Raw genomic sequence first — 57,671 nt, 5'->3', positions numbered from 1 at the left:
ACCGCGAGATCATCGACGAGGTCCAGCAGCGACTGGAGGCCGCGGTGGACCAGTTGGTGGTCGGACCCGGCCTGGACGAGTCCACCACCATCGGACCGATGGCATCGCAGCAGCAGTTCAACGCCAGCCGCGAGGTCCTGGAAGCCGCCGTACGTGACGGCGCCAAGGTGGTCCGCGGCGGCGGTGTCATGTCCGATGGCGATCACGCCCACGGCTGGTACCTGGAGCCGACCCTGCTGCGCGCCCCCAACGAAGGCGCGGCGATGCACGAGGAGATCTTCGGGCCCGTCGTCTCGGTCCACGAATTCGACACCATCGATGACGCCATCGCACTGAACAATGCTGTGCAGTACGGACTCTCGGCCGCCATCTACACCAGCGACCTCACCGCTGCCCAGCGGTTCATCCATGAGTCCGACACCGGCATGGTGCACGTCAACCGGCCCACAGTCGGCGCCGAGGCGCACCTGCCCTTCGGAGGGGCCAAGGCATCGGCGCTGGGAAGTGCGGAGCTCGGCAGCGCCGTGCAGTTCTACACCAAGACCCGGGCCGCCCACGTGAAGTGGACGGCATGAGCGAGCAGGGAGCCGACATGGCGGAAGTGGTGATCGAGCATCCGGCACCGGGCGTGGCCCTGATACGGATGCAGGCCCCGGAACGAAAGAACGCGCTCACCGGGGACAGTGCCCGCGCCCTGCTGGCGGCTCTGCGCAGCGTCGATGACGACGCCACGATCGGCGCGCTGGTGCTGGCCGGAACAGCCGATGCGTTCTGCGCCGGCGCGCATCGCGAGCTGTTGAGTGCGGTCGGACATGGTGAACCGCAGGCCCTTTCCGACATTGCCAACGTCTATGAGCTGTTCGAGGTGATGCGCAACAGCCGGGTCCCGATCATCGCGGCGGTGCGCGGTGCGGCCGTGGGTGCCGGGCTCAATCTCGTACTGGCCGCCGACGTGCGGGTGGTGGCCGAGGATGCCTATCTGCGTTCCATGTTCGTGGCCAACGGAATTCACCCCGGAGGCGCCCACCTGCAGATGCTGCACCGGATCGGCGGGCGAGAGGCGGCCACGCTGATGGCCGTGCTCGACGACCCGGTCAGCGGCGCCGACTTCGCCCGTCGCGGCTGGGCGGCTGACGCCCTGCCCGGCACGGAAGTGGAAGCGCGTGCCGTGGCACTGGCCCAGCGTGCCGGCCGGGCGCCCGCCCTCGCCCGGCTGATCAAGGCGAGTGCGAGTGCGACGCTGGACATGGCGTCGGCGGAAGCCGCTGCGTTCGAAGGCCGACACCAACGAAGAACACTTTCTTCATCCACCTGAGAGCCGAAAAGCATTGCAGATCAGCGAAAAACGCCACACGACCGAGATAAAACAATTAACCTCATAGTTCTACTGTTTAACGTAGGCCGAACCCCTCGGAACGCCTCGACAGCAGACCCCCATCCCTTCCCTCACTCCTCAGGAGATCCAGAATGTCCCTAACAGCAGATCCACCAGGACAGGATGCGATGACCGACGACGACGACGCCCAGCTGCGCAGTCTCGGATTCAACAACGAGTTCAAACGCGACATGGGACCGTGGGCCAACTTCGCCCTCGGCTTCACCTACCTGTCCCCGGTCGTCGGCATCTACGTGACCTTCGGCATCGCGTTGGCCGCCGGCGGACCTCCGATGATCTGGGCACTGGTCATCGCGGGCCTCGGACAGCTGCTGGTTGCCCTGGTGTTCGGCGAGATCGTCTCGCAGTACCCGCTGGCCGGCGGTATCTACCCCTGGGCCCGACGACTCTGGGGCCGACGATGGGCCTGGATCACCGGCTGGATCTACATGATGGCGCTGTTCGCGACCATCGCCGCCCTGGCCTACGGGTCGGCCCCCTACATCTGTGCGCTGTTCGGCATCGAACACACCACAGGTTCCACGGTCGTCGTCGGTCTGGTCCTGCTGGCCATCTCCACGGGCATCAACTTCCTCGGCACCAGGACACTCTCGCTGTTCGCCCGGATCGGCTTCACCGCCGAACTCCTCGGCGCGCTCGCCGTCGGCGTGTGGCTGTTGCTGACCGCACGCAACCACGACTTCTCGATCTTCTTCGACTCGTTCGGCGCCGGCGCTCCGGATGCCTACATCTGGGCCTTCCTGGCCGCAGGCCTGATCGGTGTCTACCAGTTCTACGGATTCGAAGCGTGTGGTGACGTCGCCGAAGAGGTCCCGAACCCGGGCCGGCGGATTCCCAAGACCATGCGGATGACCATCTACGTCGGTGGCGCTGCCGCCATCTTCATCACGATGGCCCTGACCCTGGCGGTGACCGACTTCGGCGCCGTGATGCGCGGCGAGGACACCGATCCGATCAACACCGTGCTGCAGGCGGCATTCGGTGACGTCGGCTCCAAGATCGTGCTGCTGATCGTGCTGGTCTCCTTCATCTCGGGTGCCCTGAGCCTGCAGGCGGCCGCCAGCCGTCTGCTGTTCTCCTACGCCCGCGACGGCATGATCAGCGGAAGTGCCGCCCTTAGCCGGGTTTCACCCACCCGCCGGGTTCCGCTGCTGGCGCTGACGATCGCCGGTCTGGTTCCCGCGCTCATCTTGATGATCACCTTCATCTCCACCGACACGCTGGCCAAGATCGTCTCCTTCGCCACCGCCGGCATCTATCTCGGATTCCAGATGGTGGTGCTGGCCGCACTGCGAGCACGGCTCAAAGGCTGGCAGCCGTCCGGTCCGTTCACCCTCGGGCGCTGGGGCATGGCGGTCAACATCGCAGCCCTGGTCTGGGGCGTTGCCGCCATCACCAACATGGTCTGGCCGCGAACCCCGGACGTGCCGTGGATCGACAACAACATCGTGTCGGTCATGCTGGTCACCGTCATCGCCGCCGGCACGATCTACATGCTCATCAGCGGTCGGGCGGAGAAGAGTGATGCACCGTTTGCCGACGCAATTCCGCGGGCCGACAAGACCAACCGATAACCCCACCCGGGGCCGCCGACCCACCCGGCCGGCGGCCCCACCCCCTCAACGTTTTCTGCGAAAGGACACCCAGTGACCACCACCGAGACCATCCAGCGCCGTATGGTGACCTCCTTCCCCGGTCCGAGGTCACTCGAGCTGCACGCCCGGCGCACCGCCGCGGTCCCGGACAGCATCGCCTCCACTCTGCCGGTCTACATCCAGCGGGCCAACGGCGCGCTCCTCGAAGACGTCGACGGCAACACCTTCATCGACTTCGGCTCGGGCATCGGTGTTCTCAACGTCGGCAACACCGCACCGGCGGTCGTCGAACGGGTGCAGCGGCAGGTCGCCGAGTTCACCCACACCTGCTTCCTGCTCGCCCCCTACGAGGGCTACGTCGAAGTGTGCGAAAACCTGAACCGCCTCACCCCGGGTGACCACCAGAAGCGCTCGATCCTGTTCAACTCCGGCGCCGAAGCCGTCGAGAATGCCGTCAAGGTGGCCCGGGCCGTCACCGGCCGCAGCGCCATCGTGGTGTTCGACCACTCCTTCCACGGGCGTACCAATCTGACGATGGCGATGACGGCCAAGGCCGTGCCCAACAAACAGGGCTTCGGACCGTTCGCCAACGAGATCTACCGGGCCCCGATGTCCTACCCGTTCCGCGACGGATTGACCGGCGCGGAGGCCGCAGCGCGGGCGATCGACATCATCGAGAAGCAGGTCGGCCGGGACGCCGTGGCCGCGATCGTCATCGAACCCATCCAGGGCGAGGGCGGTTTCATCGTGCCGGCCGAGGGCTTCCTGCCGGCATTGTCCGAGTGGGCCCGTGACGCGGGCGCCCTCTTCATCGCCGACGAGATCCAGAGCGGATTCGGCCGGTCCGGATACATGTTCGCGATCGAACACGAGGGGGTGGTGCCCGACATCGTCGTCACCGCCAAGGGCATCGCCGGCGGGCTGCCGCTGTCGGCCATCACCGGGCGCGCCGAGATCCTCGACAGCGTGCACAAGGGTGGCCTCGGCGGCACCTACAGCGGCAACCCGATCGCCTGTGCGGCCGCGCTGGGCACCATCGCGACTCTGGAGCAACAGGACCTGGTCAACCGGTCCCGCCAGATCGGGCAACGCATCGAGGTTCGGCTCAATGCCCTGCGCGACCGCCACCCCATCATCGGTGATGTCCGCGGGCGCGGCGCCATGCGCGGCCTCGAGTTCGTCATCCCCGGCACCACCACGCCCAACGCCCAGGCCTGTGCCGACGTGACCGGCCACTGCCACCGCAACGGCGTCCTGGCCCTGGCAGCAGGCACCTATGGCAATGTCATCCGGCTGCTGCCCCCGCTGATCATCACCGACGCCCAACTCGACGAGGGCCTCGACATTCTGGAGGAGGCGGTCACCGCGGTCAGTTCGGCTTTGACAGCCGGAGCCGAGGCCCCCCGGTAGCATCGAACTCCGCCGCCACCCGACACGAAGCCGTGCACCCCGACACACGAGACGACAGTGACCGCCAACGTTGATTCACAGCACCAGCTGACCCGACGGACGGTGTTCTCACCTCTGTCGGACAGCGGGCGCGTCGAAGAGGTCAGCCAGCGCATCGCTTCGGCCGTTCACCTGGGACTGCTCAGCGACGGTGAGCAGCTGCCCTCGGAGACCGAACTCGCCGCCCAGCTGAGCGTTTCGACCGTCACGCTGCGAGAAGCGCTGATGAACCTGCGGAATCAGGGACTGATCGAGACCCGTCGGGGCCGCAACGGTGGATCCTTCATCCGTGCCGACAGGGGTACCCCGACGGAGGTGCTCCATGAACGGCTGCGGGGCCTGAGCTCCACCGAATGGCGCGATCTCGGAGACGAACAGATGGCGATCGAAGCCGCCATCGCCTTCGTCGCAGCCGAACGTGCCACCGAGGAGGATGTGGAACGACTGCATGCCGTGATGGAACTGCTGCCGGCCGCCACCACGCCGGCAGCCAGATACCAGGCAGACAGTCGTTTCCACCTGGCACTGGCGGTCGCCTCACAGTCCGAGCGGCTCACCCGCAGCGAGATCAGGATCCTCGGTGAGACAGCCGATGTGATGTGGTTGCCGCACCCGGATGACGAATTGGACCAGGACGCGGTGCAGCACGCCCACGCCCAGATCGTGGCAGCCATCGAAGCCGAGGACAGCGAACTCGCCGCCCGGCTGGCCAGGGCACATGCCCAGGCGGGTACCCGCCGGATACGTCAACTGCAGTTGCGGGCAGTGGCCGGTGACAAGCGGCGTAATGCTCGGAGGACAAAATGAGTGCGGAAACCTGGACGTCCAGCTGACCCAGGCGGCCGCACACGTGGCCGGGGTGGTCGAGGACATCTTCAGCGCGCTCCGACAGGGAGCCGCCGAAGCCGCTGCGCTGTACTCAGAAGTGGCCGAGGACGGAACCGTCGACCCCGTGCAGTTGGCGGGTCTGCGACCGTCGATCGAACGTCGGTTGGCCGCCCACCCACACTTCGACGGCACCGGTCTGGTGGTGGACCCGTCGGTGCTGCGGGGTGTCGACCGCTACCAGGAATGGTGGCGCCCGCTGGGCGACGGCCGGTTCGAGTTCCTGGATGTGAAGACCGGGTTCCGGGAGGAGCCCTACGACTACACCACCATGTCCTGGTTCGTCGGAGCAGCACAGGGGATGGAGTGCATCCGGGGCCCGTACGTCGATCTGTCCGGCTCGGACCTCTATGTGTTGACGTTCGCGGTACCGGCGGTCCACGACGGCAGGTTCCTCGGCATATCCGGAGCCGACGTCACGGTGTCCAGCTTCGAGGGCCAGGTCATCGCCGACCTCTCGGTGCTGGACTGCGAGGTCGTGGTGGTCAATTCGGCTGACCGGGTGGTCATCTCGAGTTCACCGGACTACTCCCCCGGCGAACGCATGCGCGCATCGACTGCGAACGACGTCCACATCGGCGGACCCGGGGTCAACTGGCGCGTACACCGCGTCTGACCCGACACACCTACCGCTGAAACACAACTCGGAGCAGTTCACCACAACGTTCCGCTACGCGTGACGGCTGCCGCCGACATGCGTCGATCCGTCATGAGGAGATCAGGACATGTCAACGGCAGCCACTCACACCTCCGGGGCCATCACCGGCCTGCTCGCCACGGTGGCGGCGGTGCCCCACCCCCAGATGTTCATCGAGAACCCGGACAGCACCGGACAACTGGAGGCCATCATCTGGTGGCCCGACGGGCAGCCACCGCTGGGTGAGGTGTGCCGGGCATTCGAACACCTGGGGCTGCGAACGCTTCGACAGGACAACATCGCCGATGGCCGGGATCTGACGCGAGGGTCGCTGCACCGGTTCACCTTTGACGTCGAGCATGATCTCCACCCGCAGGCCTGCGACAAACTCCGGGATGCGTTCTCGGCTCAGGCCGAATACGACTTCGTGATCGACGAATACGCATCGTTGATCTGCACGGCCGGAATCTCCTGGCGCAACGTGGTACTCGTCCGTGCCGCCGGTCGATTCCTACGTCAGACCGGCCTGAACTTCTCCCACGCCTACATCGCCACCGTCCTGCGGTCACGGCCCGACTTCGTCGGACACTTCGTCGGTTATCTGCATGCCCGCTTCGATCCGGACACTGTCGACCGAGCCGAATCGATCAACACACACCGCGAGCTGATCGCTGCGGACATCGAGAAGGCCGACACCCTCGACGAAGACCGCATTCTGCGGTCGTTCGAATCGTTCGTCTCAGCCATGCTGCGCACCAACTGGTTTCAACAGAATTCAGATGGAACACCCAAGCCGTATGCGTCGTTCAAATTCGACTCGCGGAAACTCGGCGCGACATCGGCGGTGACGCCACTGCGCGAGATCTTCGTCGACGCCAACACCGTCGAGGGAATCCACGTGCGCTCGGCGACCGTGGCTCGGGGCGGTCTCCGGTTCTCCGATCGCACCGAGGACTACCGCACCGAAGTTCTCGGTCTGATGAAAACCCAGACGGTCAAGAACGCACCGATCGTGCCGTCCGGCGCCAAAGGCGCGTTCATCCGACGCACGGCGGACACCACCCCGGCGCAGGCCTATGAGATCTTCGTCAGCGGCCTGCTGGACCTCGTCGACAACCGAACCGATTCGGGTTACACCAGCGCGCCCCGGACCATCGCCTACGACGGCGAGGACTCGTATCTGGTGGTGGCGGCGGACAAGGGCACAGCGCGTTTCTCCGATCTGGCCAATTCCCTTTCCTGCCAACGCGGTTACTGGCTGGCCGATGCCTTCGCCTCCGGCGGGTCGACCGGATACGACCACAAGGCGATGGGCATCACCGCACGCGGAGCCTGGCTGTCGGTACGACGGCACTTCGAAGACATGGGTGTCGACGTCGCCGCCGACCCGGTGACCGTGGTCGGCATCGGCGACATGTCCGGTGACGTGTTCGGCAACGGCATGCTGCTGTCACGGCAGTTGCGCCTGGTCGCCGCGTTCGATCACCGGCACATCTTCGTCGACCCCGACCCAGATCCGGAGACCAGCTTCGCCGCCCGCCGAACCCTGGCGCAGGCAGCCGGATCCAGTTGGGCCGACTACGATTCGAGCGCCCTGTCCGAGGGCGGTGGGGTGTGGAGCCGATCGGCCAAACAGATCGACCTGGCGCCGGCGGCTCAACAGCGGCTCGGGCTGTCGACGGCGTCGGTGACGCCGGATCAACTGATCAAAGCCATCCTCCGCGCCGACGTCGACCTGCTCTGGAACGGCGGAATCGGCACCTATGTCAAGGCCGGGGTCGAAGGACACGCCGAGGCCGCCGATCCGGCCAACGATGCGGTGCGGGTCAACGCCGGTGAACTCCGCTGCCGGGTCATCGGAGAAGGTGGCAACCTGGGTCTGACCCAACGGGCCAGGATCGAATACGCCATGGCAGGCGGCCGGATCAACGCCGACTTCATCGACAACGCCGCCGGGGTGGCGACCAGCGACCTTGAGGTGAACATCAAGATCGCGATCGATGCCGCGCAGCAGGACGGACGACTCGCGCCCGAGGTCCGCAACGACGTGCTCGCCTCCGCCACCGCCGATGTGGCCGAACATGTGCTGCGCCAGTGCGACGGCCAGTTGCTGGCGATCAGCATGGCCGAGTCGCAGGCAGCACAGCTGATCAACCGGCACGAGCGTCTGATCGCCATCCTGGAACAGGACAGCGGCATCGACCGTGACGCCAACGTGCTGCCCACCACGGAGGAACTGACCGCCCGGGTCCGGGCCGGACGCGGGCTGTCCCGCCCGGAGATCGCAGTGCTGCTGGCGCACTCCAAGAACGTGGTCCGCGAGGAACTGCTGGCCTCCCCTGTTCCCGATGCGACGACCTTCAGAAGTGAACTGGCCACCTACTTCCCCGCCCCGATCCGAAGTGCGCTCGGCGACATCCGGTCCCACCCGCTGGAGCGGGAGATCATCGCCACCCGGGTCGCCGACTCACTGATCAATCACCTCGGTCCCGGACTGATCTATCAGCTCGAGGAGCGTCTGGGCGTGCGCTCACCAGCGGTGGCCTCCGCCTACGCGGTGGTCCGCGAACTCTTCGACATCGACGCCGAGTGGACGGCAGCACAACAGCCCGAACCGCACGGCACCGACCGACGACCCCGTATGCACTCGGTGCAACTGTTCGTCGAGCACATCGCGGCGCGGCTGCTGCGCAGGCACGGCGACGCGTTCGACATCGACGTCATGATCGCCACGAACCGGCCCGCTGTCGACAGCCTGCGGCGGCGACCGGACTGGACGTTGCTGCGGGACGAGGCCGTCGACCTGGTCGACACCGCGCTGCGACTGGAAACTGATGTCAACCACGTCGCCGACGTCTATCTCCGAATCGACGAGATCCTGGGCCTGACGGGCGCGTGCACTGCATTTGATCCGCTGGCCTCGGCGGCAGACTGGTGGGATGCCATGGCGGGGTGCGCCATTCGCGACGAGCTCGCCGACCGACGGCACGCCCTGGTCGCCGCCGTGCTCGAACCGGCCTACGACCACTCGGCACTGTCGTCGTGGACGGCAACCCGTACCGCACACATCAACAGGTTCATCGCCACCACCAACCTGTTGTACCGCGACGGGAGGTTCGGTATCGCCCAAGCCATGACGCTGATCGCCGAACTGCGTCTGCTGCACGACCACACCCGGAGATTGTTCGACAGCCCCATCACCACCCACTGACGAGAGGATCCACTTCATGGGACAGCTTGCTGGCAGGACCGTACTCATCACCGGAGCCACCAACGGCATCGGCCGAGAAATGGCCCGGCGATTCGCCGCGGAAGGCGCACGGTTGCTGTTGACCGGCCGCAATCCTGAGCGCGCCAAGACACTGCTCGAGGAACTGCACGGCGCCGGGACCGAGGCCCACTTTGTGCTGGGCGACCTTCGCTCCGAGGCGTTCATCGACGAGATCGCCGGTGCGGTGACCGAGCACTTCGGGCACCTGGACGCGATGGTGCTCAACGCCGGTGTCATCACTTACGGGACGCTGGCTGAGATCACCCCCGACCAGTACGACGAGATGATGAATGTCAACGTACGGGCACCCTGGCTGTGTATCCGCCGGATGCATTCGCTGCTGGCCGACGATGCCTCGGTGATCGTCACCGGATCGGTCAGTTCGTTCGCGGTGTTCCCGGGTGAGGGCGTCTACTGCATGACCAAGGCGGCGGTGATCCAGATGGTGCGCACGCTGGCTCTCGAACTCGCCGACCGCAGGATCCGGGTCAACGCACTGTGCCCCGGGGTCATCGGCGGCGACGGGATGTCCCAGGACGCCTTTGAGGCCAGCGGGACCCCGGCCGAGGAGGAAGCCGCCTCGGCGGCACTGACACCGCTGGGCCGGGTCGGGACGCTGGCTGAGATCGCCTCCGGTGCGGTCTTCCTTGCCTCCGACCAGTCGTCGTTCATGACCGGCAACAGCCTTGTGCTCGACGGCGGGATCATCATTCCGCGGGTATGAGGTCGCACGCCGCGCGTGCCGGCCATCCCGGCATAGGGTGGCGTCGTGTCCCTCTGGTCAGCCGGACGGTATGAGGCCGTCGCCCAACGCATAGCGCCGATCGCCACCCAACTGGTGGAGACCGTGGATCGGCTGCGCCCGCTGTCCGGCGCCGAGGTGGTGGACCTCGCCTGCGGCACCGGCAACGCCGCGCTGATCGCCGCGGGACGGGGCGCCCGGGTCACCGGCGTGGATCTGACACCGGAACTGCTGGACCTGGCTGTGGCGAAGCCGGGTGGCCGGGACGTCACGTGGGTGACCGCCGACGCGGCCGACACCGGCCTGCCCGATGCGGCCTTCGACATCGCCGTGTCCAACATGGGCATCATCTTCGTCGAACCCGAACGACAGGTCAGAGAGCTCGAACGGCTCCTCAAACCCCATGGTGTACTGGCGTTCTCCGCGTGGCAGCGGGTGCCGGGCAATCCGCTGTCGGACCCCATCGCGGCGGTGTTCGCCGACGCGCCGCCCGCCCCCTTCACTCCCGATCAGTGGGGTGACCCAGAGCGGGCCGAGCGGCGACTGGCAGCCGGATTCGACGACATCGCGATCGACACCGGAACCTTCACCTGGCGCTTCGACGACCTCGACGCCGCGCTGCGGTTCGTGCAGCACGAGTCCCCCATGCACCTGGCCGCGTTCGCCCGGGCCGACGGCGCGCAGCGCACGAGCCTGGCCGACGCGTTCGCCGCGGCACTGCGCGACCACGTCGACGCCGACGGCGGGGTGCGGTTCGACTCGCCCTACGCGGTGATCACCGCGCGCCGCGGGGCTTGATCCCGAAACGACGCCATCCGCGGGCCGACGACGCCCGCATCACCGCGAGCACGAAGCGGGACTTGCGTCTCGACGCCGGGTACCACAGCAGCTCGCTCTTCTGTGTCGGGAACCGCGGCGCCGTGATGGCCTGTTGGCGACAATATTTCAGGATCCCGTGCGGCCCACCGGCGCGATAGCCCACCCCGGAGGACTTCCAGCCGCCCATCGGCAGCGTCGGACAGAACACGTTGGCCAGGGCGTCGTTGACGTTGACCGCCCCCACCTCCAGGCGCCGCGCGATGCGTTCACCGCGGTGGGGGTCGCCGGTCCACACCGTGGCCGACAACCCGTAACTGGAGTCGTTGGCCAGGCGGATCGCCTCGTTCTCGTCGGCCACCTTGACCACCGGGATCGTCGGGCCGAAGGTCTCATCGGTCATGCAGGCCATGGTCTGGTCGACGTCGGCCAGCACCGTGGGGGCGAAGAACGTCCCGACCCCCGTGGGCTCACCGCCCGCGAGCACCCTGGCGCCCGTCGCGGTCGCCTCCTCGACGTGCCTGGCCACGAGGTCGCGTTGCGCCTCGGTCGCCATGGCCCCGGTGTCGCGGTCGGTGCCCTGCCCGACGGCGCGGACCCTGGTCGCGAGTTTCTCGAGGAACGCGTCATACACCGGTGCCTCGACGTAGACCCGTTCCACCGAGACGCAGACCTGCCCTGAGTTGAACAGCCCGCCCCAGGTGATCCCGTTGGCCGCGCGGTCCAGGTCGGCGTCGGCGAGCACGATCGCGGGATCCTTGCCGCCCAGTTCCAGGCTGTACGGAATGAGTCGCTGCGCGCACGCCACCGCGACCTTGCGACCGGTGGCGGTCGATCCGGTGAACTGCATGTAGTCGACATTGTCGATCAGCGCGGCGCCGGTGTCGCCGTAGCCGGTGACCAGGTCGAGCACGGGCGGCGCCCCGATCTCGGTCCAGCCGCGCACGAACTCGACCCCTGAAAGTGGTGTCACCTCAGACGGTTTCAGCAGCACCGCAGAACCGGCGGCCAGGGCCGGTGCGACGTCGATCCCGGGCATCGCCAACGGGAAGTTCCACGGCGTGATCACGCCGACCAACGGCTGCGGGCGGTGGACCGTGGTGAACCGCTTCACGCGGTACAGCGGGCTGTGCGCCTTGGGATGTCGATCGGACAGGTACTCCTCGGCCCGGGTGGCCCAGAAGTGCACATTGTCGGCGGTGGCGACCGGCTCCAGGCTGGCGTCGACGCGGGACTTGCCGGTCTCCGAGATCAGCACCTCGGTGAGGTGCTCGGCGTTGTCGAGCAGCCAGTTCTGGAACTCCAGGAGCCAGCGGCGGCGCCCGCGAGGGCCCATGGCCTCCCACTCGGGCTGCGCCGCGCGCAGGTCGTCGGCCCTGTTCGCCACGGTGCGCGCGTCGTGGATGGGCACGGTGCCCGACACCTCGCCCGTGGCCGGGTTGCGCACGGTGATGTCGGTTTCGGTCCTCGGCTGTGTCGCGGTCATGACCACCCCCCTGTGAGTCACCTCACAGCATGGCACCACCGGCACGACATCGCTAGCGCGCCTGGTACAGAATCCCCCTGCCGATGGCCTCCCACACCACAGGCAGCGCGGCCTGCGCCAACGCGTCAGCGTCCACACCGTGATGGGCGGCCAGCAGGTCGATCAGGACGCCCAGCGGGACTTCGCCGCGACAGCCCGCCAGCAGCGCGGTCAGCACCTCGTCGACGCCCAGCACCGCGGCGGGACCGCCGGGCCTGCGCACCGCGGCACCGACCTGCTGCCACCCGTCCGGCCCGGGCAGGGACTGCTGTTCCAGGAACACCGGTGCCGTGCTCAGCCGCGCGGCCAGCAGCGCATCGTCGTCGGTGTCGCGCAGATAGGCGCGGCGTGCGAAGAACGCCTCCACCTCGGTGCCGGTGACCAGTTCGTCTGCGCCGGTGATCTCTTCCAGGATCTGCTCGGGCGCCTCGCCGTCGTTCGGTCGGCGCAGGCAGATCAGCCCCATACCGACACCGGTGATGCCCTCCGCGTCGAACCAGTCCAGCCATTCACCGCCCCGTCGCGCGGTCTGTTCGGGTGTCTCACCGGCGTCGGCCAGCCACAGCGACACATAGCTGACCGGGTCGGCCAGTTCGCGCTGCACGACCCAGGCGTGCAGGCCGGTGCCGGCCAACCAGCCCTGCACCCGCTCACGCCAGTCACACCCGGGCCGGACGATCCAGTTCGCCATGATCTGGGCGGTGCCGCCGGGTGCGAGGTGCTCGCCGACCTGTTCGATCAGACTCTGGGACAACGCATCTCCGGCCATACCGGAATCGCGGTAGATGTAGTCGGTGGATCCGGTGCCGACCACGAACGGCGGGTTGGACACGATCAGGTCGAACCGCTCACCGGCCACCGGTTCGAACAGGCTGCCGCGGCGGAGATCCCAGGTCATGCCGTTGAGCCGGGCGGTCGCCGCGGCAAGCGCCAGCGCCCGCTCGTTGGTGTCGGTCGCGACGATCTGCTCACAGTGGCCGTCGAGATGCAGGGCCTGGATGCCGCAGCCCGTGCCGAGGTCCAGGGCGCGGGCCACGGGTGTGCGGATCACCGCGCGGGCCAACGACATCGATGCGCCTCCGATGCCCAGCACGTGGTCTCGCCGGACCGGACCCGGCCGCATCGCGGCGTCCTGATCGGAGACGACGAGGAGATCGCGCGCACCGTCGCTGTGTGGCCGGATGTCCAGTGCCGCGCGCACAGTGTCCGGGCCGGCGGTCTCGAGCACCCCCTGGGCCACCAGCGTCGCGACGCCGGTGCTGGGCAGCGCGCGCCGGACCGCCTCGCCGGACTCCTCGGAACCCAGCAGGAACATCCGGACCAGCAGCGCCAGCGCCTGGTGTTCGGCGGACGCGGCGCGGGTGGCGCGCAGCGCGGGCCACCACACCCCACGGTGCAGTGCGGCATCGGCCTGCTCGCCGAGCAGGGCCGCCACGCCGTCGGTGGTGTAGCCCGCGGCACGCAGGTCTGCGCCGATGGCGTCGACGACGGAGGTGTCGGCCAGCGGCTGGGGCGCGGTCGTGGTCAAAAGAGTTCGGTCTGCTCGGCCTGCGGGCCCACGGCGGCGATCAACTCCGGCCCGTTGTTGCGCACACTGTTGACCAGCGTCGACACCTCGCGGATCGCGATCCGGTCCAAGTCGCCGTGTCCGCGCAGCAGTCCCTCGTCGATCGGGGCATCGGGATCCATCCAGCGATCCCAGTCAGGCGCACTGATGGTCAGCGGCATGCGGTCATGGACCTCCGCCAGCGGGCCCACCGCATCCGTGGTGATGATCGTGCAGCTGAGCAGGGGCGCGGCGTCCTTCGGGGCGCCCTTGGGCCGCCACGTGGTCCACAGCCCGGCCATGAACAGCGGCTCACCATCTGCGGAGTGCAGGTAGAACGGCGTCTTCTTGCCCTTCTCACCACGCCATTCGTACCAGCCGTCCATCGGCACCAGGCACCGTCTGCTCTTGGCCGAGTTGCGGAACGCGGGCGATTCGGTGACCTTCTCGGCGCGCGCGTTGATCAGCAGCGGGCCCTTGGTGTCGGGACCGCCGTCGGGACCGGCCTTGGTCCACGGGGGCACCAGCCCCCAGCGCATCGAGCGGATCCGGCGCGTGGATTCGTCGTCGGGTTCGGAGTGCCGTTTGACGACGGTGCTGATCCTCGTCGTGGGGGCCACGTTGTAATTGGCGCCAGAGCCCTCCTCCGATGCCGCCGCCGTCTCGTCCAGGGCCGCGATCTTCTGGGCCAGCAGCGCGGGGTCGGTGGTCACCGCAAACCGTCCACACATAACCTCCATGGTTCCAGAAGTCGCCGACAGGGCAGGATGGAGCCGTGCCGCACCACGAAAATTGGGCAGCCCCGCAGGCCGGCAGCCCGATCCACGCCACCGTCACCATCCCGGGGTCCAAGTCGCTGACCAACCGGACCCTGGTGCTCTCCGCGGTGGCCGCCGCGCAGGGCTCGGGTTCGTCGACCATCAGCGGCGCGCTGCGCAGCCGTGACACCGACCTGATGATCGGCGCGCTGCGCACTCTGGGTCTGCGGGTCGACGGTGACGGGTCGGAACTGACGGTCTCGGGCAGGATCGCTCCCGAACCGGCGGCCCGGATCGACTGCGGCCTGGCCGGAACGGTGTTGCGGTTCGTGCCGCCGCTGGCCGCGCTCGGTCACGAGGCGGTGCGGTTCGACGGCGACGAGCAGGCCCGCTCTCGCCCCATCGCGCCGCTGCTGGCCGGACTGCGCGCCCTCGGTGTCGACATCGACGCCGACGCCATGCCGTTCCAGGTCACCGGTGCGGGCAGGGTCAAGGGCGGCACGGTGGCCATCGATGCCTCGGCGTCCTCCCAGTTCGTCTCGGGCCTGCTGCTGTGCGGCGCGGCCTTCGACGACGGCGTGACCGTCGAGCACACCGGCACCTCGGTGCCGTCGGCGCCGCACGTGACGATGACCGTCGAGATGCTCCGCCTGGCCGGCGTCGACGTCGACGACTCCACCCCCAACCGGTGGCGCGTCGAACCGGGACGCGTGCGGGCCCGGCACTGGGCGGTCGAGCCCGACCTGTCGAACGCCGTTCCGTTCCTGTCGGCGGCCGTGGTCACGGGGGGCACGGTGCGCATCGCGGGCTGGCCGACGCCCAGCCTGCAGCCCGCCGACACCATCCTGAACATCCTGGCGCTGACCAACGCCGCGGTCTCGCAGGCCGACACCCACCTGGAGGTGCACGGGTCCGCCGAGTACGGCGGGTTCGACGTCGACCTCCACGACGTCGGTGAACTGGCACCCGCCGTGGCGGCCCTGGCGGCGCTGGCCACCCCGGGCTCGGTGTCGCAGCTGCGGGGCATCGCGCACCTGCGCGGGCATGAGACCGACCGGCTCGCGGCACTGACCGCCGAGATCAACGGCCTCGGCGGGCAGTGCGAGGAGACTGCCGACGGCCTGACCATCACCGCGGCGCGGCTGCACGGCGGCACGTGGCACTCCTACGCCGACCATCGGATGGCGACCGCCGGTGCGATCATCGGCCTGCGGGTTCCCGGAGTCGAGGTCGAGGACATCGCCACGACGGCCAAGACGCTGCCGGACTTCCCGCAGCTGTGGGCGGACATGCTGGCGGGCCAGGACTGAACGCCGTGGGGGGCCGCACGTACGACGAGTCGGATGTCCGCATCCGTCCGGGTAAGGGGTCTCGCCCCCGGACCAAGATCCGCCCCGACCACGCCGACGCCCAGGCCGCGATGGTCGTGACGGTGGACCGCGGGCGCTGGGGCTGCGTTCTCGGCGGCGACCCAGAACACCCCGTCACCGCGATGCGCGCCCGGGAACTCGGCCGCACGCCGATCGTCGTCGGCGACGCCGTCGACGTGGTCGGCGACCTCTCGGGCCGACCCGACACCCTGGCCCGCATCGTGCGCCGGGGTGAGCGGCGAACGGTGTTGCGGCGCACCGCCGATGACACCGATCCGACCGAGCGCGTGGTGGTCGCCAACGCCGACCAGCTGCTGATCGTGGTGGCGCTCGCCGATCCGCCGCCCCGCACCGGCTTCGTCGAACGGGCCCTGATCGCGGCCTATGCCGGCGGTCTGACTCCCATCCTGTGCCTGACCAAGTCTGATCTGGCACCGGCCGAACCGTTCGCCGCGCAGTTCGCGGACCTGGACCTGCAGGTCCTGACCGCGGGCCGCGACGACCCCCTCGACGTCGTCGAGCCGGTGCTGGCCGGGAAACTCACCGTGCTGCTCGGCCATTCCGGCGTGGGGAAATCGACTCTGGTGAATCGCCTTGTGCCGCAGGCGGATCGCGCCACAGGCGAGGTGTCGGGCGTGGGCAAGGGCAAACACACGTCCACGCAGTCGGTGGCGCTGCCGCTGCGCGGTGGGGGGTGGGTGATCGACACGCCCGGGATCCGCTCGTTCGGCCTGGCGCACATCGAACCCGACGGCGTGCTGATGGCGTTCTCCGACCTGGCCGAGGCCGTCGAGGACTGTCCGCGCGGATGCGGGCACATGGGCCCGCCAGCCGATCCGGAGTGCGCCCTGGACCTGCTGACCGGGCCGGCCGCCGGCCGGGTCGCCGCAGCGCGGCATCTGCTCGCCGTGCTGCGCGAAGCCGCGGTCTGACCGATCAGGCGGCCAGTTCGGCCTGTCCCTCGGCGATGCGCTTGTCGCGGCGCGCGTTTCGCACCGCACGCACCTTGGCGATCGCACTCTTGAGCCCGCGCTTGCGGCCGGTCGCCGGGTCCGTGACCGCGAACTCCGGGCCGAGTCCGGCGAACATCCGCTCGCTGCGGGTCTCCGGGGCGTCGTCCGCGGTGTCGCGCAGGTACTTGTCGGGCAGCGACAGCTTGGCGATGGTTCGCCAGGACTTGCCGTACTGCGCCAGGAACGAACCCGTGGTGTACGGCAGGTCGTACTTGTCGCACACCTCGCGCACGCGGAACGAGATCTCGTGCAGGCGGTTGCTGGGCAGATCCGGGTAGAGGTGGTGCTCGATCTGATGGCACAGGTTGCCGCTCATGAAGCGCAGCAGCCATCCGCCCTCGAAGTTCGCGCTGCCCAGCATCTGGCGCAGGTACCACTGCCCCTTGGACTCGCCGACCATGTCGGTCTTGGTGAACTTCTCCGCGCCGTCGGGGAAGTGGCCGCAGAAGATGACCGCGTTGGACCAGACGTTGCGGATGACGTTGGCCACCGCATTGGCCGTCAGGGTGGACCTGAAGGTCGCCCGCGGCGACAGGGCCGTCAGCGCCGGGTAGGCGACGTAGTCCTTGGCCAGTTGGGCGCCGGCCTTGGCCGCGAATTCGCGGGCGCGGACCTTGCTGTCATCCCGGTTGTCCCGGCCCTTGAAGATCTTGCCGAGCTCGACGTGCTGCAGCCCCACGCCCCACTCGAAGCCGAGCGCGAGAATGGTGTTGTACACCAGGTTTCCGAGGTTGAACGGCTTCCATTTCTGGTCGCGCGTGACGCGGATCAGCCCGTAGCCGATGTCGTCGTCCATGCCCAGGATGTTGGTGTACTTGTGGTGCATGAAGTTGTGGGTGAACCGCCAGTGCTTGGACGCGCCGCCCATGTCCCACTCCCAGGTGGTGGAGTGGATCTCGGGATCGTTCATCCAATCCCACTGGCCGTGCATGACGTTGTGGCCGATCTCCATGTTCTCGATGATCTTGGCCGCGCCCAGTGTGGCGGTGCCCGCCCACCAGAACGAACGCTTCGAACTTCCCGCCAGCAGCAGTCGCCCAGCCAGCTCCAAGGCGCGCTGCGCGGCGATGGTGCGGCGAATGTAACGGGCGTCGCGCTCTCCGAGGGAGTCCTCGATGTCCTGCCGGATGGCGTCGAACTCGACGCCGAGGCTTTCGATCTCCGATTCGGTGAGGTGCGCGAACGCCGGAACGTCGGTCACTGCCATCGTTCTCTATCCCTTCGTCGTACCTACGCTAGCGTAACCTACGACGTCGTAGGTTACCAGTCGGTAAATGTTGTCAGACGTCGACGACGCAGTCGCCGGACGCCGCCGACACACACGTCTGGATGCGCGTGCCCGGCTCGTGCTCCTCGCCCGTGCGCAGATCCCGCACGTGGCCGTCGACCAGGCTCACCACACACGACTGACAGATGCCCATCCGGCATCCGAACGGCATGCGGACCCCGGCCTGCTCCCCCGCGTCCATGAGGGACGTGGCGCCATCGACGGTCGCCGTCGTGCCGCTGCGCCCGAAGGTGACCGTCCCGCCGGCACCGTGGGCCGCGGCCCGCGACACCGCGAACTTCTCCTGATGCAGACGCGCTCCCACGCCCGCCGCCGACCATACGCGCTCGGCGTCGGCGAGCATCGCCTCCGGACCACACGCCCAGGTCTGGCGCTCGCGCCAGTCCGGCACCTCGTCATCCAAGCGGTCCAGGTCAAGCCGACCCTGCACGCGGGTGGCCCGAAGTCGCAACCGATAACTCGGGTGGGCCGCTGCGAGTTCGGCGAGTTCGGCGCGAAACAGCGCGTCGTCCTCAGTGGGCGCGGAGTGCAGATGCTCGATGTCGGTGATCTGGTCACGACGCGCCAGTGTGCGCAGCATCGACATCACCGGAGTGATGCCGGACCCGGCCGTGAGGAACAGGACCTTCGGAGGCGCCGGATTGGGCATGACGAACTCACCCTGTGGTGCGGCCAGCCGGACGATGGCGCCGGGCGCGACCCCGGACACCAGGTGGGTCGACAGGAAGCCCTCCGGCATGGCCTTGACCGTGATGGTGATGGTGCGCGAACCCTTCAGCGCGGGCGAGGTCAGCGAATAGGACCGCCAGCGCCACCGGCCGTCGACGAGCACACCGATGCCGATGTACTGGCCGGGTTCGTAGTCGAACGAGAAGCCCCAGCCGGGCTTGATGACAAGCGTTGCGCTGTCGACGGTTTCGCGCCTGATCTCCAGAATCCGGCCACGCAGTTCCCGCGCCGACCACAGCGGATTGGCCAACTTGAGGTAGTCGTCGGGAAGCAGCGGTGTGGTGATGCGGGAGACGACGTTGCGCAGCAGATTGAGCCCGGGATGCTTCTCGGCGCCCACAACCTGGGGCCGAACCGTTTCGACGACGTTGGCACTGACCTTGATCTGGCTCTTGGCCACTTGGGGACTCCTGCCCTGAACAGCGTGTGGGTAGCCCCAACCCGGGACATTGAAACCTACGGTAGCGTAACCTACGCCTCCGTATCCAGTCTTTGCGTCGGGAATTACAGGAGCTCCAGCAGGAACGGCAGCTCCTGTGTCGCGTACCAGGCCAGATCATGGTCCTGCGCGTCGCCGACGGTCAGCTCGGCGTCCTCATCGCCCAGATCCGCCTCATCGATGACCGCGACCGCGGCCTTGACCGCTGGTTCCGCAGACGCGTTGTCGACGTAGACCGCCACGATGTCGGTCGTCGTCACGGCCGCACCCACCTTCACCACGGCGTCGTCGAGGTCGGGGCGTGGTTTCACAGGTTCGACGTCGGCGACGATCACCGCGCGGCGCGGCGGCAAGCCGTTCATCGCATCCTCGTCAGCGGCCAGCAGCCGCAGCGACGCCAGCGCGGCTTCGGTGATCGCGACCTCGGCGAGTTCGTCGTCGTCACCTTCGGCGTAGGCCTCGCGCAGCGTGGGGGTGACCGCGAAGGCGGTCCCGCCGACCGGAAAGAGTTCTCCCTCGGCGACGAGCTGGCGCAGCATGGCCAGCGTGGCCGGGATGTAGACCCGCATCAGGGCAGACTAGCGATGCGTTGGCGGGGACTACTCACGATCCCCGAGCAGAGTCGCGACGTAGTCGTCGACATAGGTGGACTGATCCCGCGGCGGTCGTTGGTAACCCGTGGCCTCCACGGGGCGTTTCGGCAGGTGCACCTTCGGTCGCTGCACGTCGTGATAGGGAATCGTCGAGAGCAGGTGGCTCATCATGTTCAACCGGGCGTGCTTCTTGATGTCGGATTCCACGACGTACCAGGGACTGACCACGGTGTCGGTGTGCGCCATCATCTCGTCCTTGGCGCGCGAGTAGTCCTCCCACCGGTACACCGACTCCAGGTCCATCGTGGACAGCTTCCACTGCCGCACCGGGTCGTGCAGACGCTTGCGGAACCGGCGCAACTGCTCCTCCTCCGACACCGAGAACCAGTACTTGCGCAGCAGGATGCCGTCATCGATGAGCATCTGCTCGAACTGCGGCGCCTGATGCAGGAACAGCGCCCGCTCCTCCGGTGTGCAGAACCCCATCACGGTCTCGACACCGGCCCGGTTGTACCAGGAGCGGTCGAACAGCACGATCTCGCCGCGGGTCGGCAGGTGCTCCACGTAGCGCTGGAAGTACCACTGGCCGCGTTCCCGTTCGGTGGGGGCGGGCAGCGCCGCGATGCGCGCGACACGAGGGCTCAGGTACTCGGTGATGCGCTTGATCGTGCCGCCCTTACCCGCGGCGTCCCGGCCTTCGAACAACACCACAATCCGGGCTCCGGTGTGCTTCACCCACTCCTGCAGCTTCACGAATTCGGTTTGCAGGCGGAAGATCTCGGCCTCGTAGACATCGTTGGGGATGCGATGCGACGCCTTGCGTCCACCGGACCTCCCGGCTTTCGACGCTTTCGACCCCTTGCCCACCGTCGAATCGTACTGCGGTCGCTCAGGAACGTGCCGCGTCGAGCAGTTCGTCGAGCGACTCGCGCAGCAGGCCGGGCAGCTCATCGACGTCGCTCATCGCCTCGCGGTCGGCGTTGATGCCGAAGTACAGGCTGCCGCAGTACGACGTGACGCCGATGGCCAGCACCTGGTTGTGCAGGAGCGGGGGCACCGCGTAGGTCTCGAGCAGCTTTGTGCCCGCGATGTACATCTGAGACTGTGCGCCCGGCACGTTGGTGATCAGCAGATTGAACTGCCGGGCCGGGAAACTGGTGGCCACCCGGGTGCCCATCGCGTGCAGTGTCGGCGGTGCGAAGCCCGACAGCGTGACGATGGTGCGCGCGTCCACGAGGCTCGCCGCGGTCGAGTGGGATTCGGTGGCATGCGCGATCTGTGACAGCCGGACCACCGCGTTGCCCTCCCCCACCGGCAGGTCCACCAGGAACGGTGTCACCTCGCTGATCGCCTGCCCGGCCGAGGCGGCACCGTCGGCGCCGAGTTCGGGATACACCGACATCGGGGCCATGGCCCGTACCGTCGCCGTCGGCGTCACCGGCTCGCCACGGGAGAGCAGCCAGTTTCGCAGGGCTCCGGCGATGACCGCCAGGACGACATCGTTGACGTCGCAGTTGTAACGCGCCCGAACCTGGCGGTAGTCGTCGAGGCTGCCCCTGGCCACCGTGAATCTCCGGTTGCGCGACACCGTCGTGTTCAGCGGGCTGTTCGGGGCGGTGCCACGCGCAAGGGTGCGTGCCGCATCGGCGATTCGGTGGGCGGTGTCGATCAACTGGCCCGAGTTCGTGACGGCCCCGGTGACCGCGGAGCGCACCGCGTCCAACTGCTGGCGCGGACCGGAGAACCAGTCACCGACCGCGCCGAGCACCAGTGCGGCCGTTCCCGGCTCCCGCGCGGGGATCCAGATGTCCTCCCCGAGCGGTGACGGCTTCGGGGTCCGATCGGCGATCACGTGGCCCATCTCGAGTGCCGCCATGCCGTTGACCAACGCTTGGTGCGACTTGGTGTAGATGGCGATGCGGTTCTTGGCGAGCCCTTCGACCAGGTACATCTCCCACAGTGGACGCGACTTGTCCAGCGGTCGGGATCCGATGCGCGCGATCAGGTCGTGCAGTTGGGCGTCGGTGCCCGGAGACGGCAGCGCGGAACGCCGAATGTGGTAGGTGATGTCGAAGTCACGGTCGTCGATCCACACCGGGCGGGCCAGCCCGAGTTTGACCTCTCGAACCTTCTGGCGGTAGCGGGGCACCTGCGGCAGACGCTCTTCGACTGTCGCGAGGAGGGTTTCGTAGCTCAGCCCCGATCGCGGCCTGCGCAGGATCGACAGCGACCCGACGTACATGGGGGTGGCGGAGTTCTCAAGCTGATAGAAGGACGCATCGGATGCCGACAGTCTGGTCACCATTCGCGCTGCCGTCCCCCTCGCCTGACATCCACTGCTGGTCACGTTAACCGCCCAGCCGCCCACCGTGCACAACGGGTGCACACACGCGGGGCACGGATGTGTCAGGATCGCCCTCGTCGGGTCCGCCACTCTCCAGCGGGCGACGTGTTCCGAGCACGCGTATGGAGGGTGGAGTCTTGACAGCTGCCAGATCGACGGTGGCGCATCCCGCGGTCACCCGCGTCGTCGACTACGAACCACAGGTCGGCGCCGCACCCGAGGTGCCGCGGTCACGGTCGCACCGTGCCCCACCACTTCGGGTCGTGACCCCGCCGGCCACAGGTGGTCCGTCGACGCGGTTCCGGGAGGCCGCCGCGTTCGCCGACGCCGCGTTGCGCACGGTGCTGGAGGTGATCGACCGCCGACGGCCACCGGCTCAACTGCGGCCCCTGATGCCGTCGGGGCTGGCCGATTCCGTCACCGCCCGCGCCGCGGCCGGTGCGGGCGGGCGCGCCGCGGCAGTCCTGCGCGCGACGCGGGTTCAGGCCTGCGACCGGTCGGAGGACGCGTTCGAGGTCGCGGCGGCGTTCTCGCGGCACACCCGCTGGCACGCCGTGGCGTGCCGGGTGGAACGGTGCGGGACCCGATGGCAGGTCGTCGCCCTGCACATCGGGTGAGCCCGGTCAGTTCCTGCGGGCCGACTTGGCCGCCTTGCGCGCGGCCTCGCGCCGCTCCTTGCGGGTCGAACCGGTCGCGCCGGCCGTCTGCGGGCCGGAGGAACCGTGCCGCTGCACCTCGGCGCTGCCGTCCTCGGCCGGACCCGTGTAGGTCAGCGCGGGCGTCTTGTCCGAGTCGTCGATTCCCTTGGCGCGCAGCCCCGTCGGCGCGGCATGGCGGCCGCTCGGCGCTTCGTCCTGCTGCTCGGCGTCCTTGCGCGCCGCGGCGCCCGCCGCGGCGAACTCGGCCAGCCCCTCGGGCGCGGCGACGGGAGCGACGGCGGGCTGCTGCGGCGCCGCCTCGACCTGGACGTTGAACAGGAAGCCGACCGACTCCTCCTTCAACCCGTCGAGCATGGCGCGGAACATGTCATAGCCCTCGCGCTGGTACTCGACCACCGGGTCGCGCTGGGCCATGGCCCGCAGGCCGATGCCCTCCCGCAGGTAGTCCATCTCGTAGAGGTGCTCACGCCACTTGCGGTCGATCACGTTGAGCAGCACGTTGCGCTCGAGCTGGCGCATGGCGCCCTCGCCTGCGAGTTCCTCGAGTTCGGCCTCGCGCTTGGCGTAGGCCTTCTCGGCGTCCTCGACCAGCGCCGCGAGCAGTTCGTCACGCGTGAGCTCACCGGGTTCACCGACCGCGTCGGAGTCCAGCAGGTCCTGGTGGTTGATTCCGACCGGGTAGAGCGCCCGCAGTGCCTCCCACAGCTTCTCCAGGTCCCAGTCCTCGGAGTAACCCTCGGCGGTCGCACCGTCCACGTAGGCGGTGATGACGTCGACCAGCATGTCGTGGGCCTGCTGCTGCAGGTCCTCACCCTCAAGGATGCGCTTGCGCTCCTTGTAGATGACCTTGCGCTGCTGGTTCATCACCTCGTCGTATTTGAGGACGTTCTTGCGGATCTCGAAGTTCTGCTGCTCGACCTGGGTCTGGGCGCTCTTGATCGCGCGGCTGACCATCTTGGCCTCGATCGGCACGTCCTCGGGCAGGTTGATCCTGGTCAGCAGGGACTCCAGCGCCGCGCCGTTGAAGCGCCGCATCAGCTCGTCACCCAGGGACAGGTAGAACCGGGACTCGCCCGGATCGCCCTGGCGGCCCGAGCGGCCGCGCAGCTGGTTGTCGATACGGCGTGACTCATGACGCTCGGTGCCCAGCACGTACAGCCCGCCGGCGGCGCGCACCGCCTCGGCCTCCTTGGCCACCTCGGCCTTGACCTGCTCGAGCACGTCGTCCCAGGCGGCCTCGTACTCGTCGGGGGTCTCGACGGGGTCGAGGCCCTTCTCGCGCAGGCGCTTGTCGGCCAGGAAGTCGACGTTGCCGCCCAGCACGATGTCGGTACCGCGGCCGGCCATGTTGGTGGCGACGGTGATCGCGCCGCGCCGACCGGCCTCGGCGATGATGTTCGCCTCCTGCTCGTGGTACTTCGCGTTCAGCACGTTGTGCGGGATCCGCCGCTTCTGGAACTGCCGCGACAGGTACTCCGACCGCTCGACGCTGGTGGTGCCGATCAGCACCGGCTGACCCTTCTCGTACCGCTCCACGACGTCGTCGACGACCGCGATGTACTTGGCCTCTTCGGTCTTGTAGATCAGGTCGGACTGATCCTTGCGGATCATCGGCTTGTTGGTCGGGATCGGCACCACGCCCAGCTTGTAGATCTCGTGCAGCTCAGCGGCCTCGGTCTCGGCCGTACCGGTCATACCGGACAGCTTGTTGTAGAGCCGGAAGTAGTTCTGCAGCGTGATGGTGGCCAGGGTCTGGTTCTCGGCCTTGATCTCGACGCGTTCCTTGGCCTCGATGGCCTGGTGCATGCCCTCGTTGTAGCGGCGGCCCACCAGCACGCGGCCGGTGAACTCGTCGACGATCACCACTTCGCCGTTGCGGACGATGTAGTCCTTGTCGCGCTGGAACAGCTCCTTGGCCTTGATGGCATTGTTCAGGTAGCTGACCAGCGGCGAGTTGGCGGCCTCGTAGAGGTTCTCGATACCGAGCTGATCCTCGACGAACTCGACCCCCAGTTCGTGCACGCCGATGGTGCGTTTCCGCAGGTCAACCTCGTAGTGGACGTCCTTCTCCATCAACGGGGCCAACCGGGCGAACTCGGCGTACCAGTTCGAGGCGCCGTCGGCCGGGCCGGAGATGATCAACGGGGTTCGCGCCTCGTCGATCAGGATCGAGTCGACCTCGTCGACCACGGCGAAGTTGTGGCCGCGCTGCACCATCTCGGCCACCGAGTGCGCCATGTTGTCGCGCAGGTAGTCGAACCCGAACTCGTTGTTGGTGCCATAGGTGATGTCGGCCGCGTACGCGGCGCGCCGCTGCTCCGGCGTCATCTGGGACAGGATCACCCCGACGTCGAGACCGAGGAAGCGGTGCACCCGCCCCATCCACTCGCTGTCGCGCCTGGCCAGGTAGTCGTTGACCGTGACGACGTGCACACCCTTGCCGGACAGCGCGTTGAGGTAGGCGGGCAGCACACAGGTCAGCGTCTTGCCCTCACCGGTCTTCATCTCCGCGACGTTGCCGAAGTGCAGGGCCGCCCCGCCCATGATCTGGACGTCGAAGGGGCGCTGCGAGAGCACCCGCCAGGAGGCCTCACGGGCCACCGCGAAGGCCTCGGGCAGCAGGTCATCGAGGGTTTCACCCTTGTCGATCCGCTTCTTGAACTCGTCGGTCTTGGCGCGCAGCTCGTCATCGGAGAGCTTCTCGACGTCGGCGGACAAGGTGTTGACGTAGTCAGCCACCCCTCGCAGGCGCTTGACCATGCGACCTTCACCAAGGCGCAGCAGCTTAGACAGCACTGATATATCCCCTACAGGATTGGAGTCTTTTCGCGCTCCATCGTAGGTGACGCCTGATCATGCACGGTCCCAGAAACGACTTGTGGAGCCTGAGCGGCGGGCCGCGCCGCTCAGGCTCCACAATCTCAGCTCAGGTTCAGCCGAGCGTCAGGACAGGCGAATCAGGCCGTAATCGAACGCGTGCCTGCGGTAGACGACCGATGCTTTGTCGGTCTCCTTGTCATGGAACAGGAAGAAGTCGTGGCCCACGAGCTCCATTTCGTAGAGCGCGTCGTCGACGGTCATCGGCCTGGAATCGTGCTCCTTGACGCGGACCACGCGGCCCGGCTCGTGGTCGTCGACGACCGGTTCGGCGGGTCGAGGACCATCGGCGGGGGGAATGAAGGCCTCGGGAACGACGGCGGTCGCCTCAGCCAACGACACCGGTGTCTTGTCCCCGTAGTGGATCTTGCGCCGGTCCTTCTGCCGGCGTAACCGGGCCTCGAGCTTGGCCACAGCAGATTCCAACGCACCGTAGAAGCTTTCGGCGCAGGCCTCACCGCGCACCACTGGGCCACGCCCACGCGCGGTGATCTCGACGTGCTGACAACTCTTGCGCTGACGGCGGTTGCGTTCATGAAAGAGTTCGACATCGAACATGTAGATGGTCTTGTCGAACCGCTCAAGGCGGGCGAGCTTCTCAGAGACATGGATGCGGAAGTGGTCGGGAACTTCGACGTTGCGGCCCTTGACAACCACTTCGGCGTGCGGCGAGTCGGACTCGTCACGTTCTGCCAAAAGCTGGCCTGAATCCACGGATTGACTTGACATGCTTGACAACTCATTTCTGTCGCGTCGAACGCGCACATGCGCGTGTGGCCTGTTCAACCTGTTGAATGGGTGCGCGGCGGGGTCGTTCGGATTCGCGCCACCCCGCGGCGCCAGGGGTCGAATATCACCTCCTACGCACCGGGGTCTCCAGTTGAAACCGGGTGGCGGGCCTCGTTGCGGAAGCCCGTCGTGGCAACCTGCGGTGTGCTCACGATGTTGTCACCGAAGGTAGTCCGAGTTCACCTGAACGTGCCACCCTTTTCGCGCACCTGTTGCCAGAACTTTCGACCCCCGTTACGAGGACCTGGGTCCCTTGCGGCGCCTCACGCGTGCGCCAGCGCCAGGACCCCGACGACGTCCACCCCCGCGCCTCGCAGAACCCGCACCGATTCACGGGCGGTCGCACCGGTCGTGACGATGTCGTCGACCACCAGCGCGGGTGCCTCGGGCGGTCCCGTCCGCAGCCGCACCCGGCCCGCGACGTTGCGTTCCCGACGACGGCTGTCCAGGCCGACGGAGTCGCGGACGAACGCCCGCATCACCAGTGCCGGGGACACCGTGACGGCGTCGTGGCCGGCGACGGCCGCCCGGGCCAGGCGCGTCACCGGGTCGCCGCCGCGGCGCCGCGCCGAGGTCCGGCGGGTCGGGGCAGGAACCAGAGACAGCGGTTCCGGCACGACACCCCAGCCGATCAGCCGGTGCACACCGAAGGCCAGGGCCCGCGCCAACGGGGCACACAGGTCGGTGCGGCCGTGCTCCTTGAGCGCCACGATGGCCTGTCTGCGCGGACCGGCGTAGCGGCCGAGGGCAAACGTCGGCACGCCCGGGTCCAGGCGTGGGCTGATCACGTGGGGCGCGTCCGCAGCCACCTCGAGTGCCGCCGCGCAGGCGTCACACCACCGGGTCTCGGGTGTGCCGCATCCGCCGCACTGCAGCGGCAGGATCAGGTCGAGCATGCCTGCAGTGTGCGGACGGGCACCGACAGATCAGCCGGGCAGCACCGGCACGGCGCCGGGCACCATGAAGGCCCGCACCTCCGACCACGCCCGGTTGTCCGCGCCGGAACCCGACAACTGCAGCACCCCGCGCTGGTCGGCCACGTACACCGTCGAGGGGTTCGCCGCGACCGTGCCGACGGGCATCCGCAGGCCTCGACTGGGCCCGTCGGAGTTGACGCCGTCGAGGTTGACATAGGACACCGGATGCGCGGGGTCGTTGCGGCTGACGACGATGTCGTCGCCGGTCCGCCACGACAACGACACCACCGACGAGCCCAGGCCGAAGCCGAGCCGGCGGGGATAGGTCAGCGCGAACTCGCCGCCCGGTGTCTGCTCCACCCCGGCGAGGATGACCTGCCCCTCGATGACCATCGCGGCACGGGTGCCGTCGCGGGACAGTTGAAGTTCGCTGATCGCCCCGGGGAACTGAGTCGTCACGGCGATGGGATCCACTGGGACGCTGGCGGGTTGACCGGTGGCGGCCTCCTGGGTCACCCGCAGCACCACGTTGCCGTCCACCACGACCCACACCGCGCCGTCGAGCCCCCAGGTCGGTCGGCTGATGCTGCGCCCGTCGGCCGCCTCGACCGCGTCCTGCCCGTTGTTCCCGATCCAGAGTTTGGCCGCCATGTCGGGAGCGCCCGCGCGCTCGGTGACCACCGAGGCCACGCCATGCCCGTCGCGGGACAGCGCGGCCGAGGTCTGGCCCGGCATCGACCCGAACGCGCCCGGCACGCGACTCGAGCGCTGGCCGTCGAGGAACACCAGCGACCCGCCGACCAGAGCGTGCACACCGGCCGAGGCGCCGTCGGCCACACCCGGATCGGTGGCCGCGACGTCGGATGTCTCCCAGCCGTCGGCGAACCGTTCGTCGAGGGGCAGTCCGTCGGCGTTGATGACGTACGGTCCGCGGATGTCGGCGCGAGCCAACGTCCAGATGATCTGTGCGGCAAGCAGAGCCCGGCTCTGGGGATCGGCGGTCTGCAGGTTCTCCAGTTCGATGCGGGCCCCGCCGTACCCCCGGCCGATGCCGGTCTTGCCGCCGTCGGCCCGCGTCACCGGTCCACGCAGTCGCACCGGCGGGCCCAGCATGTTGCGCACCGAGTTCGCGAGTTCGGGGCGCGGTCCGGTGATCAGTTTGGAGACCAGTTCCGTGGCCAGCTGATCATCCTCGGCGACCGCGACGTACCGCGGGTCGGGCACCGTGGTCTTGCCCGAGGGCGCCACGAAGTAGAGCGGGTGCCGCTTGTAGGTCTCCTGAAACTGCTTCCAGTCCAGGAAGACTCCGTTGGGCAGCTTGTCGATCCGCCAGCCCTCAGACGTCTTGACCAGCTCGATCGGCCCCGGGTCGGGCAGCGCCCCCTCCGCCGTCTCGAACACTCCGAGGTCGGACAGCGACCCGAGGATGTCGGCCCGCATCACCGCCGAGACTCGGTTCGCGCTGCGAGTCTCGGTGAACACCACGCGGTCGATCAGCAGCGCCGAGCCCGCGTCATCCCATGCCTGCGAAGCGGATTCGGTGAGGAACTGCCGCGCCGCCAGGTGCCGGTTGGCGGGGTCCGCGGTGGCCTTGAGGAACTCGCGCAGCAGCAGATCCGGCTCCATCCCGGGAGTCGGCTTGGGCAGGCTCTGCGGGGCGGGTCGCTCCACGGTTCCGATCGCCTGCGGCGCAGACGAACTGGGCACGCCCGCGCAGCCCGACAGCAGGGCCGCGGCCATCGTCAGCGCCGCGAGCAGCGCACCGAGGCGTGTCACGCATTCTCCCCGGCGTGCTCATGCTGACGGGCCTGCTGCCGGTCCCGGCTCTCGGCGCCGACCGGTTTGAGCGGCAGCGGGCTGGTGGTGACCTTGTGCCCTCGCACCAACGGCAGCGTGAGCCGGAAGCACGAACCCTTACCGGGCTCCCCCCACGCCTCCAACCTGCCCTGGTGCAGGCGCGCGTCCTCGATGCTGATCGCCAGGCCCAGACCGGTGCCGCCCGAGCGACGCACGCGCGACGGGTCGGACCGCCAGAACCGGCTGAACACGAGCTTCTCCTCGCCGGGGCGAAGGCCGACACCGTAGTCCCGGACCGTGACCGCCACGGTGTCCTCGTCGGCGGCCATCCGGATCCGCACGGGTTTGTGCTCGGCGTGGTCGATCGCGTTGGCGATCAGGTTGCGCAGGATCCGCTCCACCCGGCGGGTGTCCACCTCGGCGATCACCCCCTCGGAGGGCATGTCCACCAGGAGTTCGATGCCCGCGTCAGCCGCCAGGTGGCCCACGTTGTCCAGGGCGCTGTTCACCGTGGAGCGCAGGTCCACGGCCTCGACCGACAACTCCGCGACGCCCGCGTCGTGGCGCGAGATCTCGAGCAGGTCGGCCAGCAGCGACTCGAACCGGTCGAGCTCGCTGACCATGAGTTCGGTCGATCGGCGCAGCGCGGGATCGAGGTCGTCGCTGTTGTCGTGGATCAGGTCGGCCGCCATCCGCACGGTGGTCAACGGGGTGCGCAGTTCGTGGCTGACGTCGGAGGTGAATCTGCGCTGCAGGTTGCCGAACTCCTCGAGTTGGGTGATCTGCCGGCTCAGGCTCTCGGCCATGTCGTTGAACGAGACCGCCAGGCGCGCCATGTCGTCCTCACCACGCACCGGCATCCGCTCGGTCAGGTGCCCCTCGGCGAACCGCTCGGCGATCCTCGACGCCGACCGCACGGGCTGCACCACCTGCCGCGACACCAGCCACGCCACGCCGGTCAGCAGCAGCAGCAGCACGATGCCGCCGGTGGCCATCGTGCCCCGCACCAACGAGATCGTGCTCTCCTCGCTGGTCAGCGGGAAGATCAGATACAGCTCGAGGTTCGTGACGCGCGAGGACGTCGGGCTGCCGATGATCAGCGCCGGACCCGAGAAACCGTCGGTGTGCACGGTCGCGTACTGATAGCTGACCTGGCCGGCCTTGACGAACTCGCGCAGCGCCTCGGGCACCTCGTCGACGGGTCCGGCCGCGGTCGCGGCGCGCGGACCGTCACCGGGAACGACGAGCACCGCGTCGAAGGTGCCCGCGAGCCCGGCGCCCGCGCGCGGATCGGTCTTGGAGATCAGGGTGTTGCGGGCCAACTGCAGGCTGCTGTCGAGCGACCTCGTCTCCTCACCGCCGACGATTCCCGCGACGGTGGTGCGCGCGCGCTCGATCTCCTCGCTGGCGGCCCGCACCTTCACATCCAGCACACGGTCGGTGATCTGGCTGGTCAGCACGAAGCCGAGCACCAGGATCACCGCCAACGACAACCCCAGCGTGAGCACGACGACCCGCAGTTGCAGCGACCGCCGCCACAGCACGCCGACGGCTCGACTCAGCGCCCGAAGACCGCGCAGCAGCGGCCCCGTGCCACCCAAGCGGCCCCGAATGCGCCGCTTGGAGCGCAGGATCATGGGCGCCGCTCCTCCCGGGCGTCACGGCGCAGGGTCACGGTGGTCCGGCCTTGTAACCCACTCCTCGAACGGTGAGCACCACCTGCGGGTTCTCCGGGTCCTTCTCGACCTTGGCACGCAGGCGCTGGACGTGCACATTCACCAGGCGGGTGTCCGCCGGGTGGCGATATCCCCACACCTGTTCGAGCAGCACATCCCGAGTAAACACCTGCCGCGGTTTGCGGGCCAGAGCGACCAGCAGGTCGAACTCCAGCGGGGTCAGGGAGATCTGCTCACCCTGGCGGGTGACCTTGTGCGCCGGCACGTCGATCTCGACATCGCCGATCGAGAGCATCTCGGCCGGCTCGTCCTCGTTGCGGCGCAGGCGGGCACGCACCCGCGCGACCAGCTCCTTGGGTTTGAACGGCTTCATGACGTAGTCGTCGGCGCCCGATTCCAGTCCCAGCACCACGTCGACGGTGTCGGTCTTGGCGGTCAGCATCACGATCGGAACGCCGGAGTCGGCGCGCAGCACGCGGCACACGTCGATGCCGTTCATCCCGGGCAGCATCAGGTCGAGCAGCACCAGGTCCGGACGCAGTTCCCGCACGGCAGTCAGGGCCTGGGTGCCATCCCCGATGACCGCGGTGTCGAAACCTTCGTTGCGCAAGACGATCGTGAGCATCTCTGCCAACGATGCGTCGTCATCGACGACAAGGATCCTTTGCCTCATGACACCCAATGGTGTCACCACTGAGCGGCAAAACCGCGCTGCCACACCCGGCCGTGTCCGGGTAATCCTGGCGGACCCGTCACACCGGCGGAATCTGCTGCCGCACGACCACCGCCGGCGGGCTTAGGATTCTTCCGGACGACACCGTGCGCAGCAAAGAGTTCTAGGGGGGACATGGCGACGCCGGACCATCTCTCGATGTCGACGTCCGACGTGATCTACTCGGCCGACCACCTCGACTCCATCGCGTTGCAGGCCGCCGCGGAGCGCCGCGCGCTGGCCGTCGAACTGTCCGGCCTGACGGATGCCTGGCAATCCGAGGGCCGGCCCGGATTCGTCGCCTTCACCGAGGCCGTGCACCGGCAGTCGGAACGTATTCAGCAGGAGGTGACCGACGTCGCCGACAAGCTGAGGCACGCCGCGCGCGAGTACACCTCGACCGCGCACCAGGGCGCCGAGCTCCTTCGGTACCACCACGGTCGGCCACCGACGCCGTGACGATGTGGCTGCGCCAGATCGAGTCCTGGAACGTCGGTGCGCTCCGCTCGATCGCCGAGGAGCTCGACACCGAGCTCGATGCCGCACGCCGCGCCGCCGACGAACTCGCCCACGTCGCCATCCTGCCGGGGTGGGACTCCCCCGCCGCCGACGTCGCACGCGAGCGGGTGCGCTCCGCCCGGGCAGGCGTCCTCGACGACGCGGCCGTCATCGGCGCCGTCGCGCAGTTGGCGGAGGAGACCGCCCAGGCGGTCGCCGAACTGCAGCGCGAGTTGGCCGACATCCGGGCCGCCGTCGCCGCCGGCGACGGGCATCTGCTGCTGTCGGATTCGGGTGAGGTGACCGTGATCGGCTCCGCGGAGGAGATCGCGCAGTGGCGAGACGACGCCGAGGAGATCGAGGCCCGCGCGAAGGCCCTGCTGCGGCAGGCCGACGACATCGACGCCGACTGCCGCGAGGTGTTCGACAACATCGCCGAGGGTGAGGTGACCGCGCACGGCGCCACCGACCTCGCCGGTGCCCGCCGCGCGGGCGAACAGCAGTCCGGACTGTCGGCGCCGTACCCGCCCGAGGGCGAGGGCACTCGCCCCGTCGACGTCACCGCGTGGTGGGAGGCGCTGACACCCGAGGAGCAGCAGAAGGTCACGGTCGAGCACCCCGACTGGCTCGGCAACCGCGACGGGGTGCCGGTGGTCGTCCGCGACGGCGTCAACCGCAGGTTCCTGGAGCAGGAGATCGCCGCCGCGCAGGCCGACGTCGACGCCATCCCGACCCGCGAGGAGTACCGCCAACAGCACCCCGGCATGAACGCCGCGCAGTTCAACAGCGCGTACTCCGCGCTGGTCTCCGACCGCAGGCGGCGCCTGGACGAGGCGCTGAGTGTCAAGACCGCGATGTCGTCGCTGGGCCAGCCGGAGAAGGGCTACGACCCGAACCGGTATCTCATGCTGTTCTCACCGACCGAGACCGAGCTGCTCGCCGCGGTCGCGATCGGCAACCCCGACACCGCCACGCACGTCGCCGTCACGACGCCGGGCATGAACACGCATGCCACCTCGCTGCCGGGGATGGCGGCCGAGGCCGTGGCGCTGCGCGACGAGGCCAACTTCCAACTCGGCAAGACGGGATTCGGCGACGAGTCGGTCGCGACGATCGCCTGGTTCGGTTACGACCCGCCCGACGTGGACGAGACCGTCGGCGGCGCGGTCCTGGAGAACCGCGCCAACGCGGGCGGGGTGGACCTAGCGCAGTTCTACCGCGGCATCAACGCCACCAACGTCAACGGATCCGATGTGCACCTTTCGGCGTTCGGCCACTCCTACGGTTCCACCACGACCGCCCAGGCGCTCAACGAACTCGGCGCCTCCGGCGTGGTCGACGACGCCGCGTTCTACGGGTCCCCCGGCCTGGGCTACGCCAACGAACCGATTCTGGGCATGCCCGCGCTCATCGTCGACGAGACTCAGCTGTATGTGCCCGACGGGCACGCGTACGTGATGTCCGCCGACGGCGACCCGGTGTCCGAGGAGGTCACGAAATGGGGTTTGTCCCTGCCGATCTCGATCGCCGATCTCGGTGGTCACGGCCCGAATCCGACGTCGCTGCCGCTGGAGAGGCTCTCCACGGACGCCTCCACCCCGGCATTCGGCGGTCCACGCGAGGCCGCGACCGGTCACTCCGAATATCCTCGGCTGGGGACCAACGACGTACTGCGCACCTCCGGCTACAACCTCGCGATCGTCGCGTCGGGGCTGGCCGATCGACGCCCCGAACTGCTGATCCGAGAAGGAGAATGACGGTGCTGGGTGCCGTTCTACGCACAGTGCTCGCGACGGGCACAGCCCTTGCCGTGCTCACCGCCTGCGGTGAGCCCGAGTCACCGATACTGAACAAGGACGCAATCCCCATGAACCTGCGCACCCTGCCGACTCTGAAGCAGACCCAGAACCAGATGCTCGACCTGATCGAAGCGGTCCGAGTGCGGATCGCCGCGGAGGCCCCCCAGGCCGGCGCGTGGCACTGGGCCGACGGATGGTCAGGTTCGGGCTGCACCGACGACGCCGGCGATTCGGGCATCGCGCTGTACTTCCCGGACCTGACGGCGAAGTACGGCCTGAGCACCGCGGAATGGGACCGCGTGCTCCCGGCGGTCACCGCCCTGGCCGCCGAGGCGGGCCTGACCGAGGTCGCGATGCCGCAGAACAGCGAGACCAATCACGACGCGCGGTTCACCAGTGGCGACGGGCGCGAACTGCTCGTCGGTTCGTCGGTCGCGACGGTCATCACCGCGAGGATCTCGTGCCGGCGCGAGGCCGGCGACCCGATCGACGTCGACGGCGTCATCCCGATGCCGCCCGACCCAGCGTGACCGCGAGGCCGCGCGCGTCGGTCTCGGGCGAGATGCGCCGCCACGGCCCAGCCCAGTTCGCGTCGGCCAGCTGCGAGTACACCGCACCCGTGCGCTGCTGCAGATCGTCGTCCCGCTCGTAGGCGTCACGCGCCCGGCCGGCCTCGTGCTGCGCCCGATGACGCGCCCGCTGTGCCGCCAGTTCCACCGGAACATCAAGCAGCAGTTGCAGATCCGGCACCGGAAGGTGGAATCGGCCGAACTCCAGGCGGTGCACCCAGTCCACCACGTCACCGTCGGCGCCCTGGCGCAGACGGGCCGCACTGTAGGCCGCGTTGGACGCGACATAGCGGTCCAGGATCACCACGTCGTGGCTCGCGCGCACCTCGGCGAGCTGCTCGAGCGCCCCGGCGCGGTCCAGCGCGAACAGCATCGCCATCGCGTACACCGATTCCGCGAGGTCCCCGTGCTCACCGTGCAGGGCCTCGGCCGCCACGTCAGCGTGCACCGACTGGCCGTAGCGCGGAAAAGCCAACGTGGCCACCGATTTTCCAGACTCCTCGAAACCGGCCCGCAGACCCTGCGCCAGGGTGCGCTTGCCCGCGCCGTCGAGGCCCTCAATGACGATCAACACGGGCGCAAGCTTAGAACTGCCCGCAGTTCGGCGTGGTCGGCACACCGTTGAACCGGTCCGCGATCCACTGCATGGCCGGTTCGCCGTCGACGAGCATGGGCAGTCCGTGATTGACGATGGCCTTGTTCAGGAACGGTGGCTGCTCATTGGTGCGGAACTCGACGTCGGCCCCCATCGCACACCAGTCCCGGCCCAGTTGGTTGGCCCCCGTCCACGGCACCAGGGGGTCGAATCGGTTGATGTTGATCAACATTGGGGAGTTGGGCCGCAGCGTGCCGAGGCGCTGAAGTTCGAACAGTCCGCGGAAGGGCTCCTGCTGCATCATCTCGGCGACCGGCTCGGTGAAATAGGGCTGCAGATGCCGAAACATGAACTTGGTCAACGTTTCCGCCACACACTGGGTCTTGGTCTTGTACAGCAGGTCCTCACCGCGCGGGGTGAGCTTCGACCGGATCGCGGCCTCGGCCTCGGGGTAGGTCTGGATGACGCTGTTCAGTGCGTACCCCACCGCGCCCACCAATGCGCTGCCGTCGGCGTAGGGCATCATCTCGGCCAGGTTGGCCGGCGGTGCCCCGGCGTAGCTGCCGACGATGTTGAGTTCGGGCGCGTAACTGGGCGCGAGTTCTGCGGCCGACGCCGCGGCCCCACCACCCTGCGAGTATCCCCAGAACGCCGTCGGGCCATCGGGGGTCAGCGACGTGTCCGGCAGCAGGCGCGCGGCACGGGCCGCATCGAGCATGGCGTGCCCCTGTGAGAGCCGGTTGACGTAGGTGTGCACGGTGCCGAGCGTGCCGAGGCCCTCGTAGTCGGTCATCAGGATCGCGAAGCCGCGCGCCACCATCGTCGAGACGAACAGTTCCTCGTAGTTGAACGCGATGTCCAGATACGGCGACCAGTGGATGCCCTGGTTGAACTGCCGCGACGGCGCGCACTGATCACCCTGGCCCTGGGTGCCGGGCCCGTAGACGATCAGCGGCCGCGGCCCCTGCCCCGGCCAGTCGTTGAAGGGCTCGAAATACGTTCCGGTGACGGCGTTCGCGTTTCCGCGCGCATCGGTGCTGCGGTACATGACCCGGGTTCCGGTGGCCATGATCATCCCGAGTTCCCCCGAGGGCTCCAACACCAATCGGGAGGGTTCGGTCCGGATCAGGTCTCCCGGCCGGCTCTCCGGCAACGGATTCGGTGGCGTGTAGAACTCGGTGTACTCGTCCTCGTTGTAGTACGGGTACCAGTCCCGGTCCGCCGCCGCGATCGGGAAACTCGTTGCCGTACAACCGATGACCAGACCGATCAGCGCAACTGTGACGGCCGCCCCTACTCGTCGCATCAGCGGACAGTACCAAACGGTATGGACGGCGTGGGCGGGCAGCTGCGAATTCCGCAGGACCCCGCCCAGCGGAAAGGCCCGCACCCTCGGGGTACGGGCCTTTCCGACGCGCTGTGCTCAGTACCGGTAGTGGTCCGGCTTGTACGGGCCCTCGACGTCGACGCCGATGTACTCGGCCTGCTCCTTGGTGAGCCGGGTCAGCGCACCACCGAGTGCCTCGACGTGGATCTTGGCGACCTTCTCGTCGAGGTGCTTGGCGAGGCGGTACACCTCGTTGTCGTACTCGTCGTTCTTGGTCCACAGCTCGATCTGGGCGATCACCTGGTTGGAGAAGCTGTTGCTCATCACGAACGAGGGGTGCCCGGTGGCGTTGCCCAGGTTCAGCAGGCGTCCCTCCGACAGCAGGATGATCGACTTGCCGCTGTCGCCGAACGTCCACTCGTCGACCTGCGGCTTGATGTTGATCCGGGTGGCACCGGACTTCTCCAAGGCGGCGATGTCGATCTCGTTGTCGAAGTGCCCGATGTTGCCCAGAATGGCGTGATCCTTCATCGCCTTCATGTGCTCAAGGGTGATGATGTCCTTGTTACCGGTCGCGGTGATCACGATGTCGGCGTTACCGATCGCCTGCTCGACGGTCACCACGTCGTAGCCGTCCATCATCGCCTGCAGCGCGTTGATCGGATCGATCTCGGTGACCTGCACGCGCGCGCCCTGGCCGGCCAGCGACTCCGCGCAGCCCTTGCCCACGTCGCCGTAGCCGCAGATCAGCACCTTCTTGCCACCGATGAGGGCGTCGGTGCCGCGGTTGATGCCGTCGATCAGCGAGTGCCGGGTGCCGTACTTGTTGTCGAACTTGCTCTTGGTGACGGAGTCGTTGACGTTGATCGCCGGGAACGACAGCTCACCGGCCGCGGCGAACTGGTACAGCCGCAGCACACCGGTCGTGGTCTCCTCGGTGACGCCCTTGACCGACTCGGCGATCTTGGTCCACTTGTCCTTCTCGGACTCGAACCGCTCACGCAGGATGGACAGGAAGACCTTCCACTCGGCGGGGTCGTCGTCCTCGGCGGGGGGCACCACGCCGGCCTTCTCGTACTGCGCACCGCGCAGGACCATCATGGTGGCGTCGCCGCCGTCGTCGAGGATCATGTTGGCGGGCTCGCCCTCCCAGGTGAGCATCTGCTCGGCGGCCCACCAGTACTCCTCGAGCGTCTCGCCCTTCCAGGCGAACACCGGCACACCCTGCGGTTCCTCGACGGTGCCGTGCGGACCGACGACGACCGCGGCGGCCGCGTGGTCCTGGGTGGAGAAGATGTTGCACGAGGCCCAGCGGACCTCGGCGCCGAGGCTCACGAGCGTCTCGATGAGCACCGCGGTCTGGACGGTCATGTGCAGCGACCCGGAGATGCGCGCGCCCTTGAGCGGCAGCACCTCGGCGTATTCGCGGCGCAGCGCCATCAGGCCGGGCATCTCGTGCTCGGCCAGACGGATCTCCTTGCGGCCGAATTCGGCCAGGGACAGGTCGGCGACCTTGTAATCGATGCCATTGCGGCTATCGGCGGTCAGCGTCATACGGAATGGTTTCCTTCACAGGTCCGGTTGCTCAGCGTGGTTACACGTTAGACCGCCCCCGACGCGCGCCGGGGTCCAGGCCACGCGGGCCACCACGTACGCACGGTCAATCGGTCTGAATGACACCGTACCGCTCGGCGAACGGTGTCATGAGCCGTGCCAGATCTCCGGCGACATCGTGGTCGGACTCCGGCGGCATGGAGACATAGCTCAGGGCCAGACGCACGATCGCGCGCGCCAGCACTCCGGCGTTCTCCTCCGAGGTGTCCATCCAGCTGTTGAGGAAGATGTCCGACAGCTTCGCCGAGGCCCGCGTGATGATCGGTGCGCTGTCGGTGGTGATGATCTGCAGCAGGTCCGGCTTGGCCACGCCCGTGAGCAGGGAGATGACCAGCGGGTCGGCCGCGGATTCGGTGAAGAACGCGCGGAATCCCTCGTGGAAGGCGGTGTTGACCTGCCCGACGTTGTTGTCCACCGCATCGCCGACGGCGTCGACCAGGCGATCGGCGAGCCGCAGCGCGTACCCCTGGGCCAGGCCCTGGCGGGAACCGAACTCGTTGTAGATGGTCTGTCGACTGACCCCCGCGGCCTTGGCGACGTCGGAGAGCGTGATCGATGACCAGTCGCTGGTCAGCAGCAGATCACGCATGGCATCGAGGACCATATCGCGCAGCAGCCCACGGGAGGCCTCGGCGTACGGGACGCGCGCGGAACCCTCCCGACGGCCGCCGGGCTGGCGCGGAACACTGCTCACCCGGGCGAGACTAGTCAACGTCGCGCCCTTTCGGTTCGCCCCCGCGCCGTCACAGTGTCACGGCCTGGCGACTTCGACCATCTCGAAGTCGGACTTGGCCGCCCCGCAGTCCGGGCAGCTCCAGTCGTCGGGGATGTCGTCCCATCGGGTTCCCGGCGCGATCCCGTCCTCAGGCCAGCCCTTGGCCTCGTCGTACTCGAATCCGCACTGCACGCACACGAACAGCCTGTAGTCGTTCACTGGGTCACCTCGTTCCTGTTCTGCACGGGCTCGAAATCGATCTTCTCGCGCACCCCGCAGTCGGGGCAGGTCCAGTCGTCGGGAATGGCCTCCCACGCCGTGCCGGGCGGAAAGCCCTCCCGGGGTGCGCCTTCGGCCTCGTGGTAGACGTAGTCGCAGACCGGGCAGCGGTGACTGGTCATGCCGCCACCTCGGACCGCCCGTAGCGCGCCAGGACCTTGTCGCGCATGCGCGGGTGGATGTTGACCCGGCTGAGGTCGCCGTCGTAGTGCGCGAGCACCCGGTGATCCATGACGCGGCGCCACAGTGGCGGGAAGTAGGTCAGGGCGATCATCGAGGCGTATCCACTCGGAAGGTTCGGGGCGCCGTCCATGCTGCGCAGCGTCTGGTAACGCCGGGTCGGATTGGCGTGGTGATCACTGTGCCGCTGCAGGTGGTACAGGAAGAGGTTGGTCACGATGTGATCGGAGTTCCAACTGTGCTCCGGGGTGCAGCGCTCATACCGCCCGCTCGCGGTCTTCTGCCGCAGCAGGCCGTAGTGCTCGAGGTAGTTGACGGTCTCCAGCAGTGTGAATCCGAAGACCGCCGAGATCACGATGTACGGGATCAGTGCCAGGCCGAACACCGCGATCAGCGCGCCGTAGAGCACCACCGACATCACCCACGCATTCAGCACGTCGTTGGACCAGTGCCACGTCGGCTTGCCGGCCCGCTCCAGTCGCTTGGCCTCCAACTCCCACGACGACGTGAGGCTGCCCCACACACTGCGCGGCAGGAACTCCCAGAACGTTTCGCCGAAGCGCGCCGACGCCGGATCCTCAGGGGTGGCCACGCGCACGTGGTGCCCGCGGTTGTGCTCGATGTAGAAGTGGCCGTAGCAGGTCTGCGCCAGGGTGATCTTCGACAACCAGCGCTCCAGCGCGTCCTTCTTGTGCCCGAGTTCATGCGCGGTGTTGATGCCGATGCCGCCCAGCACGCCGACCGAGAGCGCCAGCCCGATCTTGGTGGGCCAGTTCAGCCCGCCGTCGAAGCCCAGCCAACCCAGGTCCGATGCGGTGAACAGGTAGGCGCCGAAGATCACGCTGGCGTACTGGAACGGGATGTAGGCGTAGGTGCAGTACCGGTAGTACCTGTCGTTCTCCAATCGCTCCATCACCTCCTCCGGCGGGTTCTGGCCGTCGGGGCCGAACTTCAGGTCGAGCAGTGGCAGCAGGATGTAGAGCAGGATCGGGCCGACCCAGAACGGGATCGTGGCCGCGACGTGCCAGCCCGCACTGTTGAGCGCCCACACCAGCGGCAGCATCACGAACAACGCGGTGGGGGCGATCAGGCCCATCAGCCACAGGTGACGCTTCCTGTCACGCCAGACTTCCGGGTTGGCTTCCAGCGATGTCACGGGACACCTCCTTGTGAGAGCGATCACGGCTACCCCTGGACTATATGCGGCCTTTTGTCGCCTGTCTAGACATTGGATATGGTTTTGTAAACCTGATCGGCCCGCGAGCGCGCGACCACGCGCACAGTGAGCGGGTGACAACGAGGTGGGCCGCAGGCCCCTTACGGGGTGTCCGACGGCAGCGCGCCGTCGCGCTCCCGCCGCCCCAACACCGAATGCCTGCGGCCGTAGGCGTAGTAGATGACCACGCCAAGCGCCATCCAGATCAGGAACCGGATCCAGGTCAGGGCGGTCAGATTCAGCATCAGCCACAGGCAGGCCACGATCGAGATGATCGGCAGCAGCGGCACCCACGGGACCCGGAACCCGCGCTTGAGATCGGGCCGCGTCCGACGCAGCACAATCACGCCCGCCGACACCAGCACGAACGCGAACAGCGTCCCGACGTTCACCATCTCCTCGAGCTTGTCGATGGGGAACACCGAGGCGGCCACCGCGATCAGCACCGCGACGATCACCGTGATGCGCACGGGTGTGCCGTGCGGGCCGGTCTTGGCCAGCTGCCGCGGCAGCAGGCCGTCCCGCGACATCGCGAAGATCACCCGCGACTGGCCGAGCACCAGCACCATGACGACGGTGGTCAACCCCGCCAGCGCGCCGATCGAGATCACCGTGGCCGCCCAGTCCACGCCGTTGGCGGCGAACGCGGTCGCCAGGTTGGCCTGCCCGTGCTCCCCCGACTTCAGCTCGGTGTAGGACACCATGCCGGTCAGCACCACCGACACCGCGACGTAGAAGACGGTCACGATGGCCAGCGTCGCCAGAATGCCGCGGGCCACATCGCGCTGCGGGTTCTTGGTCTCCTCCGCGGTCGTCGCGACGACGTCGAAGCCGATGAAGGCGAAGAACACGATCGACGCACCAGCCAACAGGCCGTACCAGCCGTAGTGGCTGCCCTCGGCCCCGGTCAGCAGTGAGAACAGGGACTGGTTGACACCCGAACCGGACTCACCGCCTGACTCGGCGGGCGGGATGAACGGCGTGTAGTTGGCGGCCTTGATGTAGAACGCCCCGACCACCACGACCAGCAGCACGACCGCGACCTTGATCGCGGTGATGGCGGCCGAGAAGTTCGACGACAGCTTGGTGCCCAGTCCCAGCAGGGTCGCGACGATCGCCACGATCAGCAGCGCACCCCAGTCCACATCCAGCGGACCCACGGCCGTGACGCCGCCCGAGAAGCCGAACACCGTGCCCAGATAGGACGACCAGCCCTTGGCCACCACGGCCGCCCCGATCGCGAACTCGAGGATCAGATCCCATCCGATGATCCACGCGATGAACTCGCCGAAGGTCGCGTACGAGAACGTGTACGCGCTGCCGGCGACGGGCAGCGTGGAGGCGAATTCGGCGTAGCACAGCGCCGCCAGCCCGCACGTCACCGCGGCCAGGAGGAACGACACGGAGATGGCCGGACCCGCGATGTTGCCAGCGGTGGACGCGGTGACCGTGAATATGCCCGCGCCGACGACCACCGAGACGCCGAAAACGGTGAGATCCCACCACGTCAGGTCCTTGCGAAGCCGGGTCCCCGGTTCGTCGGTGTCGGCGATCGACTGTTCGACAGACTTTGTTCGCCAGCGCGTCGTCACAGGATCGTCACCTCTCGATATGGGCCGGTTTCGGCAATGTACCCACTACGGTGGCGTTCGATGACCAGGACTCCCAAACTCCGGCCGAAGCATGCGGCGATCATCGGCGGGAGCGTCGCCGGACTGTGCGCCGCCCGTGTCCTGTCCGACCACTGCGACCGTGTGACGCTGTTCGAACGCGACGAACTGCCCGACCAACCGGTCAACCGCAGCGCGATCCCTCAGGGTCAGCATGTGCACCTGCTGATGGCCCGCGGCGGTGAGGAACTCGAGAAGCTGTTCCCCGGCATCCTCGACGAGATGGTGGCCGCCGGCGTTCCCGTCGTGCGCAACGATCCGGACTCGATCCACTTCTCGGCGGCCGGGCACGTGCTCGGCACGGGCAGAACCCTGGAGTCGACGTACACCGCCTACGTCCCCAGCCGCGCTCAGCTGGAATGGCAGATCCGGCGCCGCGCCACCGCGCTGCCCGGGGTCGAACTCGTCAACCGTGGCGTGGCCCATCCCCGATTCGACCGGGCCGCCGGTCGGGTCACCGGTGTCGTGCTCGACGACGGCGTGACCGTCGATGCCGATCTGGTGGTGGATGCCTCGGGTCGCGGCAGCCGGCTCCCGGTGTGGTTGCAGGAGTGGGGTTTCGAACGCCCTCGCGAAGACTCCGTGAAGATCGGCGTCACCTACGCCTCGCATCGGGTGCGCATCCCCGAGGGCATGATGTCCGAGAAGATGGTCCTGATGAGTGCCGGGCACGACCAACCGCTCGGCATGGGCATGCTGTTCCACGAGGACGGCGTGTGGACCGTGACGGCCTTCGGCGTGGGCAGGGCCGAGCCGCCCAAGGACCTCGACGGCATCCGCGATCTGGCGGACGCGCTGCTGCCAGCACACATCAGCACCGCGCTGCGCGCCGGAGAACCCGTGGGCGAGATGAACTTTCACCGCTACCCCACCAGCAGGTGGCGCCGCTACGACAAACTCGACCGCATGCCCGAGGGCATCATCCCGTTCGGCGACGCGGTCGCGAGCATGAATCCGACCTACGGGCAGGGCGTCACCCTGACCGCCATCCAGGCCGCCAACCTGCGGTCAGTGCTCGAGGGCGGCGGCGACGTGGTCACCAAACTGGCGCGCAGCACCGCGCGAAGCACGTTCCCGGTGTGGACCATGAACGCCGTCGCCGATTACGTCGGCCACAACGCCGAGGGTGAGCACCCGCGCTGGTACGGCCCCATGTTCGGACTGTTCGACCAGTTCCTCGGCGCGGCGGAGACCGATCCTGTTCTCGCCGAATGGTTCCTGCGCCGCACCAGCCTGCTCGACAGCCTCTACCTGCGCCCGTCACCGCGACTGGTGGGGCGGGCGGTGCGGCACAACATGCGCGCATGGCTCGCCGAACGCCGCGGTGGGCGCGCAGGCGCGCCCGTCGCGGTCACCGAAGCCGGCTAGATCCCGACCGTCGCCCGGAACAGCGTCGCGGTGCGGTCGGCAACCAGCCGGATGGGTCCCTCGTCCGCCGGAACCCACGCCGCAGAACCGCGTTCGAGCCTCAACTGGCCAGACTTGGCGACCACGTCCACATCGCCGTGTGAACAGATGAGGATCTGCGGGCCTTCGTGCGCACACGGTGCATCCACCTCATGTCCGAGGTCGGCGCCCTCGAGATGCAGGACCGACACCGCGAACTCGGCGGCCGGAGTCAGGTAGCTGCGCTCGATCCCCTCCTGCTCGATCCGAGGGTGCAGATCGTCGGCAGTTGCCGGGGTGAAGTTCAGCACGCGCAGCAGTTCCGGGACGTCGACGTGTTTGGGAGTCAGTCCACCGCGAAGCACGTTGTCGGAGTTGGCCATCACCTCCACGCCCACACCCTGCAGGTAGCTGTGCAGATTGCCCGCCGGCAGATAGATGGCCTCGCCCGGTTCGAGGTGCACGCAGTTCAGCAGCAGGGCCGCCAGCACCCCGGCGTCGCCGGGATAGCGTTCGCCGAGTTCCAGGATCGTTCTGGCCTCGGCGGCGAACTCCGGTGCGCCCGACTGGACGTAGTTGATCGCACCCTCGAGGACAGCGGGCACCAGGACGTCGAGTTCAGGCTGCGGCAGCGTGATCCAGGTGGTGAACAGCGCGCGCAGGCCGTCAGACTCGGCACCGCCCGACAGCAGCGCGGCGTACGGGTCGAGCTCGGAGACGCCCAGAGCGCGCAGCAGTTCCACGGTCTGGGCGACCGGCCGGAACCCGGCCATCGCATCGAAGGGCTCGAGGGCGATCAGGATCTCCGGTTTGTGGCTTCGATCGCGGTAGTTGCGCACCGGGGAGTTGAGCGGAACACCCAACCGGTCCTCGCGGGCGAACCCCTCGACGGCCTGCTCGGTGCTCGGATGTGCCTGCAGCGACAGCGGTTCGTCGGCGGCCAGCACCTTGACCAGGAACGGCAGCACATCGCCGAAGCGGGCTCGAACCGCCGGGCCGAGCTGCCCCTCCGGGTCCGCACGGACCGCGTCCAACAGGCTGTGCTCACCGTCGGGCGTCTGCACCCAGGCCGGATCGGCCGGATGCGCACCCAACCAGAGTTCGGCCTCGGGATGAGGTGCCGGCACCGGCCGTCCCGTGAAATCCGCGATCGCGGTTCTCGATCCCCAGGCGTATGTCCGTACCGCCCCACGCAGCAGGTCCACTAGTCGATCCCCTGTGTCTGTTCAGTCTCCATCCGGTGTCCTCAGCCCCTCACCAGACGCAGATACACGGCTGCCATCTCCAGCCGCACAGCGAGCGTAGCCAACTGCTGTTCGGGCCGGCCGTGCGACAGGGCCGTGGGGTCGCCGGCCAGGTCCGGCACGTCCTGCGCACCGACGACGTCGACATCGTCGAATCCGGCGACCCGGGCGGCCACCGCCGCCCGCTCGGTGGCCAGGGCCAGCGCCACGACCCGCAGGCGCGCGGGCAGCGGTCCGTCGAGCTCCTCGTCGTGGAACAGGGCGTCGACCGGGTCGGCCCCGCCGCCCGTCTCCGCCGCCGAGCGCAACGCCACCAGGCCGTCCGCCAGTCCACCGGCGGCCACCGGCTGCCCGGTGAGCCGCAGGAAGAACGAAGCGGCATGGCGGGCCAGGGCCAGCACCGCGGGGCTGTCCCCCACGAACGCGGCGCCGCGGTCGCCGATCCGGTCCGCGAGCGACTTCGCGGCGTTGGTGAAGACCTCGCGCGCGGCGCTGTTGCGCAGCGCCTCGGCGTCGAGGTCGTCGGCGAGCCCCGCGAGGTCGACGCGCACGCCGGGGTCGACGGCCTGGGCGATGGCCAGGCCCGCGGCCAGATAACGGCACAGGCCGAACCCGTCGGGCACCCAGACCCGCGGGGGCAACGCCACCGCACGCCCGGCGGACGCATCCCGAAGCGGCCCCTCCGCGGGCGCGACGACGACGACCCGGGCACCGCGGCGCACGCCCGTGGCCGCCGCGGTGACCAGCACCGGGTCCGCGGGGTCGTCACCGGCGACCACCAGCACATCGAGTGGCCCGATCCACTGCGGCACCTCGGCGGCAGGCACGATCGGTTCGGCGGCGACACCGGAGAGGATGGCCGCGAGCATCACCCCCGCCGACTCGGCGGTGCCGCGGCCCGACACCCAGATCAGTGAGCGGGGGCGGTCGCCGTGCAGCGCATCCAGCACGCCCTCGTCGACGGCCGCGGCAGTGGCCCGCACCTGAGCGCCCGCCATCGACGCCGCGCGCAGCAGGCCGTCGCGGTCGGCGGCGATCAGGCCCGCCGCGTCGTCGAGGTCGACGGAGGAGCGGGTGGCGTTCACGGGACCGCCTCAGCCGGCGACTCGAGTACGGCGATCTGCGCATCCACGTCGCTGACGATCGCGGCGACCTCGTCGGCCGTGCGGGCCTCGACATTGAGCCGCAGCAGCGGTTCGGTGTTGGAGGTGCGCAGGTTGAACCAGGCTCCCTCGCCGAGATCGACTGTCACACCGTCGAGATGGTCGATCGACTGGATGCGCGTTCCGAACGCCGTGAGCACCGCCTCGACGCAGGCGGGTGCATCGCGGACGGTGAAGTTGATCTCGCCGGAGGCTTCGTAGCGCTGATAGTCAGCGGTCAGCTCCGATAGGGGGCGATCTGAACGACCAAGCGCGGCAAGGACATACAGTGCTGCAAGCATTCCAGAGTCGGCGCCCCAGAAGTCGCGGAAATAGTAGTGGGCCGAGTGTTCGCCACCGAAGATCGCCCCGGTCTCGGCCATCAGGGCCTTGATGTAGGAGTGACCGACGCGCGAACGCACCGGCGTGCCACCGCGTTCGACGATCAGTTCGGGCACCGCCCGCGACGTGATCAGGTTGTGGATGACCGTGGCGCCGATCTCGCGAGTGAGCTCACCCGCGGCCACCAGGGCCGTGACCGCCGAGGGCGACACCGGTCGGCCCCGTTCGTCGACGACGAAGCACCGATCCGCATCCCCGTCGAACGCCAGGCCGATGTCGGCACGCTCGGCGACGACGAAGTTCTGCAGATCGACCAGGTTCGCCGGGTCCAGGGGGTTGGCCTCGTGATTGGGGAATGTGCCGTCGAGTTCGAAGTACAGCGGCAGCACCGTGAGCGCATCGATCGCCTCGAGCACAGCCGGCACGGTGTGTCCCGCCATACCGTTGCCCGCGTCCACCGCCACCCGCAGGTTCCGCAGCCCGGTGACGTCGACGATCGAGCGCAGGAACGCGCTGTAGTCGGCGAGCACGTCGCGGTCCGACACCGTTCCCGCCGGTCCGTTGTGGCTCGGCACACCGGCGATGACGTCGTCACGGATGGCGGCGAGCCCGGTGTCCTGCCCGACGGGCTTGGCCCCGGCACGGCACAGTTTGATCCCGTTGTAGGCGGCCGGGTTGTGGCTCGCGGTGAACATCGCGCCCGGACAGTCCAGCAGCCCGGAGGCAAAGTAGAGCTGATCAGTGGACGCCAGGCCGATCCGCACCACGTCGAGCCCCTGTTCGGTGACTCCGTCGGCGAACGCCGCCGCCAACTCGGGCGAACTCTCCCGCATGTCGTACCCGATCACGACCTGCGTCGAGTCATCCCGCACCAACCGCGCGAATGCCGCGCCGACCGCGGCCACGAACGGCGCGGTCAGCTGCTCCCCCACCAGGCCCCGAACGTCGTACGCCTTGATGACGCTGTTGACCGCGTCTGCGGCGAAACCGGGGTGACCCGACATGAAGAACTCCTGACAGAACACGACGGCCGTGACGCCGCCAACCACAACGAGAACGTGTCTGCCAGCCTAGCGGTCGCCGCGCCGTCCGAGGCCGCTGTCGAATCGCGTGCGGGCCGCGCGACTCAGTCGCTGGGATCCGGCAGAACGCGCAGGTGTCCGCGCCGGCGTCCGACGCCTGTCGCGCGGTGCGGAGGCGGAGCGAGGACCGCGCTGGACTGCGCCGCGGGCTGGTGTCCGGCGGGCTCGGAGAACCCTGCGACGGGCACCGTCCGGGCCGGGGCCTCGCGTCCTTCACGGACAGCGTCGGCCAAGGCCACCAGGTCGTCCTCATCGGGAAAATCGGGCTGCGCGGGCAGCGGGCCCGAATGCCGGACCAGCTCCCACCCCCGCGGCGCGGTGATGCGCCCGGCGTGGGAGACGCACAGATCCCACGAGTGCGGCTCGCGCACGGTGGCCAGCGGCCCCACCACGGCGGTCGAATCGGCATAGACGAACGTCAACGTCGCCACCGCATAATGGGGGCACCCGGGCCGGCAGCAGCGACGGGGAACATTCACTCCGTGAGGCTATCGTGCGGATTCCGTTCGGTCGCGTCGGACACGCGCACACGACGCGGCGCTGCCGAACCGTTACCTGGCCCCCTCCGCAGCGCCCGATACGATCAGCCGATGGCCGATTCCCGCAGATCTGGGCGTGACCGGTCGCGCCGACGGTCGACGCGGCACGGCCGGGAGGTGCGCGGCCCGTTGCTGCCCCCGACGGTTCCGGGATGGCGCAGCCGCGCCGAACGCTTCGACATGGCCGTGCTCGAAGCCTACGAACCCATCGAACGCAGTTGGCAGGAGCGCCTGACGGCGTTGGACATCGCGGTCGACGAGATTCCCCGCATCTCACCGCGCGATCCCGAGAACGTACAGTTCCCGCCCGAGGTCATCGCCGACGGTCCGATCGCGCTGGCGCGCCTGATGCCCGCCGGTGTCGACGTCCGCGGAAACGCCACTCGCGCGCGAATTGTGTTGTTCCGCAAGCCCATCGAACGTCGCGCCAAGGACACCACGGAACTCGGCGACGTGTTGCATGAGATTCTGGTGGCCCAGGTGGCCACCTATCTCGGCGTCGAACCCTCGGTCATCGACCCGACGTTCGACGAGGACTGAGCCCGCCGCCACCGGTCGCTGGTCGGCACGCACAGCGAAACGCCCGCCTCCGGCGTCACTCCCGCCGATGTGAGTGGCCACAGCGGGATTCGTGCCGAGACGGGCGAGCGGAAACCGACCCCCTGTCGACCCGCGAACCGCGGGCCGACCTCAGAAAGTTAGCTAGATGATGCCGCGCTTGAGGCGGCGGCGCTCACGCTCGGACAGACCGCCCCAGATGCCGAACCGTTCGTCGTTGGCCAACGCGTATTCCAGGCACGCATCGCGCACCTCGCAGCCCAGGCAGATGCGCTTGGCTTCACGGGTGGATCCGCCCTTCTCCGGGAAGAAGGCCTCCGGATCCGTCTGCGCGCAGAGCGCCCGCTCCTGCCAGTCATCGTCCTCAGTTGCCGACGCCGGGCCGAAATCGTCTGGCACCAAACTCAAGTGAGGACGGCCTGCCGCGCCCACCGAGACCGAGTCCGTAATGGTGTGCGGTGCACTTCCCAGTGAGCCGTAAAGGTGCTCAAAGGACATGTTCCGCCTCCTCACCTTTGGTTCGTGAATTCGTGAAATGTCGCCCAGTATTGTTCTGTGGCCATCCCATTCGAACATACGATCGAATCTCGGTCTGCGACACCGGAACCGGCCGGCCAACCTAGAAATGACACTGATGTGATTAGACACGCGTTAGCTGCTGGGGTCAAGCGCTGTGGTCGAAATTCATAGCACCAATTTCCGAGAATTCGGCGTGGCGTTGCCTGGGCGTGTCGTGTGAGTAATCGCACTGAGATTTCTGCGTGTCGATCGGCGCACACCAGTTGGGCGCCAGCTCGGGTGCACCGCCTAGTCTCGTTCGATGTGAGGATCACCGTACTGGTCGGCGGAGTGGGCGGCGCCCGCTTCCTGTTGGGCGTTCAGCGATTGCTGGGCTTGGGGCAGTTTGCGGGCGGCCAACCGCCGGCTCATGAGCTCACCGCGGTGGTCAACATCGGCGACGACGCCTGGATGCACGGCGTGCGAATCTGCCCGGACCTCGACACCTGCATGTACACCCTCGGCGGCGGCATCGACCCCGAGCGGGGCTGGGGGCACCGCGACGAGACCTGGAACGCCAAGGAGGAGCTGGCGGCCTATGGCGTGCAGCCCGACTGGTTCGGCCTGGGCGACCGCGACCTCGCGACCCACCTGGTGCGCAGCCAGATGCTGCGCGCCGGGTATCCACTCTCCGACGTCACCGAAGCGCTGTGCGTGCGCTGGCAGCCCGGTGCGCGCCTGCTCCCGGCCTCCGACGACCGCTGCGAGACCCACGTGGTGATCACCGATCCGGAGTCCGGGGATCGGCGCGCCATCCACTTCCAGGAGTGGTGGGTGCGCCACCGGGCCAAGGTGCCCACCCACAGCTTTGCGTTCGTCGGCGCGGAGAAGGCCACCGCGACCCCCGCCGTCACCGCGGCCATCAACGATGCCGACGTGGTGTTCCTGGCGCCGTCCAACCCCGTCGTGAGCATCGGCGCGATCCTCGCGATCCCCGGTGTCCGCGGCGCGTTGCGTTCCACGTCCGCACCCGTCGTCGGGTACTCCCCCATCATCGGCGGAAAGCCGTTGCGCGGCATGGCAGACGAATGCCTCTCGGTGATCGGGGTCGAGTCCACCTCGCAGGCCGTCGGAGAGCACTACGGCGCCCGTTCCGGCACGGGTGTCCTCGACGGCTGGCTGGTGCACGACGGCGACCACGCGGCGCTCGACGGAGTCGCCGTGCGCTCGGTCCCGCTGCTGATGACCGATCCCGACGCCACCGCGCAGATGGTCCGCGCGGGCCTGGAACTCGTCGGAGTGGACGCGCCGTGACCGTCGAGCACGGAGCCGCCGCCGCCGTCGAGATCCTGCCCGTCTCAGACCTTCCCGACTTCCGTCCGGGCGACGACCTCGCGGGGGCGATCGCGGCCTCGGCCTCCTGGCTGCGCGACGGCGACATCGTGGTCGTCACCAGCAAGGTGGTCTCGAAGTGCGAGGGCCGCATCGTGCCCGCCCCCACGGATCCCGACGAGCGGGACGCCCTGCGGCGCAGGCTCATCGACGCCGAGGCTGTGCGTGTGCTGGCACGCAAGGGCCGCACCCTCATCACGGAGAACGCCTACGGGCTGGTCCAGGCGGCCGCGGGCGTGGACGGTTCGAACATCGGCAGCGACGAGCTGGCCCTCCTGCCGGTCGACCCCGACGCGAGCGCGGCGCGGCTGCGCACCGCGCTGAGCGAACGCCTGGGCGTCACCGTCGGCGTGGTCATCACCGACACCATGGGCCGAGCGTGGCGCAACGGCCAGACCGATGTCGCCATCGGCGCCGCGGGCCTGTCGGTGCTGTACGGGTATGCCGGCGCCGAGGACACCCACGGCAATGAGCTTCTGGTCACCGAGGTTGCCGTCGCCGACGAGGTGGCCGCGGCGGCGGACCTGGTGAAGGGCAAGCTGACCGCGATCCCGGTCGCCGTGGTGCGCGGCCTCAATCTCGCCGACGACGGTTCCACGGGGCGCCGGCTGGTGCGGGCGGGCGAGGAGGATCTGTTCTGGCTCGGGACGGCCGAGGCGATCGATCTGGGCCGCCGCCAGGCCCAGCTGCTGCGACGTTCGGTGCGCAGGTTCGCCGCCGACCCGGTGGATCCCGACCTCATCGAGAGCGCCGTCGCCGAGGCGCTCACCGCTCCGGCGCCGCATCACACGCGACCGGTGCGCTTCGTCTGGCTTCGAGACAACACCCGTCGAACCGCGCTGCTGGACCGGCTCCGTCAGCGCTGGCGCGCGGATCTGGCGGCCGACGGCAGGGACGCCGAGTCCGTCGAACGCCGCGTGGCCCGCGGTCAGATCCTCTATGACGCACCCGAAGTCGTCATCCCGTTCATGGTCCCCGAGGGGGCACACGCCTACCCGGACGAGGCCCGCACCGCCGCCGAGCACACCATGTTCACTGTCGCGGTCGGTGCGGCCGTGCAGGGGCTGCTCGTCGCCCTGGCGGTGCGTGGGGTCGGAAGCTGTTGGATCGGTTCGACGATCTTCGCGGCCGACGACGTGCGCGCAGAACTCGACCTGCCCGCGGACTGGGAGCCCTTGGGTGCCATCGCGATCGGTCACCACCCCGACGAGGAGCCGCCTGGGCCCCGCGATCCCGTGCCCACCGCCGACCTGCTGGTGCTGCGGTGACACTTCGCGAGTCCGTGATCGCGACGCTCTCCGACTGGGCCGCACCCGATCCCGCGCAGGACGCCCTGCGGCACGCCGTGCTCGCGTTCGTGGAGGCGCGGGAGGACGCGTGCCGGCGGGCGTGTGCGCCCGGGCACATCACGGCCTCGGTGGCGGTACTGGACCACACCCGCGAGCACGTGCTGCTCACTCTGCATCCCCGGCTGGGACGGTGGGTCCAGTTGGGCGGGCACTGTGAGGACACCGACACCGACATCGTCGCGGCCGCACTGCGCGAGGGCACCGAGGAGTCCGGTATGCCGGGCCTGGACATCGATCCGAATCTCACGGCGCTGCATGTCCATCCGCTGACATGTTCGCTGGGCGTGCCGACCAGGCACCTGGACATGCAGTTCACCGCCTACGCCCCGGCCGGTGCCACTCCGGCGATCAGCGCCGAGTCACTGGATCTGCGGTGGTGGCCCGTGGCCGCACTGCCGTCCGGCACCGATGACGCCCTGGCACAGCTCGTCGCCCACGCCCGTGCGCTGGGCTGATTTGTGCGGAATTGCCGGTGTTTCAACGAAAAACACTGCAGATCCGCACATTTTCAGAACTGAGCCCGCGAGCGGTCGCGGGAAAGACTAGACGTCGCTCGAGTAGCGAATCCCGCAGTCCGGCAACACGACCCCGGGCCACACCCGGGCACCGCGCAGCAGTTCACACCGCGCTCCGATGACCGCGCCGTCGCCGATCACACCGTCACGGATCAACGCCCGCGGACCGATATGCGCGCCGAAGCCGACGATCGACCGTTCGATCATCGACCCCGCCTCGACCCGGGCGCCGTCGAAGATCACCGCACCGTCGAGTCGCACACCGGGGCCGATCTCGGCACCACGGCCCACGACGGTCCCGCCCACCAGCACCGCACCCGGCGCCACCGAAGCACCGTCGTGCACAAGGCTCTCCCCCCGCTGGCCGAGAAGTGCCGGCGAGGGCGCCAGCCCGCGGACCAGGTCCGAGGAGCCGCGGACGAAATCCTCCGGCGTGCCCATGTCGCGCCAGTACGAGGCGTCGACGTAACCGCAGATCTTGACGTCGTCGGTGAGCAGGGCCGGGAAGACCTCCCGCTCCACCGAGACCTCGCGTCCGCGCGGGATGCGGTCGATGATGTCGCGGTCGAAAACGTAACATCCCGCGTTGATCTGGTCGGTGGGCGGATCGTCGGTCTTCTCGAGGAAGGCCGTGACCCGGCCCTCGGCGTCGGTCGGCACGGACCCGAACGCACGCGGATCACTGACTCGCACAAGGTGCATCGACACCTGCGCGTCGTGGTTGTGGTGGAACCGCAGCAGCTCACCGAGATCCGCACCCGACAGCACGTCGCCGTTGAACACCACCGCGGTGTCGTGGCGCAGCTTGTCGGCGACGTTCGCGATGCCGCCGCCGGTGCCCAGGGGTTCGGGTTCGAAGACGTACTCGATCTGCAGGCCCAGCTTGGACCCGTCACCGAACTCATTCTCGAACACCGCGGCCTTGTAGGACGTGCCCAGCACCACGTGTTCGATGCCGGCCGCCGCGATCCGCGACAGCAGGTGGGTCAGGAACGGCAGGCCCGCGGTGGGCAGCATCGGTTTGGGCATCGACAGCGTCAGCGGCCGGAGCCGGGTGCCCTTACCACCGACGAGGACGACGGCATCCACCTTCTTGGGATCGAAGTCGCTCATGTCTTCCGCCTCCTCATCTCCCGCCGTGAGCGGCGCACGACGAGCCCTGATCGTACGGTGAGCGCGCTGCGCATCGCCCACCGCAGTGGCGCATTGCGCAGACCGGTGTGCCGGTCCGAGAGATAGGTCCAGGTGCTGTCGTGGTGCGCCGCGAGATTCCGGGCCGGATCCCGCCCCGTCGAGTGTCCCTTGGCGTGCAGAATCTCCGCCGACGGCGCGTAGACGTTGAGCCATCCGGCCCGGCCCAGGCGGTCACCGAGGTCGACGTCCTCCATGTACATGAAGTAGCGCTCGTCGAAGCCGCCGATGTCCTCGAACGCCGACCGGCGCACCAGAAGGCACGACCCCGACAGCCAGCCGACCGCGCGTTCGCTGGGCGTCTCGTGGTCCTGCCGGTAGGCGGCCGTCCACGGGTTGTTCTTCCAGAACGGTCCGACCACGGCGTGCATACCGCCCCTGATGATGCTGGGCAGGTGCCGTGCCGACGGGTACACCGAGCCGTCGGGGTCCCGGATCAGCGGCCCCACCGCGCCGGCTCGCGGCCAGCGTCGCGCGACCTCGATCAAGCTGTCGATGCTGCCCGGCGACCACACCACATCCGGGTTGGCGATCACGATGAACTCACCGGCATCCGGGCCGACCTCCGTGACTCCACGGTTGACCGCGGTGCCGTAGCCCAGGTTCCCGCCTGTGCGCAGCAGGCGCGCATTGGGGTAGCGCTCGACGGCGGCCTCGGGGGCCCCGTCGTCCGAACCGTTGTCGGCGATCACGACCTGCACGGGTCGGTCGGTGGCCACGGTCAACGACGACAGGAACCGCTCGAGATGCGCACCCGGTGAATAGGTCACCGTCACCACGGGCAGTTCGTCGGTCACGGCAGAAAGGGTAGCTGGCGAGGGGTCATGCCTCGGCGAGAGCCTGATCCACGGCGTCTGGCCAGGGCCGCAGCGCCGCGAGCCCGGCCGCGGTGGACAGCCGCGAGCCCAGCGCCGAATAGGTGGGTCGCGCCGCAGGCCGTGGGAACCGGTCGGTGCTCACCGGCCGGACCAGATCGGGGTCGGCCCCCACCGCGGCGTAGACCGCGCGGGCCTGCTCGTATCGACTGGCCGCGCCCCCATTGGCCGCGTGCAGCACACAGCCCTCGAGACCGTCATCGACAATCTGCAGCAGGGCCGTCACCAGGTCCCCGGTGTAGGTCGGCGAGCCGGTCTGATCGTCGACCACCTCTGCGCCCTCGCCGGCCCGCGCCCGCCGCGCCATCACCGCCGCGAAATCCGACCCGTCGGCGCCGGTGTACACCCACGACGTCCGAACCACCGTCGCCGTGGGCGCCGCCTCGAGCACCGCGTGCTCTCCGGCGAGCTTGCTGTGGCCGTAGACCGACAGCGGAGACGTGACGTCGTCCGGTTCGTAAGGCCTGGGGCCGGCGTCGCCGAAGTCACCGCTGAAGACGTAGTCGGTGGAGATGTGCACCACGTGCGCGCCGGCCCGCGCGCACGCCCGAGCGACATGGCCCGCACCGGTGCCGTTGACCGCGAAGGCCCGGTCCGGGTCACCCTCCGCGGCGTCGACGTTGGTCATGGCCGCGCAGTTGACCACGACATCGCCGCTGGTCAGTTCCGGCGCGGCGGACGGATCGGTGATGTCCCACTGCGCCGAGGTCAACGCCAGAACCCGCCGTCCCTCTCGCTCGGCGCGCCGCGCGAGGAAACTGCCGACCTGGCCTGCCGCACCCGTGATGACGATCCGCTCCGACACAACAGAAGAGTCTGGCACGCCGACCCCGGCTACCCGCCTCTGCCGGTGTCCGCAAGTAGCCTGGGCTGATGCCAGTCCGGGTCAGTCGCGTCATCGCGTCCGTGATTGCCGTCGCCATCGTGCTCGGCACGGGCGTGGCCTGGGCCAAGATCCGCTCGTTCGAGGGCGGGATCAACCACATCAGCACCGCGGCGCTCGGCGGCGGCGGTGAGGACGGCGCGATCGACATCCTGCTGGTCGGCGTCGACAGTCGCACCGATGCGCACGGCAACCCGCTGTCGGCCGAGGAGTTGGCAACCCTGCGGGTGGGCGACGACGTCGCGACCAACACCGACACCATCATCCTGGTCCGCATCCCCAACAACGGGAAGTCCGCGACCGCGATCTCCATCCCGCGCGACACCTACGTCGAGCTGCCCGACCACCAGGGCAAGATGAAGATCAACGGCGTGTACGGCGACGCCAAGCTGGCCACGATGAAGGAACTCATCGAGAACCAGGGCATGGACCCCGTCGAAGGTGAGAAGCGCGGCACCGAAGCCGGCCGTGAGGCTCTGATCGAGACCGTGGCACATCTGACCGGCGTGACTGTCGACCACTACGCAGAAATCGGCCTGCTCGGATTCGCACTGATCACCGACGCCCTCGGCGGAGTCGACGTCTGCCTCAAAAACGCGGTGTACGAACCTCTTTCAGGTGCCGACTTCCCTGCGGGCTGGCAGAAGCTGGACGGGCCGCAGGCGTTGAGCTTCGTCCGCCAGCGGCATGACCTTCCGCGCGGCGACCTCGACCGCGTGGTGCGTCAGCAGGCGGTGATGGCTTCGCTTGCCCACCAGGTGATCTCGAGCCAGACGCTGTCGAGTCCCGCGACGCTGAACCGGCTGCAGGAGGCCGTGCAGCGCTCGGTGGTGCTGTCCGAGGGCTGGGACATCATGAATTTCGTCGACCAGCTGCAGAAGCTGGCCGCGGGCAGCGTCGTGTTCGCCACCATCCCGGTGCTCGATGAGGCCGGGTGGAGCGATGACGGCATGCAGAGCGTGGTCCGGATCGATCCCGACAACGTCAAGGAATGGGTGCACAGCCTGCTGCAGGGCCAGGACGAGGGCAAGACCGAAGAGGTCGCCTACTCCCCCGACAAGACGACGGTCGACGTCATCAACGACTCCGACGTCGGCGGCCTGGCCGCCGCGGTCTCGCAGGTGCTGACGAGCCGCGGTTTCACCGGCGGCAACGTCGGCAACAACGAGGGCCCGAAGGTGCCCAACAGCCAGGTTCAGGCGGCCACCGTCGACGACCTCGGCGCACAGGCCGTCGCCAAGGAACTGGGCAACCTCCCGATCGTCGCCGACGGTTCGGTGCCCGAGGGGGCGGTGCGGGTCGTGCTGTCCTACGACTACACCGGTCCCGGGTCGGGGCTGGAGGGCTACTCGCCCGAGACCAGCGACGCGAGTCCGGTCGCCGCGGCCACGTCGGAGTCCCTGCCCTCACCCATCCTCACCGCGGGCTCCGACGACCCGCAGTGCGTCAACTGAGCCGAGGACACCGGTGCCGACCCTGACGGACGAGATCCTTGACCCCCTGATGCGGGACAACCCCGCGGGACCCCGCATCACCTATTACGACGATGCCACCGGTGAGCGCATTGAGCTGTCGACGGTGACACTGGCCAACTGGGCCGCCAAGACCGCCAACCTGCTGCGCGACGAACTCGGCGCCGACCCCTCGACGACGGTCGCCGTGCTGCTGCCCGCGCACTGGCAGACCGCCGCGGTGCTGCTCGGAGCCTGGTGGATCGGCGCGCAGGTGACGTTGACGGGTCCGGCGGACGTCGCGCTGTGCACCGCCGACCGCCTCCTTGAGGCCGAGGAGGCCGTGGGCATGGGCGAGATCGCGGTGCTGTCGCTGGACGCGTTCGGCAAACCGGTCGCGGATCTTCCGGTTGGCCTCACCGACTACGCGACGGCGGTGCGCGCCCAGGGCGACCAGATTGTGCCCGAACGGGTTCCGGGCCCGGCGTTGGCCGGTCGCACGGTCGACGAGGTGCTGGCCGAGGCGCGCGCGCAGGCTGCGACGCTCGGCCTCAGCGGCGCGGATCGGGTTCTGTCGACGCACGGCTGGGCCACCCCAGAAGACCTGCTGCGCAACCTGGTGGCGGTCCTGGCCTCCGGCGCCTCCCTGGTGCAGGTGGCCAACGAGGACGCGGCCACCCGGGAGCGCCGTGCGCAGACCGAGAAGGTCACCAGATTTCTGTGAGTTCGCTGGACGCGGACCAACACGCTCGCCTCGGCCCGGTGAAGACTAAGAATACGGCCAGATTCGCCCAGTGAGCGCACGTGCCCGCGGATTGCTGGGTGCAGAGTAGAATCCCTCAGCACACCGGCCCCAGGGTTTGCCAGGACCGGTTTCCGCAGCCGACACCGAGGGGCTCTCATGGGGCACACGATGACCGGGGTGGGCATAGCCCTCGT

At 68.5% G+C, this 57,671-nt stretch carries 53 protein-coding genes (2 of these 53 cut by a window edge); 23 read left to right on the top strand and 30 right to left on the bottom strand.

Annotated features, from left to right (window positions below):
• The 9 genes from A5727_RS04510 to A5727_RS04470 form a co-directional block, all read left to right on the top strand.
• On the top strand, positions 1 to 575 hold the end of the coding sequence (locus A5727_RS04510) for an aldehyde dehydrogenase family protein (protein ID WP_197507585.1). 916 nt of this gene lie to the left of the window's left edge; 575 of the gene's 1,491 nt are visible here — the last part of the coding sequence; its start codon lies beyond the left edge, outside the window; the stop codon is at positions 573 to 575.
• Positions 572 to 1,315 (top strand): enoyl-CoA hydratase/isomerase family protein, encoded by a 744-nt coding sequence (locus A5727_RS04505; RefSeq protein WP_068245134.1) that lies wholly within the window; start codon positions 572 to 574, stop codon positions 1,313 to 1,315. The genes A5727_RS04510 and A5727_RS04505 overlap by 4 nt, the downstream gene beginning before the upstream one ends.
• 188 nt (positions 1,316 to 1,503) lie before the next feature.
• On the top strand, positions 1,504 to 2,970 hold the full coding sequence (locus A5727_RS04500; protein ID WP_231991952.1) for an APC family permease: 1,467 nt from the start codon (positions 1,504 to 1,506) through the stop codon (positions 2,968 to 2,970).
• 102 nt (positions 2,971 to 3,072) lie between these two features.
• The gene (gene gabT / locus A5727_RS04495; protein ID WP_157521220.1) at positions 3,073 to 4,401 is read left to right on the top strand and encodes a 4-aminobutyrate--2-oxoglutarate transaminase; all 1,329 of its coding nucleotides are present in this window, start codon (positions 3,073 to 3,075) and stop codon (positions 4,399 to 4,401) included.
• Positions 4,402 to 4,458: 57 nt separating this feature from the next.
• Complete coding sequence (locus A5727_RS04490) at positions 4,459 to 5,247, top strand: FadR/GntR family transcriptional regulator (protein WP_197507584.1); 789 nt, start codon at positions 4,459 to 4,461, stop codon at positions 5,245 to 5,247.
• Positions 5,228 to 5,941 (top strand): cache domain-containing protein, encoded by a 714-nt coding sequence (locus A5727_RS04485; RefSeq protein WP_197507583.1) that lies wholly within the window; start codon positions 5,228 to 5,230, stop codon positions 5,939 to 5,941. Before A5727_RS04490 ends, A5727_RS04485 begins: the two co-directional genes overlap by 20 nt.
• Before the next feature lie 109 nt (positions 5,942 to 6,050).
• Positions 6,051 to 9,173, top strand: a complete 3,123-nt coding sequence (locus A5727_RS04480) for an NAD-glutamate dehydrogenase domain-containing protein (RefSeq protein ID WP_082949595.1) — start codon at positions 6,051 to 6,053, stop codon at positions 9,171 to 9,173.
• Positions 9,174 to 9,189: 16 nt separating this feature from the next.
• Positions 9,190 to 9,957 (top strand): SDR family NAD(P)-dependent oxidoreductase, encoded by a 768-nt coding sequence (locus A5727_RS04475; protein ID WP_068245122.1) that lies wholly within the window; start codon positions 9,190 to 9,192, stop codon positions 9,955 to 9,957.
• A 45-nt stretch (positions 9,958 to 10,002) separates the two neighbouring features.
• On the top strand, positions 10,003 to 10,773 hold the full coding sequence (locus A5727_RS04470) for a class I SAM-dependent methyltransferase (RefSeq protein WP_068245119.1): 771 nt from the start codon (positions 10,003 to 10,005) through the stop codon (positions 10,771 to 10,773).
• Here the strand turns inward: A5727_RS04470 and A5727_RS04465 are convergent.
• Genes A5727_RS04465 through A5727_RS04455 form a run of 3 tightly spaced genes read right to left on the bottom strand, consistent with a single transcriptional unit; the run spans position 10,751 to position 14,593 of the window.
• A complete protein-coding gene (locus tag A5727_RS04465) occupies positions 10,751 to 12,277 on the bottom strand; it encodes an aldehyde dehydrogenase family protein (protein WP_068245351.1) in 1,527 nt (508 codons plus the stop codon). The genes A5727_RS04470 and A5727_RS04465 overlap by 23 nt on opposite strands.
• A gap of 52 nt (positions 12,278 to 12,329) precedes the next feature.
• Positions 12,330 to 13,844: a DUF7782 domain-containing protein gene (locus tag A5727_RS04460; protein ID WP_068245116.1), complete on the bottom strand. Its 1,515-nt coding sequence runs from the start codon at positions 13,842 to 13,844 to the stop codon at positions 12,330 to 12,332.
• A complete protein-coding gene (locus tag A5727_RS04455) occupies positions 13,841 to 14,593 on the bottom strand; it encodes an SOS response-associated peptidase (protein WP_197507582.1) in 753 nt (250 codons plus the stop codon). Before A5727_RS04455 ends, A5727_RS04460 begins: the two co-directional genes overlap by 4 nt.
• Before the next feature lie 44 nt (positions 14,594 to 14,637).
• Here A5727_RS04455 and aroA point away from each other — a divergent pair, with 44 nt between their 5' ends.
• Together aroA and rsgA are read left to right on the top strand one after the other, a co-directional pair.
• A complete protein-coding gene (gene aroA / locus A5727_RS04450; protein WP_068245111.1) occupies positions 14,638 to 15,930 on the top strand; it encodes a 3-phosphoshikimate 1-carboxyvinyltransferase in 1,293 nt (430 codons plus the stop codon).
• Between the two features lie 5 nt (positions 15,931 to 15,935).
• Positions 15,936 to 16,922, top strand: coding sequence for a ribosome small subunit-dependent GTPase A (gene rsgA, locus A5727_RS04445; protein ID WP_068245107.1), 987 nt, complete (start codon positions 15,936 to 15,938; stop codon positions 16,920 to 16,922).
• Between the two features lie 4 nt (positions 16,923 to 16,926).
• Here the strand turns inward: rsgA and A5727_RS04440 are convergent, their stop codons facing one another.
• The 5 genes from A5727_RS04440 to A5727_RS04420 form a co-directional block, all read right to left on the bottom strand.
• A complete protein-coding gene (locus tag A5727_RS04440; RefSeq protein ID WP_068245105.1) occupies positions 16,927 to 18,210 on the bottom strand; it encodes a fatty acid desaturase family protein in 1,284 nt (427 codons plus the stop codon).
• Positions 18,211 to 18,283: 73 nt separating this feature from the next.
• On the bottom strand, positions 18,284 to 19,420 hold the full coding sequence (locus A5727_RS04435) for a ferredoxin reductase (protein ID WP_068245102.1): 1,137 nt from the start codon (positions 19,418 to 19,420) through the stop codon (positions 18,284 to 18,286).
• Positions 19,421 to 19,524: 104 nt separating this feature from the next.
• Complete coding sequence (locus tag A5727_RS04430; protein ID WP_231991956.1) at positions 19,525 to 20,031, bottom strand: DUF6912 family protein; 507 nt, start codon at positions 20,029 to 20,031, stop codon at positions 19,525 to 19,527.
• A gap of 27 nt (positions 20,032 to 20,058) precedes the next feature.
• Positions 20,059 to 20,856: a polyphosphate kinase 2 gene (ppk2, locus tag A5727_RS04425; RefSeq protein ID WP_502687653.1), complete on the bottom strand. Its 798-nt coding sequence runs from the start codon at positions 20,854 to 20,856 to the stop codon at positions 20,059 to 20,061.
• Positions 20,857 to 20,941: 85 nt separating this feature from the next.
• Positions 20,942 to 22,357, bottom strand: a complete 1,416-nt coding sequence (locus tag A5727_RS04420; protein WP_068245094.1) for a WS/DGAT/MGAT family O-acyltransferase — start codon at positions 22,355 to 22,357, stop codon at positions 20,942 to 20,944.
• Between the two features lie 176 nt (positions 22,358 to 22,533).
• On the opposite strand from A5727_RS04420, the gene A5727_RS04415 reads away from it, so the two are divergent.
• Positions 22,534 to 23,013 carry an Rv3235 family protein gene (locus tag A5727_RS04415; protein WP_231991951.1) on the top strand — a complete coding sequence of 160 codons (480 nt, stop codon included), beginning with the start codon at positions 22,534 to 22,536 and terminating at the stop codon, positions 23,011 to 23,013.
• Positions 23,014 to 23,019: 6 nt separating this feature from the next.
• Here the strand turns inward: A5727_RS04415 and secA are convergent, their stop codons facing one another.
• The 6 genes from secA to mtrA all read right to left on the bottom strand — a co-directional run bounded on the left by secA (position 23,020) and on the right by mtrA (position 31,793).
• Entirely contained in the window at positions 23,020 to 25,851 is a 2,832-nt protein-coding gene (gene secA, locus A5727_RS04410) for a preprotein translocase subunit SecA (protein WP_068245089.1), read from the bottom strand.
• Positions 25,852 to 25,998: 147 nt separating this feature from the next.
• Positions 25,999 to 26,646, bottom strand: a complete 648-nt coding sequence (hpf, locus tag A5727_RS04405) for a ribosome hibernation-promoting factor, HPF/YfiA family (protein WP_197507592.1) — start codon at positions 26,644 to 26,646, stop codon at positions 25,999 to 26,001.
• 338 nt (positions 26,647 to 26,984) lie between these two features.
• Entirely contained in the window at positions 26,985 to 27,617 is a 633-nt protein-coding gene (locus tag A5727_RS04400) for a ComF family protein (protein ID WP_068245083.1), read from the bottom strand.
• A gap of 30 nt (positions 27,618 to 27,647) precedes the next feature.
• Positions 27,648 to 29,396, bottom strand: a complete 1,749-nt coding sequence (lpqB, locus tag A5727_RS04395) for an MtrAB system accessory lipoprotein LpqB (protein ID WP_286150022.1) — start codon at positions 29,394 to 29,396, stop codon at positions 27,648 to 27,650.
• A 14-nt stretch (positions 29,397 to 29,410) separates the two neighbouring features.
• Positions 29,411 to 31,072, bottom strand: coding sequence for an MtrAB system histidine kinase MtrB (gene mtrB, locus A5727_RS04390; protein ID WP_068245080.1), 1,662 nt, complete (start codon positions 31,070 to 31,072; stop codon positions 29,411 to 29,413).
• A gap of 34 nt (positions 31,073 to 31,106) precedes the next feature.
• Entirely contained in the window at positions 31,107 to 31,793 is a 687-nt protein-coding gene (mtrA, locus tag A5727_RS04385; RefSeq protein WP_157521209.1) for a two-component system response regulator MtrA, read from the bottom strand.
• A 189-nt stretch (positions 31,794 to 31,982) separates the two neighbouring features.
• Between mtrA and A5727_RS04380 the strand changes: the two genes are divergently transcribed.
• Genes A5727_RS04380 through A5727_RS04370 form a run of 3 tightly spaced genes read left to right on the top strand, consistent with a single transcriptional unit; the run spans position 31,983 to position 34,650 of the window.
• Positions 31,983 to 32,282, top strand: coding sequence for a WXG100 family type VII secretion target (locus A5727_RS04380; RefSeq protein WP_197507581.1), 300 nt, complete (start codon positions 31,983 to 31,985; stop codon positions 32,280 to 32,282).
• 2 nt (positions 32,283 to 32,284) lie between these two features.
• A complete protein-coding gene (locus tag A5727_RS04375) occupies positions 32,285 to 34,078 on the top strand; it encodes an alpha/beta hydrolase (RefSeq protein WP_068245069.1) in 1,794 nt (597 codons plus the stop codon).
• 2 nt (positions 34,079 to 34,080) lie between these two features.
• Positions 34,081 to 34,650: an LppA family lipoprotein gene (locus A5727_RS04370; protein WP_197507580.1), complete on the top strand. Its 570-nt coding sequence runs from the start codon at positions 34,081 to 34,083 to the stop codon at positions 34,648 to 34,650.
• On the opposite strand, the gene A5727_RS04365 is transcribed toward A5727_RS04370, so the two are convergent.
• The 8 genes from A5727_RS04365 to A5727_RS04330 all read right to left on the bottom strand — a co-directional run bounded on the left by A5727_RS04365 (position 34,622) and on the right by A5727_RS04330 (position 42,207).
• The gene (locus A5727_RS04365; RefSeq protein ID WP_068245063.1) at positions 34,622 to 35,263 is read right to left on the bottom strand and encodes a dTMP kinase; all 642 of its coding nucleotides are present in this window, start codon (positions 35,261 to 35,263) and stop codon (positions 34,622 to 34,624) included. The genes A5727_RS04370 and A5727_RS04365 overlap by 29 nt on opposite strands.
• 10 nt (positions 35,264 to 35,273) lie before the next feature.
• Positions 35,274 to 36,590, bottom strand: a complete 1,317-nt coding sequence (locus A5727_RS04360) for a lipase family protein (protein ID WP_068245058.1) — start codon at positions 36,588 to 36,590, stop codon at positions 35,274 to 35,276.
• 117 nt (positions 36,591 to 36,707) lie between these two features.
• A complete protein-coding gene (gene ahcY / locus A5727_RS04355) occupies positions 36,708 to 38,165 on the bottom strand; it encodes an adenosylhomocysteinase (RefSeq protein ID WP_068245056.1) in 1,458 nt (485 codons plus the stop codon).
• 106 nt (positions 38,166 to 38,271) lie between these two features.
• The gene (gene alkX, locus A5727_RS04350; RefSeq protein ID WP_068245055.1) at positions 38,272 to 38,919 is read right to left on the bottom strand and encodes a TetR family transcriptional regulator AlkX; all 648 of its coding nucleotides are present in this window, start codon (positions 38,917 to 38,919) and stop codon (positions 38,272 to 38,274) included.
• Between the two features lie 57 nt (positions 38,920 to 38,976).
• Positions 38,977 to 39,159: a rubredoxin gene (locus A5727_RS04345; RefSeq protein WP_068245052.1), complete on the bottom strand. Its 183-nt coding sequence runs from the start codon at positions 39,157 to 39,159 to the stop codon at positions 38,977 to 38,979.
• Entirely contained in the window at positions 39,156 to 39,341 is a 186-nt protein-coding gene (locus A5727_RS04340) for a rubredoxin (RefSeq protein WP_068245049.1), read from the bottom strand. The genes A5727_RS04345 and A5727_RS04340 overlap by 4 nt, the downstream gene beginning before the upstream one ends.
• Positions 39,338 to 40,555: an alkane 1-monooxygenase gene (locus A5727_RS04335; protein WP_068245046.1), complete on the bottom strand. Its 1,218-nt coding sequence runs from the start codon at positions 40,553 to 40,555 to the stop codon at positions 39,338 to 39,340. The genes A5727_RS04340 and A5727_RS04335 overlap by 4 nt, the downstream gene beginning before the upstream one ends.
• A gap of 161 nt (positions 40,556 to 40,716) precedes the next feature.
• A complete protein-coding gene (locus A5727_RS04330) occupies positions 40,717 to 42,207 on the bottom strand; it encodes an amino acid permease (protein WP_068245037.1) in 1,491 nt (496 codons plus the stop codon).
• A gap of 60 nt (positions 42,208 to 42,267) precedes the next feature.
• On the opposite strand from A5727_RS04330, the gene A5727_RS04325 reads away from it, so the two are divergent.
• Complete coding sequence (locus A5727_RS04325; protein ID WP_068245034.1) at positions 42,268 to 43,653, top strand: NAD(P)/FAD-dependent oxidoreductase; 1,386 nt, start codon at positions 42,268 to 42,270, stop codon at positions 43,651 to 43,653.
• Here the strand turns inward: A5727_RS04325 and manA are convergent.
• From manA to A5727_RS04305, 4 genes are all read right to left on the bottom strand, one after another.
• Positions 43,650 to 44,876, bottom strand: a complete 1,227-nt coding sequence (gene manA, locus A5727_RS04320) for a mannose-6-phosphate isomerase, class I (protein WP_068245032.1) — start codon at positions 44,874 to 44,876, stop codon at positions 43,650 to 43,652. The genes A5727_RS04325 and manA overlap by 4 nt on opposite strands.
• A 41-nt stretch (positions 44,877 to 44,917) precedes the next feature.
• Entirely contained in the window at positions 44,918 to 46,000 is a 1,083-nt protein-coding gene (locus A5727_RS04315; protein WP_068245029.1) for a TobH protein, read from the bottom strand.
• Positions 45,997 to 47,403: a phosphomannomutase/phosphoglucomutase gene (locus tag A5727_RS04310; protein WP_068245345.1), complete on the bottom strand. Its 1,407-nt coding sequence runs from the start codon at positions 47,401 to 47,403 to the stop codon at positions 45,997 to 45,999. The genes A5727_RS04315 and A5727_RS04310 overlap by 4 nt, the downstream gene beginning before the upstream one ends.
• A gap of 122 nt (positions 47,404 to 47,525) precedes the next feature.
• A complete protein-coding gene (locus A5727_RS04305) occupies positions 47,526 to 47,960 on the bottom strand; it encodes a DUF3499 domain-containing protein (RefSeq protein WP_082949591.1) in 435 nt (144 codons plus the stop codon).
• A gap of 177 nt (positions 47,961 to 48,137) precedes the next feature.
• Between A5727_RS04305 and A5727_RS04300 the strand changes: the two genes are divergently transcribed.
• The gene (locus A5727_RS04300; protein WP_068245009.1) at positions 48,138 to 48,560 is read left to right on the top strand and encodes a metallopeptidase family protein; all 423 of its coding nucleotides are present in this window, start codon (positions 48,138 to 48,140) and stop codon (positions 48,558 to 48,560) included.
• A gap of 162 nt (positions 48,561 to 48,722) precedes the next feature.
• Here the strand turns inward: A5727_RS04300 and A5727_RS04295 are convergent, their stop codons facing one another.
• On the bottom strand, positions 48,723 to 48,977 hold the full coding sequence (locus tag A5727_RS04295) for a WhiB family transcriptional regulator (RefSeq protein ID WP_231991950.1): 255 nt from the start codon (positions 48,975 to 48,977) through the stop codon (positions 48,723 to 48,725).
• A gap of 423 nt (positions 48,978 to 49,400) precedes the next feature.
• Here A5727_RS04295 and cofD point away from each other — a divergent pair, with 423 nt between their 5' ends.
• The 3 genes from cofD to A5727_RS04280 are packed head-to-tail and all read left to right on the top strand — an operon-like array spanning position 49,401 to position 52,272.
• Entirely contained in the window at positions 49,401 to 50,390 is a 990-nt protein-coding gene (gene cofD, locus A5727_RS04290; protein WP_068245003.1) for a 2-phospho-L-lactate transferase, read from the top strand.
• Positions 50,387 to 51,736 carry a coenzyme F420-0:L-glutamate ligase gene (locus tag A5727_RS04285; RefSeq protein WP_068245000.1) on the top strand — a complete coding sequence of 450 codons (1,350 nt, stop codon included), beginning with the start codon at positions 50,387 to 50,389 and terminating at the stop codon, positions 51,734 to 51,736. The genes cofD and A5727_RS04285 overlap by 4 nt, the downstream gene beginning before the upstream one ends.
• Positions 51,733 to 52,272 carry an NUDIX hydrolase gene (locus tag A5727_RS04280; RefSeq protein WP_068244997.1) on the top strand — a complete coding sequence of 180 codons (540 nt, stop codon included), beginning with the start codon at positions 51,733 to 51,735 and terminating at the stop codon, positions 52,270 to 52,272. The genes A5727_RS04285 and A5727_RS04280 overlap by 4 nt, the downstream gene beginning before the upstream one ends.
• 87 nt (positions 52,273 to 52,359) lie before the next feature.
• Here A5727_RS04280 and manB read toward each other — a convergent pair whose 3' ends face one another.
• From manB to rfbD, 3 genes are read right to left on the bottom strand one after another with little or no spacing between them, the layout of a single operon-like run.
• Positions 52,360 to 53,445, bottom strand: coding sequence for a mannose-1-phosphate guanylyltransferase (manB, locus tag A5727_RS04275; RefSeq protein ID WP_068244994.1), 1,086 nt, complete (start codon positions 53,443 to 53,445; stop codon positions 52,360 to 52,362).
• Complete coding sequence (locus tag A5727_RS04270; RefSeq protein ID WP_068244991.1) at positions 53,442 to 54,320, bottom strand: glycosyltransferase family 2 protein; 879 nt, start codon at positions 54,318 to 54,320, stop codon at positions 53,442 to 53,444. Before A5727_RS04270 ends, manB begins: the two co-directional genes overlap by 4 nt.
• A gap of 25 nt (positions 54,321 to 54,345) precedes the next feature.
• On the bottom strand, positions 54,346 to 55,203 hold the full coding sequence (rfbD, locus tag A5727_RS04265; protein WP_068244988.1) for a dTDP-4-dehydrorhamnose reductase: 858 nt from the start codon (positions 55,201 to 55,203) through the stop codon (positions 54,346 to 54,348).
• A 68-nt stretch (positions 55,204 to 55,271) separates the two neighbouring features.
• On the opposite strand from rfbD, the gene A5727_RS04260 reads away from it, so the two are divergent.
• From A5727_RS04260 to A5727_RS04250, 3 genes are all read left to right on the top strand, one after another.
• Positions 55,272 to 56,735 (top strand): LCP family protein, encoded by a 1,464-nt coding sequence (locus A5727_RS04260; protein WP_068244982.1) that lies wholly within the window; start codon positions 55,272 to 55,274, stop codon positions 56,733 to 56,735.
• 13 nt (positions 56,736 to 56,748) lie between these two features.
• A complete protein-coding gene (locus tag A5727_RS04255; protein ID WP_068244980.1) occupies positions 56,749 to 57,456 on the top strand; it encodes a TIGR03089 family protein in 708 nt (235 codons plus the stop codon).
• 177 nt (positions 57,457 to 57,633) lie between these two features.
• Positions 57,634 to 57,671: the 5' end (the start) of a hypothetical protein gene (locus A5727_RS04250; protein WP_068244977.1), read on the top strand. The gene runs 313 nt beyond the window's last position; only the first 38 of its 351 coding nucleotides appear in the window; the start codon lies at positions 57,634 to 57,636; its stop codon lies beyond the right edge, outside the window.

This window comes from Mycobacterium sp. ACS4331 (genome assembly GCF_001667265.1).
In the GTDB taxonomy this organism is placed as follows: domain Bacteria; phylum Actinomycetota; class Actinomycetes; order Mycobacteriales; family Mycobacteriaceae; genus Mycobacterium.
Note: the sequence above shows the minus strand (reverse complement) of the source record. Positions and strands in the feature narration are given on the sequence as shown.

Bases quoted from the DNA above. Each gene is read 5' to 3' on its own strand.
- A5727_RS04505 (WP_068245134.1), top strand. From the start codon at position 572: ATGAGCGAGCAGGGAGCCGACATGGCGGAAGTGGTGATCGAGCATCCG.
- A5727_RS04500 (WP_231991952.1), top strand. From the start codon at position 1,504: ATGACCGACGACGACGACGCCCAGCTGCGCAGTCTCGGATTCAACAAC.
- gabT (WP_157521220.1), top strand. From the start codon at position 3,073: ATGGTGACCTCCTTCCCCGGTCCGAGGTCACTCGAGCTGCACGCCCGG.
- A5727_RS04485 (WP_197507583.1), top strand. From the start codon at position 5,228: ATGCTCGGAGGACAAAATGAGTGCGGAAACCTGGACGTCCAGCTGACC.
- A5727_RS04480 (WP_082949595.1), top strand. From the start codon at position 6,051: ATGTCAACGGCAGCCACTCACACCTCCGGGGCCATCACCGGCCTGCTC.
- A5727_RS04475 (WP_068245122.1), top strand. From the start codon at position 9,190: ATGGGACAGCTTGCTGGCAGGACCGTACTCATCACCGGAGCCACCAAC.
- A5727_RS04465 (WP_068245351.1), bottom strand. From the start codon at position 12,277: ATGACCGCGACACAGCCGAGGACCGAAACCGACATCACCGTGCGCAAC.
- A5727_RS04455 (WP_197507582.1), bottom strand. From the start codon at position 14,593: ATGTGTGGACGGTTTGCGGTGACCACCGACCCCGCGCTGCTGGCCCAG.
- A5727_RS04440 (WP_068245105.1), bottom strand. From the start codon at position 18,210: ATGGCAGTGACCGACGTTCCGGCGTTCGCGCACCTCACCGAATCGGAG.
- A5727_RS04420 (WP_068245094.1), bottom strand. From the start codon at position 22,357: ATGGTGACCAGACTGTCGGCATCCGATGCGTCCTTCTATCAGCTTGAG.
- A5727_RS04400 (WP_068245083.1), bottom strand. From the start codon at position 27,617: ATGCTCGACCTGATCCTGCCGCTGCAGTGCGGCGGATGCGGCACACCC.
- mtrB (WP_068245080.1), bottom strand. From the start codon at position 31,072: ATGATCCTGCGCTCCAAGCGGCGCATTCGGGGCCGCTTGGGTGGCACG.
- A5727_RS04380 (WP_197507581.1), top strand. From the start codon at position 31,983: ATGTCGACGTCCGACGTGATCTACTCGGCCGACCACCTCGACTCCATC.
- A5727_RS04375 (WP_068245069.1), top strand. From the start codon at position 32,285: ATGTGGCTGCGCCAGATCGAGTCCTGGAACGTCGGTGCGCTCCGCTCG.
- A5727_RS04360 (WP_068245058.1), bottom strand. From the start codon at position 36,590: ATGCGACGAGTAGGGGCGGCCGTCACAGTTGCGCTGATCGGTCTGGTC.
- ahcY (WP_068245056.1), bottom strand. From the start codon at position 38,165: ATGACGCTGACCGCCGATAGCCGCAATGGCATCGATTACAAGGTCGCC.
- A5727_RS04340 (WP_068245049.1), bottom strand. From the start codon at position 39,341: ATGACCAGTCACCGCTGCCCGGTCTGCGACTACGTCTACCACGAGGCC.
- A5727_RS04325 (WP_068245034.1), top strand. From the start codon at position 42,268: ATGACCAGGACTCCCAAACTCCGGCCGAAGCATGCGGCGATCATCGGC.
- A5727_RS04310 (WP_068245345.1), bottom strand. From the start codon at position 47,403: ATGTCGGGTCACCCCGGTTTCGCCGCAGACGCGGTCAACAGCGTCATC.
- manB (WP_068244994.1), bottom strand. From the start codon at position 53,445: ATGAGCGACTTCGATCCCAAGAAGGTGGATGCCGTCGTCCTCGTCGGT.
- A5727_RS04260 (WP_068244982.1), top strand. From the start codon at position 55,272: ATGCCAGTCCGGGTCAGTCGCGTCATCGCGTCCGTGATTGCCGTCGCC.